The organism is Frigoribacterium sp. Leaf263 (genome assembly GCF_001422285.1).
GTDB lineage: Bacteria > Actinomycetota > Actinomycetes > Actinomycetales > Microbacteriaceae > Frigoribacterium.
Genome location: NZ_LMMO01000003.1, coordinates 687,536 through 745,206 on the forward strand (window position 1 = coordinate 687,536; position 57,671 = coordinate 745,206).

At 70.0% G+C, this 57,671-nt stretch carries 52 protein-coding genes and 4 tRNA genes (2 of these 56 running past the window's edge); 39 read left to right on the forward strand and 17 right to left on the reverse strand.

Going from position 1 to position 57,671, the window contains the following annotated elements; all coding sequences use genetic code 11:
- From ASF17_RS07185 to ASF17_RS07200, 4 genes are all read left to right on the forward strand, one after another.
- On the forward strand, positions 1-940 hold the 3' portion of the coding sequence (locus tag ASF17_RS07185; RefSeq protein ID WP_055797167.1) for an MFS transporter. Its footprint begins 401 nt before the window's first position; 940 of the gene's 1,341 nt are visible here — the last part of the coding sequence; its start codon lies off the left edge, out of view; it ends in the stop codon at positions 938-940.
- A 249-nt stretch (positions 941-1,189) separates the two neighbouring features.
- Positions 1,190-2,404 (forward strand): RNA polymerase sigma factor, encoded by a 1,215-nt coding sequence (locus tag ASF17_RS07190; RefSeq protein WP_055797169.1) that lies wholly within the window; start codon positions 1,190-1,192, stop codon positions 2,402-2,404.
- Between the two features lie 3 nt (positions 2,405-2,407).
- A complete protein-coding gene (locus tag ASF17_RS07195) occupies positions 2,408-3,667 on the forward strand; it encodes a MurT ligase domain-containing protein (RefSeq protein WP_055797171.1) in 1,260 nt (419 codons plus the stop codon).
- Complete coding sequence (locus ASF17_RS07200; RefSeq protein ID WP_055797176.1) at positions 3,664-4,419, forward strand: type 1 glutamine amidotransferase; 756 nt, start codon at positions 3,664-3,666, stop codon at positions 4,417-4,419. The genes ASF17_RS07195 and ASF17_RS07200 overlap by 4 nt, the downstream gene beginning before the upstream one ends.
- A 70-nt stretch (positions 4,420-4,489) precedes the next feature.
- On the opposite strand, the gene ASF17_RS07205 is transcribed toward ASF17_RS07200, so the two are convergent.
- The gene (locus ASF17_RS07205) at positions 4,490-4,717 is read right to left on the reverse strand and encodes a DUF7455 domain-containing protein (protein WP_055798417.1); all 228 of its coding nucleotides are present in this window, start codon (positions 4,715-4,717) and stop codon (positions 4,490-4,492) included.
- Positions 4,718-4,939: 222 nt separating this feature from the next.
- Here ASF17_RS07205 and ASF17_RS07210 point away from each other — a divergent pair, with 222 nt between their 5' ends.
- Complete coding sequence (locus ASF17_RS07210; RefSeq protein WP_055797181.1) at positions 4,940-7,036, forward strand: DNA gyrase/topoisomerase IV subunit B; 2,097 nt, start codon at positions 4,940-4,942, stop codon at positions 7,034-7,036.
- A gap of 101 nt (positions 7,037-7,137) precedes the next feature.
- Here ASF17_RS07210 and ASF17_RS07215 read toward each other — a convergent pair whose 3' ends face one another.
- A complete protein-coding gene (locus tag ASF17_RS07215; protein WP_055797183.1) occupies positions 7,138-9,684 on the reverse strand; it encodes a DNA gyrase/topoisomerase IV subunit A in 2,547 nt (848 codons plus the stop codon).
- A 68-nt stretch (positions 9,685-9,752) separates the two neighbouring features.
- Here ASF17_RS07215 and ASF17_RS07220 point away from each other — a divergent pair, with 68 nt between their 5' ends.
- Positions 9,753-10,892 (forward strand): alkaline phosphatase family protein, encoded by a 1,140-nt coding sequence (locus ASF17_RS07220; RefSeq protein ID WP_055797186.1) that lies wholly within the window; start codon positions 9,753-9,755, stop codon positions 10,890-10,892.
- 21 nt (positions 10,893-10,913) lie between these two features.
- On the opposite strand, the gene sepH is transcribed toward ASF17_RS07220, so the two are convergent.
- Positions 10,914-12,071, reverse strand: a complete 1,158-nt coding sequence (gene sepH, locus ASF17_RS07225; protein ID WP_055797190.1) for a septation protein SepH — start codon at positions 12,069-12,071, stop codon at positions 10,914-10,916.
- Positions 12,072-12,268: 197 nt separating this feature from the next.
- On the opposite strand from sepH, the gene ASF17_RS07230 reads away from it, so the two are divergent.
- Positions 12,269-12,559, forward strand: a complete 291-nt coding sequence (locus tag ASF17_RS07230; RefSeq protein ID WP_055798422.1) for a DUF4193 domain-containing protein — start codon at positions 12,269-12,271, stop codon at positions 12,557-12,559.
- Here the strand turns inward: ASF17_RS07230 and ASF17_RS07235 are convergent.
- On the reverse strand, positions 12,534-12,989 hold the full coding sequence (locus ASF17_RS07235) for a DUF3093 domain-containing protein (protein ID WP_055797193.1): 456 nt from the start codon (positions 12,987-12,989) through the stop codon (positions 12,534-12,536). The genes ASF17_RS07230 and ASF17_RS07235 overlap by 26 nt on opposite strands.
- Before the next feature lie 62 nt (positions 12,990-13,051).
- On the opposite strand from ASF17_RS07235, the gene dut reads away from it, so the two are divergent.
- From dut to dxs, 5 genes are all read left to right on the forward strand, one after another.
- Positions 13,052-13,504 (forward strand): dUTP diphosphatase, encoded by a 453-nt coding sequence (gene dut / locus ASF17_RS07240; RefSeq protein WP_156357365.1) that lies wholly within the window; start codon positions 13,052-13,054, stop codon positions 13,502-13,504.
- On the forward strand, positions 13,501-14,211 hold the full coding sequence (locus tag ASF17_RS07245) for a DUF3710 domain-containing protein (RefSeq protein ID WP_082475133.1): 711 nt from the start codon (positions 13,501-13,503) through the stop codon (positions 14,209-14,211). The genes dut and ASF17_RS07245 overlap by 4 nt, the downstream gene beginning before the upstream one ends.
- 5 nt (positions 14,212-14,216) lie before the next feature.
- Positions 14,217-14,975, forward strand: a complete 759-nt coding sequence (locus tag ASF17_RS07250; RefSeq protein WP_055797196.1) for a DUF3159 domain-containing protein — start codon at positions 14,217-14,219, stop codon at positions 14,973-14,975.
- A 155-nt stretch (positions 14,976-15,130) separates the two neighbouring features.
- The gene (gene acnA / locus ASF17_RS07255) at positions 15,131-17,959 is read left to right on the forward strand and encodes an aconitate hydratase AcnA (RefSeq protein WP_055797200.1); all 2,829 of its coding nucleotides are present in this window, start codon (positions 15,131-15,133) and stop codon (positions 17,957-17,959) included.
- Between the two features lie 124 nt (positions 17,960-18,083).
- Complete coding sequence (gene dxs, locus ASF17_RS07260; protein ID WP_055797204.1) at positions 18,084-20,033, forward strand: 1-deoxy-D-xylulose-5-phosphate synthase; 1,950 nt, start codon at positions 18,084-18,086, stop codon at positions 20,031-20,033.
- 79 nt (positions 20,034-20,112) lie between these two features.
- Here the strand turns inward: dxs and ASF17_RS07265 are convergent, their stop codons facing one another.
- The 4 genes from ASF17_RS07265 to ASF17_RS07280 all read right to left on the reverse strand — a co-directional run bounded on the left by ASF17_RS07265 (position 20,113) and on the right by ASF17_RS07280 (position 25,428).
- Positions 20,113-22,239, reverse strand: a complete 2,127-nt coding sequence (locus tag ASF17_RS07265; protein WP_055797207.1) for a 3-hydroxyacyl-CoA dehydrogenase NAD-binding domain-containing protein — start codon at positions 22,237-22,239, stop codon at positions 20,113-20,115.
- Positions 22,236-23,441 (reverse strand): thiolase family protein, encoded by a 1,206-nt coding sequence (locus tag ASF17_RS07270; protein ID WP_055797210.1) that lies wholly within the window; start codon positions 23,439-23,441, stop codon positions 22,236-22,238. The genes ASF17_RS07265 and ASF17_RS07270 overlap by 4 nt, the downstream gene beginning before the upstream one ends.
- Positions 23,442-23,514: 73 nt before the next feature.
- A complete protein-coding gene (locus tag ASF17_RS07275; protein WP_082475134.1) occupies positions 23,515-24,816 on the reverse strand; it encodes an HRDC domain-containing protein in 1,302 nt (433 codons plus the stop codon).
- Between the two features lie 15 nt (positions 24,817-24,831).
- Positions 24,832-25,428 carry a DUF3000 family protein gene (locus tag ASF17_RS07280; protein ID WP_055797214.1) on the reverse strand — a complete coding sequence of 199 codons (597 nt, stop codon included), beginning with the start codon at positions 25,426-25,428 and terminating at the stop codon, positions 24,832-24,834.
- Positions 25,429-25,549: 121 nt separating this feature from the next.
- Here ASF17_RS07280 and ASF17_RS07285 point away from each other — a divergent pair, with 121 nt between their 5' ends.
- Entirely contained in the window at positions 25,550-26,806 is a 1,257-nt protein-coding gene (locus ASF17_RS07285; protein WP_235476423.1) for an alpha/beta hydrolase family protein, read from the forward strand.
- Here ASF17_RS07285 and ASF17_RS07290 read toward each other — a convergent pair.
- The 3 genes from ASF17_RS07290 to ASF17_RS07300 are packed head-to-tail and all read right to left on the reverse strand — an operon-like array spanning position 26,727 to position 28,821.
- A complete protein-coding gene (locus ASF17_RS07290) occupies positions 26,727-27,485 on the reverse strand; it encodes a dihydrofolate reductase family protein (protein ID WP_055797217.1) in 759 nt (252 codons plus the stop codon). The genes ASF17_RS07285 and ASF17_RS07290 overlap by 80 nt on opposite strands.
- Complete coding sequence (locus tag ASF17_RS07295) at positions 27,482-27,925, reverse strand: SufE family protein (RefSeq protein WP_055797221.1); 444 nt, start codon at positions 27,923-27,925, stop codon at positions 27,482-27,484. Before ASF17_RS07295 ends, ASF17_RS07290 begins: the two co-directional genes overlap by 4 nt.
- Complete coding sequence (locus ASF17_RS07300) at positions 27,922-28,821, reverse strand: sulfurtransferase (protein ID WP_055797224.1); 900 nt, start codon at positions 28,819-28,821, stop codon at positions 27,922-27,924. Before ASF17_RS07300 ends, ASF17_RS07295 begins: the two co-directional genes overlap by 4 nt.
- 221 nt (positions 28,822-29,042) lie before the next feature.
- Between ASF17_RS07300 and zapE the strand changes: the two genes are divergently transcribed.
- The 3 genes from zapE (at position 29,043) to ASF17_RS07315 (ending at position 32,447) form a co-directional block, all read left to right on the forward strand.
- A complete protein-coding gene (gene zapE / locus ASF17_RS07305; RefSeq protein WP_055797227.1) occupies positions 29,043-30,059 on the forward strand; it encodes a cell division protein ZapE in 1,017 nt (338 codons plus the stop codon).
- A 244-nt stretch (positions 30,060-30,303) separates the two neighbouring features.
- The gene (locus tag ASF17_RS07310) at positions 30,304-31,587 is read left to right on the forward strand and encodes an ammonium transporter (RefSeq protein WP_055797230.1); all 1,284 of its coding nucleotides are present in this window, start codon (positions 30,304-30,306) and stop codon (positions 31,585-31,587) included.
- Between the two features lie 125 nt (positions 31,588-31,712).
- A complete protein-coding gene (locus tag ASF17_RS07315; RefSeq protein ID WP_156357337.1) occupies positions 31,713-32,447 on the forward strand; it encodes an NUDIX hydrolase in 735 nt (244 codons plus the stop codon).
- A 135-nt stretch (positions 32,448-32,582) separates the two neighbouring features.
- Here the strand turns inward: ASF17_RS07315 and ASF17_RS07320 are convergent.
- Positions 32,583-32,655 (reverse strand) — tRNA-Val (locus tag ASF17_RS07320).
- Positions 32,656-32,829: 174 nt separating this feature from the next.
- On the opposite strand from ASF17_RS07320, the gene ASF17_RS07325 reads away from it, so the two are divergent.
- The 3 genes from ASF17_RS07325 to ASF17_RS07335 all read left to right on the forward strand — a co-directional run bounded on the left by ASF17_RS07325 (position 32,830) and on the right by ASF17_RS07335 (position 33,163).
- A tRNA-Gly gene (locus ASF17_RS07325) sits at positions 32,830-32,901 on the forward strand.
- A gap of 65 nt (positions 32,902-32,966) precedes the next feature.
- Positions 32,967-33,040 (forward strand) — tRNA-Cys (locus ASF17_RS07330).
- Between the two features lie 51 nt (positions 33,041-33,091).
- A tRNA-Val gene (locus ASF17_RS07335) sits at positions 33,092-33,163 on the forward strand.
- A gap of 109 nt (positions 33,164-33,272) precedes the next feature.
- Here ASF17_RS07335 and coaBC read toward each other — a convergent pair.
- A complete protein-coding gene (gene coaBC / locus ASF17_RS07340; protein WP_055797236.1) occupies positions 33,273-34,583 on the reverse strand; it encodes a bifunctional phosphopantothenoylcysteine decarboxylase/phosphopantothenate--cysteine ligase CoaBC in 1,311 nt (436 codons plus the stop codon).
- Between the two features lie 144 nt (positions 34,584-34,727).
- Between coaBC and ASF17_RS07345 the strand changes: the two genes are divergently transcribed.
- From ASF17_RS07345 to ASF17_RS07360, 4 genes are all read left to right on the forward strand, one after another.
- The gene (locus ASF17_RS07345; protein WP_162236416.1) at positions 34,728-35,474 is read left to right on the forward strand and encodes an NRDE family protein; all 747 of its coding nucleotides are present in this window, start codon (positions 34,728-34,730) and stop codon (positions 35,472-35,474) included.
- Between the two features lie 118 nt (positions 35,475-35,592).
- A complete protein-coding gene (locus tag ASF17_RS07350) occupies positions 35,593-36,447 on the forward strand; it encodes an amino acid ABC transporter substrate-binding protein (protein WP_055798440.1) in 855 nt (284 codons plus the stop codon).
- A gap of 2 nt (positions 36,448-36,449) precedes the next feature.
- On the forward strand, positions 36,450-37,115 hold the full coding sequence (locus ASF17_RS07355; protein WP_055797242.1) for an amino acid ABC transporter permease: 666 nt from the start codon (positions 36,450-36,452) through the stop codon (positions 37,113-37,115).
- A gap of 40 nt (positions 37,116-37,155) precedes the next feature.
- The gene (locus ASF17_RS07360; protein WP_156357338.1) at positions 37,156-37,908 is read left to right on the forward strand and encodes an amino acid ABC transporter ATP-binding protein; all 753 of its coding nucleotides are present in this window, start codon (positions 37,156-37,158) and stop codon (positions 37,906-37,908) included.
- 71 nt (positions 37,909-37,979) lie between these two features.
- Here the strand turns inward: ASF17_RS07360 and ASF17_RS07365 are convergent, their stop codons facing one another.
- A complete protein-coding gene (locus tag ASF17_RS07365) occupies positions 37,980-39,200 on the reverse strand; it encodes a cobalamin-independent methionine synthase II family protein (protein ID WP_055797248.1) in 1,221 nt (406 codons plus the stop codon).
- Between the two features lie 227 nt (positions 39,201-39,427).
- On the opposite strand from ASF17_RS07365, the gene ASF17_RS07370 reads away from it, so the two are divergent.
- From ASF17_RS07370 to ASF17_RS15520, 16 genes are all read left to right on the forward strand, one after another.
- A complete protein-coding gene (locus ASF17_RS07370; RefSeq protein ID WP_055798444.1) occupies positions 39,428-40,720 on the forward strand; it encodes an aminotransferase class V-fold PLP-dependent enzyme in 1,293 nt (430 codons plus the stop codon).
- Entirely contained in the window at positions 40,717-41,223 is a 507-nt protein-coding gene (gene sufU / locus ASF17_RS07375; RefSeq protein WP_082475137.1) for a Fe-S cluster assembly sulfur transfer protein SufU, read from the forward strand. The genes ASF17_RS07370 and sufU overlap by 4 nt, the downstream gene beginning before the upstream one ends.
- Before the next feature lie 73 nt (positions 41,224-41,296).
- The gene (thrS, locus tag ASF17_RS07380) at positions 41,297-43,282 is read left to right on the forward strand and encodes a threonine--tRNA ligase (protein ID WP_055798447.1); all 1,986 of its coding nucleotides are present in this window, start codon (positions 41,297-41,299) and stop codon (positions 43,280-43,282) included.
- A 2-nt stretch (positions 43,283-43,284) separates the two neighbouring features.
- On the forward strand, positions 43,285-43,887 hold the full coding sequence (locus ASF17_RS07385) for an HIT family protein (protein WP_055797251.1): 603 nt from the start codon (positions 43,285-43,287) through the stop codon (positions 43,885-43,887).
- 13 nt (positions 43,888-43,900) lie between these two features.
- Entirely contained in the window at positions 43,901-44,815 is a 915-nt protein-coding gene (gene pdxS, locus ASF17_RS07390) for a pyridoxal 5'-phosphate synthase lyase subunit PdxS (RefSeq protein WP_055798450.1), read from the forward strand.
- Complete coding sequence (gene pdxT, locus ASF17_RS07395; RefSeq protein WP_055797254.1) at positions 44,805-45,428, forward strand: pyridoxal 5'-phosphate synthase glutaminase subunit PdxT; 624 nt, start codon at positions 44,805-44,807, stop codon at positions 45,426-45,428. The genes pdxS and pdxT overlap by 11 nt, the downstream gene beginning before the upstream one ends.
- Before the next feature lie 37 nt (positions 45,429-45,465).
- Entirely contained in the window at positions 45,466-46,230 is a 765-nt protein-coding gene (locus tag ASF17_RS07400; protein ID WP_055797259.1) for a YebC/PmpR family DNA-binding transcriptional regulator, read from the forward strand.
- 9 nt (positions 46,231-46,239) lie between these two features.
- Entirely contained in the window at positions 46,240-46,833 is a 594-nt protein-coding gene (gene ruvC, locus ASF17_RS07405) for a crossover junction endodeoxyribonuclease RuvC (RefSeq protein ID WP_055797262.1), read from the forward strand.
- Positions 46,830-47,444, forward strand: a complete 615-nt coding sequence (gene ruvA, locus ASF17_RS07410; protein WP_055797265.1) for a Holliday junction branch migration protein RuvA — start codon at positions 46,830-46,832, stop codon at positions 47,442-47,444. The genes ruvC and ruvA overlap by 4 nt, the downstream gene beginning before the upstream one ends.
- On the forward strand, positions 47,441-48,466 hold the full coding sequence (gene ruvB, locus ASF17_RS07415; RefSeq protein ID WP_055797268.1) for a Holliday junction branch migration DNA helicase RuvB: 1,026 nt from the start codon (positions 47,441-47,443) through the stop codon (positions 48,464-48,466). Before ruvA ends, ruvB begins: the two co-directional genes overlap by 4 nt.
- Before the next feature lie 80 nt (positions 48,467-48,546).
- On the forward strand, positions 48,547-48,960 hold the full coding sequence (gene yajC, locus ASF17_RS07420; RefSeq protein WP_055797270.1) for a preprotein translocase subunit YajC: 414 nt from the start codon (positions 48,547-48,549) through the stop codon (positions 48,958-48,960).
- A gap of 91 nt (positions 48,961-49,051) precedes the next feature.
- Positions 49,052-50,845: a protein translocase subunit SecD gene (secD, locus tag ASF17_RS07425; protein ID WP_055797272.1), complete on the forward strand. Its 1,794-nt coding sequence runs from the start codon at positions 49,052-49,054 to the stop codon at positions 50,843-50,845.
- Entirely contained in the window at positions 50,845-51,840 is a 996-nt protein-coding gene (gene secF, locus ASF17_RS07430) for a protein translocase subunit SecF (RefSeq protein ID WP_055797275.1), read from the forward strand. The genes secD and secF overlap by 1 nt, the downstream gene beginning before the upstream one ends.
- Complete coding sequence (locus ASF17_RS07435) at positions 51,837-52,184, forward strand: rhodanese-like domain-containing protein (protein ID WP_326934175.1); 348 nt, start codon at positions 51,837-51,839, stop codon at positions 52,182-52,184. The genes secF and ASF17_RS07435 overlap by 4 nt, the downstream gene beginning before the upstream one ends.
- 96 nt (positions 52,185-52,280) lie before the next feature.
- Positions 52,281-54,569 (forward strand): RelA/SpoT family protein, encoded by a 2,289-nt coding sequence (locus ASF17_RS07440; RefSeq protein WP_304437738.1) that lies wholly within the window; start codon positions 52,281-52,283, stop codon positions 54,567-54,569.
- Between the two features lie 121 nt (positions 54,570-54,690).
- Positions 54,691-54,867: a hypothetical protein gene (locus tag ASF17_RS15520; RefSeq protein WP_156357339.1), complete on the forward strand. Its 177-nt coding sequence runs from the start codon at positions 54,691-54,693 to the stop codon at positions 54,865-54,867.
- Positions 54,868-54,952: 85 nt separating this feature from the next.
- Here ASF17_RS15520 and ASF17_RS07445 read toward each other — a convergent pair whose 3' ends face one another.
- The 3 genes in view from ASF17_RS07445 to rfaE2 are tightly spaced (at most 16 nt apart) and all read right to left on the reverse strand, a layout consistent with a single transcriptional unit that may run on beyond the window.
- Positions 54,953-55,147, reverse strand: coding sequence for a DUF2795 domain-containing protein (locus tag ASF17_RS07445; RefSeq protein ID WP_055797278.1), 195 nt, complete (start codon positions 55,145-55,147; stop codon positions 54,953-54,955).
- A 16-nt stretch (positions 55,148-55,163) separates the two neighbouring features.
- On the reverse strand, positions 55,164-56,135 hold the full coding sequence (locus ASF17_RS07450; protein ID WP_082475139.1) for a glycosyltransferase: 972 nt from the start codon (positions 56,133-56,135) through the stop codon (positions 55,164-55,166).
- On the reverse strand, positions 56,132-57,671 hold the 3' portion of the coding sequence (gene rfaE2, locus ASF17_RS07455; RefSeq protein ID WP_055798459.1) for a D-glycero-beta-D-manno-heptose 1-phosphate adenylyltransferase. 56 nt of this gene lie beyond the right edge of the window; only the last 1,540 of its 1,596 coding nucleotides appear in the window; its start codon lies beyond the right edge, outside the window; its stop codon occupies positions 56,132-56,134. The genes ASF17_RS07450 and rfaE2 overlap by 4 nt, the downstream gene beginning before the upstream one ends.

The following is a 57,671-nucleotide window of genomic DNA, read 5'->3' on the forward strand; positions in this document are numbered from 1 at the left end:
GTCGCAGTGGACGGGCAACATCGGGCAGTTCGGGCAGATCCTCTCGGCCGTGCCCCTGTCGATCGTCCTCCACGGCGCGGGCTGGTCGCCGGCCTTCGTCAGCGCGGCCGCGCTCTCGGTCGTGGCGGTGGTCGTCGTCGTCGTGCTCGTCTCGGAATCGCCCGACGGGGCGGCGGCGCCGACGACGGCGACCACATGGGCGGCGGCGGGCCGCCAGCTCGTCGACAGCGCCCGCCGCCCGGGGACCCGACTCGGGTTCTGGTCGCATTTCGTGACGCAGTCGTCAGGCACGGTGTTCAGCCTCCTGTGGGGCGTGCCGTTCCTCGTGGGGGGCCTCGGGCTGTCATCGGGGGAGGCGTCGGGTCTGCTGGCCGTCCTCGTGGCCTCCGGGGTCGTGGCAGGGCCGATCCTGGGTCTGCTCGTCGCGAGGTTCCCCCTGCGCCGGTCGAACCTCGTCCTCGGCATAGTCGCCGCCATGGGCGTCGTCTGGGCCGTCGTCCTGGCCTGGCCGGGGACTCCGCCGCCCTGGATCGCCGTCGTGCTCGTGATCGTGCTGGGGGTCGGCGGCCCGGGGTCCATCATCGGCTTCGACTTCGCACGGAGCTTCAACCCCCTGCGGAGCCTCGGGGTGGCCAACGGGATCGTGAACGTGGGCGGCTTCCTGGCGAGCTTCGTGATGATGTTCCTCATCGGCGTCGTGCTCGACCGGTTGGACGCGGCGCGCGTCGCGTCGGGGGCCGCCAGCGACGTGTTCGCCTTCGAGTCGTTCCGCGTGGCCTTCCTCGTCCAGTACGTGGTCGTCGGCGCCGGGGTCATCGGCCTCGTCGTCGAGCGACGCCGGACCCGGTCGGGACTCCACCGCGAGGAGGGGATCGAGGTCGCCCCCATCTGGGTCGCCGTCATGCGCCGGTGGCGGACGAGGCGGGGTCGCCGACCCTGACGCGGAGTCAGGCCTCCGGTCGGCGCGCCCCCTCAGGGCGTGCAATAATGGAGCACGGACCCGTTCGTTTCTCGTACCCCGATGTCACCGCCTCGCTGAGGCCCGCCTTCGCTCCGAGACTTGACATGGGTCCTAGTACTGCCCGAAATCGACCGACGCGATCCTCTGCCGGTCGAGGTTCGACGGTTCCGGTCGTTCGACCACGAGCGTCGAGCCCGGACCGAGCGACGAGATGTGAAAGGTGATCGCATGGCTACCCGCAGCAAAGCGACCGCAGCCTCCGACGAGACTGCGACCGACACGACCGAGGTCGCGGTCGAGACCCCCGTCAAGAAGGCGCCTGCGAAGCGCGCCCCCGCCAAGAAGGCGGCGCCCAAAGCCGCCAAGGCGGCCGACGAGGCACCGGCCGACGACGACGCCGAGTCGCCCGAGGTCGCCGTCGAGGCCGACGCCGAGACCCCTGACAAGGCACCCGAGGTCCTTCCCACAGGAGCTCTCGTCATCTCGCAGGACGACGACGACGAGATGCCGGTCTACTCGACCACCATCACGGGAGCCACGGCCGACCCCGTCAAGGACTACCTCAAGCAGATCGGCAAGGTCGCCCTGCTGAACGCCGCGGAGGAGGTCGAGCTCGCGATGCGCATCGAGGCGGGACTCTTCGCCGAGGACAAGCTCGCCGCGAGCACCGGGCTCAGCAAGGAGCTCGAGCGCGAGCTCCGCTGGGTCGCCCGCGACGGTCAGCGCGCGAAGAGCCACCTGCTCGGCGCCAACCTCCGACTCGTGGTCAGCCTGGCCAAGCGCTACACGGGGCGCGGCATGCAGTTCCTCGACCTCATCCAGGAAGGCAACCTCGGCCTCATCCGGGCCGTGGAGAAATTCGACTACACCAAGGGCTTCAAGTTCTCGACCTACGCCACCTGGTGGATCCGTCAGGCCATCACCCGCGCCATGGCCGATCAGGCCCGCACGATCCGCATCCCCGTCCACATGGTCGAGGTCATCAACAAGCTCGCTCGGGTGCAGCGTCAGATGCTGCAGGACCTCGGACGCGAGCCCACTCCCGAAGAGCTCTCACGCGAGCTCGACATGACGCCTGAGAAGGTCGTCGAGGTGCAGAAGTACGGGCGAGAGCCCATCTCGCTGCACACGCCTCTCGGTGAGGACGGCGACAGCGAGTTCGGCGACCTCATCGAGGACACCGAAGCGGTCGTCCCGGCCGACGCCGTGGGATTCACGATGCTGCAGAAGCAGCTCGAGTCGCTGCTCGACAGCCTGTCGGAGCGCGAGGCGGGCGTGATCCGCATGCGCTTCGGACTCGGCGACGGCATGCCGAAGACCCTCGACCAGATCGGCGACACCTTCGGCGTGACCCGCGAGCGGATCCGTCAGATCGAGTCGAAGACGATGGCCAAGCTGCGCCACCCGTCGCGATCGCAGTCGCTCCGCGACTACCTCGAGTAGACCGTGAAGTACGTCGTCCCCGTTCTCGCGGGCAGGCTCGTCCGCGCTGTCGCGCGTCTCCGAGGCGGTGGCTCCGCCTACCCGGGCCGAACTGTTCTGGCACTGGCACCCGACTTCCTCACGCACGTCTCGTCGCAGTTCGAGCGTGGCGTGGTCTTCGTGCTCGGCTCCAACGGCAAGTCGACCACGACCATGATGCTGACCGAGACGCTGCGAGCCCACGGTCTCTCGGTGTTCACCAATCCGACCGGGGCCAACCTCCCCCAGGGCATCGCCTCGGCGTTCCTCCGCGAGGTCACGCCGTTCGGCGACGTCAAGCACGACATCGGGGTCATCGAGGTCGACGAGGCCTTCGCCGTCGAGCTGACCAAGTCGTTGAACCCCTCGACCGTGCTGATGCTCAACGTCCAGGTCGATCAGCTGTACCGCTTCTTCGAGACCGAGCGCGTCGGCACGATGATGACCGACACGGCCGCTCTGGCCTCGCAGGCCGTCGTCACCAATCGCGACGACCAGCACCTCGGGCCGTACGTGGCGCGCCCCGGCCAGACCGTCACCCGCTTCGGTGCGTCGCCCGAGATCGTCGCCGCGTCGCCCAACGGTCTGCAGAACGCGAACGACTTCACGCGGAGCGCCGACCAGACTCTCGCCGCCGAGGCCGAGGTCGTCGCCCTCGACGGCGCCGCAGCGACGATCCGCGTCGGTGAAGTGACCGTCGAGGTCCAGCTCCCCGCCCGAGGTCTGCACTACGCCGTCGACGCCGCGGCGGCCCTTCAGACCGCGGCAGTCGTGCTCGGTGGATCGATCGACGCCGTCGCGGCGGCTCGGGCGTTCGACGGCATGAAGCCGGCTTACGGCCGCGGAGAGCGCATGTCCCTCGGCACGGACGACGCCGAGTTCATCATGTTCAAGAACGCAGCCAGTCTGCAGATGAACCTCGATGCTCTCCCGCAGGGCGTCGAGCAGGTGATGCTGGCCATCGATGAGGGCACCCCCGACATCTCGTGGATCTACGACATCGACTTCTCGCACCTCGACCACGTCGACGTCCTGGCGGGTGCCAAGGCATGGCAGCTGGCGCTGCGGCTCGAGCACGAGGGCATCCCCGTCCACGTGATCGAAGAGGACATCTCGAAGGCGATCAGACTGATGCGGGCCCTGCCTTCACCCAGCGACAAGACGAAGCACTTCGTGACGAACTACGAGCAGATGATGCTGGCACGCCGCATCCTGGGCCACCCCGACCTGGAGAAGAGCGCGTGAGCGACGATGTCCTGAGAATCGTCCACCTCTACCCTGAGGAGCTCGGCGTCAGCGGAGACCGCGGGAACGTCACGACGCTCGTGGAGCGAGCCCGCCGAGCGGGCATCGCGTCCGAGGTGACCGAGTACCGGGTCGGTGACGGTGTGCCGATGGTGGCCGACGTCGTCGTGCTCGGTCACGGTCCGCTCTCCGGAGTCCGAGCCGTCAGCGCCGACGCGACACGTCTCCGTGAGTCCCTCGAGGGATTCGCTCAGTCGGGGGTACCCGTGGTCGCGGTCGGCGGAGGGCTCGAACTCCTGACGCGCGGAGTCGTCACGGTCGAGGGCGAGACGGTCGACGGGGTCGGCTTCTTCGACGCGCTGGTCCGACGAGGAGCCCCTCGTCGGACGAACTACTTCCAGGTGACGACGACCTACGGCGGCGATGAGCTCACGCTCTTCGGCTTCGAGGATCATGCCGCTCATCTCGAGCTGGGCACGGGCTCGCAGCCCTTCGCGAGCGTCGTCCACGGTGGCGGCAACGGTGCCGACGGACACGAGGGCGTCGTGCGGGGGACGTCCTTCGGCACACAGCTCAAGGGTCCGTTGCTGCCTCTGAACCCGGCACTGACCGACAGGGTCCTCAGATCAGCGCTCTCGCGTCGGGGCATCTCCTATGCGATCACCGAGGCGCATGAGAAGCTCGATCGCTACGCCGCGGCATCGCAACGGGTGATCGCCGACAACCTCGAGCGGTCCTTCAAGGCGATGTGACGACGGAGAAGCCCGCATCCTCGGTGAGGATGCGGGCTTCTCCGTCGTGATCGCCGGGTAGAGCCCTGGATCAGTGCTCCGAGAGCTTCGAGCTCTCGTCGAGCCACTCGATCGCGGTCGGCTGCAGCTTGTCCTTCAACTTGGCGCCGTGGTGTGCGCAGAAGAAGAGCTGTCCGGTTGCCAGGGTCGCACGGATGTACGCCTGGGCTCCGCAGCTGTCGCAGCGGTCTGCCGCACTGAGCTGGTAGCGGGAGCCGAGCTCATCGACGGCGGTCTGGTCGGTGGCCATCTGAGTCATGGGGTGCTCCTCCTGACGGTGGTGCTGTGGATACGTGACACTCATCAAAACACGCCCACGAGACGAAGGTGAGACATTCGGACGTATTTCGCTCATCGCGTAGCTGCTCGATGACGAGAGAGTGTCGGGGCGACCGTGTCGGTGCCCCTCGTTACCATTGAACCCGGCCACCGCCTCCGGAATTCCCCGTCCGCGGTCGCCCGCACGCGTCAGGAGCACCCATTGGCCACGTCCGACTACTCGGCCCGTCATCTGTCCGTCCTCGAGGGCCTCGAGGCGGTCCGCAAGCGACCCGGCATGTACATCGGCAGCACGGACTCCCGCGGTCTCATGCACTGCCTCTGGGAGATCATCGACAACTCCGTCGACGAGGCCCTCGGGGGGCACGGAGACTCGATCGACGTCGTCCTGCATGCCGACGACAGCGTCGAGGTCCGAGACACCGCCCGGGGCATCCCGGTCGACATCGAGCCCAAGACGGGACTGACCGGCGTCGAGGTCGTCTTCACGAAGCTGCACGCCGGAGGCAAGTTCGGCGGCGGTTCGTACGGCTCCTCCGGAGGTCTGCACGGCGTCGGAGCCTCCGTCGTGAACGCCCTCTCGGAGCGGCTCGACGTCGAGGTCGACCGCAACGGCAAGACCTACGCCATGTCGTTCCGTCGCGGCGAGCCGGGTACCTTCGAGGACGACGGCGAGCCGACGCCGGACGCCCCGTTCACCCCGTTCGTGTCCGGCAGCGTCCTCCGCGAGACGGGCAAGGTGAAGCGCGGGGTCACCGGAACGCGCATCCGCTATTGGGCCGACCGTCAGATCTTCACCCGCGGCGCGGCCTTCCAGCCCGACGACCTCACCGGCCGCGCGCGCCAGACGGCCTTCCTCATCCCGGGTCTCACGCTCCGGATCCGCGACGAGCGGCCCGGATCGCTGACGGACGGCGGCTTCCCTCTCGAGAGCACGTTCCGGTTCGACGGGGGGATCAGCGAGTACGTCGAGTTCCTGGCTCCCGACGCGCCCGTGACCGACACCTGGCGCATGACGGGAACGGGGTCGTACACCGAGACGGTCCCGGTGCTGACGGACGGCGGTGCGATGGTGGCCACCGAGCTGACCCGCGAGTGCGAGGTCGACATCGCGCTCCGCTGGGGCGGCGGTTACGAGACCGTCTTCCGCAGCTTCGTCAACATCATCTCGACGCCGAAGGGCGGTTCGCACCAGGCGGGGTTCGAAGCCGGCCTCCTGAAGTTCCTCCGGCAGCAGGTCGAGCAGAACGCCCGTCGACTCAAGGTCGGCACCGACAAGATCGACAAGGACGATGTGCTCGCCGGTCTGACCGCCGTCCTGACCGTCCGACTGCCCGAACCCCAGTTCGAAGGGCAGACGAAGGAGATCCTCGGCACTCCCGCGGTCCGGGCGATCGTCGCCAACGTCGTGGCCACGCAGTTCGCCGAGCGCTTCGCCTCGACGCGGCGCGAGGACAAGGCGCAGACGGCCCTCGTGCTCGACAAGGTCGTCGCCGAGATGAAGTCGCGCATCGCCGCGCGCGCCCACAAGGAGACGCAACGACGCAAGAACGCCCTCGAGAACTCCTCGCTGCCCGCGAAGCTCGTCGACTGCCGCTCGAACGACGTCGCCAGCAGCGAGCTCTTCATCGTGGAGGGGGATTCGGCGCTGGGGACGGCGAAGGTCGCTCGCAACAGCGAGTTCCAGGCTCTTCTCCCCATCCGGGGGAAGATCCTGAACGTCCAGAAGGCCTCGGTCAGCGACATGCTCTCGAACGTCGAGTGCGCCTCCATCATCCAGGTCCTCGGCGCGGGGTCCGGCCGGTCCTTCGACCTCAGCGCGGCTCGGTACGGCAAGGTCATCATCATGAGCGACGCCGACGTCGACGGTGCGCACATCCGCACGTTGCTCCTGACGCTCTTCTTCCGGTACATGCGTCCGATGATCGAGGCGGGTCGGGTCTTCGCGGCCGTGCCGCCCCTCCATCGCGTGGTCGTCATGCACCCCGGAAGCAAGCCCAACGAGACGATCTACACGTACTCCGAGAAGGAGCTCCACGGGGTGCTCGCCGGGCTGAAGCGCACCAGCAAGAAGTTCCAGGATCCGATCCAGCGGTACAAGGGTCTCGGTGAGATGGACGCCGAGCAGCTCCGGACGACGACGATGGAGCGTCAGAACCGCATGCTGCGACGCGTCAAGGTCGACGACGCCGAGAATGCGGCGCGCGTGTTCGAGCTCCTGATGGGCAACGAGGTCGCCCCGCGCAAGGAGTTCATCATCGACGGCGCGGGTCTCAGTCGCGACCGCATCGACGTCTGACACCCGCGCAGACGCCGACCGAGCCGCAGCTCCCGCCGACGCGGTCGACGGTCTCGTGCGACGGGTGGCATGAGAGCCGTCCGCCGCACGAGCGGATCGATCTACGCCTCGTCGCCCGTCACGGGCGCCGTCGTCGCGTCGGGGGCGTCGGCACCCGCGTCGGCACCGGTCGCGGAGTCGGTGATGTGGGCCACGGAGGCCCCGACGGACCCGATCTCAGCCGACAGGGGAACACCTGAGGCGTCGCGGCGCGACGTGTCGGCGGGGATCTCTCGCACCCCGCCGTCGGTCCCGACCGCTCTGGCCGGGGCCGGCCCGACCCAGGCCAGTGTCAGCCCGTCCTCGCCCTTCAGCAGGGCGTGCGAACGGACCCCGCCCGTCGCGCGCCCCTTGCCGGGGTACTCGTCGAAGGCGCTGATCTTCCCTCGGCCCGGATCGGTGCCCGCGATGGTCGAAGCGCTGCTCGACACGGTGACGACGACGGCGTCGTGGCCGGCGGGGACAGCACCGAAGAAGATGACCGTCGACGAGTCGGGGAGGTTGATCCCGGCGACCCCGCCACCGGCGGGCCCCTGCGGTCGGACCGTCGCCGCCGGGAACCTCAGCAGCTGGGTCGACGACGAGACGAAGACGAGCTCGTCGTCGTCGGCGCCCTGGGCGACGCCGACGACCGAGTCGCCCTTCTTCAGCGTGATCACGGGGAAGTCGGGCCGTGACGGGTACTGCCCGGGGGAGACGCGTTTGACGACGCCACGAGCCGTGCCGAGGGCTATGGCTCGGTCCGCCGTCAGCGAGACCAGGGCGAGGACGCGCTCGCCCCGGTCGGTCAGACCGATGTAGTCGCGCACGGGCACGCCGGCGCCGAGCTGCACCGAGGTGGGGGGCACGGAGGGCAGATCGACCGGGGTGAACCGGATGAGGCGCCCGAGCGAGGTGACCGCGCCGATCTCCGTCCGGCTCGTCGTGTCGATCGACGACAGGATGGCGTCATGCTTCGTGCGCCGTGCCGGGGGAGTGGGAGCCCCCGATTCCGGGTCCTGGTGATCGACCCGCAGGATGCGTCCGGTCGTCGAGAGGAAGACCCGGGTCGGGGTGTCGGCGATCTCGAGCACGGGTGCCTTCTTCCCGCCTCGACCGACGGTCGCGACGCTCGGCGCCGCCTCGGTGAGCAGCGTCCGGCGCGGGGTCCCGAACTGCTCGGCGATCTCGCCGAGCTCGGTGGAGACGAGGGCCCGCAGTCGACGCTTGTCGGCCAGCAGCGCCCGCAGATCGGCGATCGCGGCCAGCAGGTCGTCCCGCTCCGCCTCCAGCTCGATGCGGCTGAACTTCGTGAGTCTGCGGAGCTGCAGATCGAGGATGTACTCGGCCTGGATCTCGCTGAGGTCGAACACCTCACGGAGGCGAGCCCGGGCCGCGGCGGTGTCGTCGCTCGTCCTGATGACCTGGATGACCTCGTCGATGTCGACGATGGCGATGAGCAGACCCTCGACCAGGTGGAGGCGGTCCTCCTTCTTCGCGAGTCGATAGCGCGTCCGACGGGTCACCACCTCGACCCGGTGCGCCACGTAGACCTCGAGCATCTCCTTGAGACCGAGCGTGCGCGGCTGTCCCTCGACGAGGGCGACGTTGTTGATGCTGAAGCCGTCTTCGAGCGGCGTGTAGCGGTAGAGCTGCTCGAGGACCGCCTGCGGGCTGAAACCCGTCTTGATGCCGATGACGAGACGCAGCCCGTGCTTGTGGTCGGTGAGATCGGTGACGTCGGTGATGCCCGTGAGCTTCTTGGCCTGGACGCCGTCCTTGATCTTCTCGATGACCTTCTCGGGTCCGACCAGGTAGGGGAGCTCGGTGACCACGAGGCCGTTCTTCCTCGCCGTGATGCTCTCGACCGCGACCTTCGCCCGCGTCTTGAAGCTGCCTCGACCGGTCGCGTACGCATCCCGGACCCCGGCGAGCCCCGAGATCGTCCCGCCCGTGGGCAGGTCGGGCCCCGGCACGAAGGCCATCAGGTCGTCGAGGCTCGCACCGGGATGGTCGATCAGGTGCCGCGCGGCGCCCACGACCTCGATGAGGTTGTGCGGAGCCATGTTCGTCGCCATTCCGACCGCGATGCCGCTGGCGCCGTTGACCAGGAGATTGGGGAACGCCGCGGGCAGGACCTCGGGCTGCATGAGCTGGTTGTCGTAGTTCGGCACGAAGTCGACGACGTCCTCGCCGAGGCTCTGCGTCATGGCCAGCGACGCCTCGGCCAGACGGGCCTCCGTGTACCGGGGCGCGGCCGGGCCGTCGTCGAGCGAGCCGAAGTTGCCGTGTCCGTCGATGAGCGGCACGCGCATGGTGAAGGGCTGCGCCTGGCGGACCATCGCGTCGTAGATCGCCGTGTCGCCGTGCGGGTGCAGCTTGCCCATGACCTCGCCGACCACTCGAGCGCTCTTCACGTGACCGCGATCGGGACGCAGGCCCATCTCGGACATCTGGTAGAGGATGCGCCGCTGCACGGGCTTGAGGCCGTCACGGGCGTCGGGCAGGGCACGCGAGTAGATGACCGAGTAGGCGTATTCGAGGAACGATCCCTGCATCTCGAGCGAGACGTCGATGTCCTCGATGCGTTCGCCGTCGTCGGGGCTGGAGAGGGTGTCGGTCGTCGTCATGCGCTTCTCAGGGGCAGGAGGCGCGAAGCACCTCGGATGGATGGTTCGGCTGTGGCAGACTGGTGCCGATGACGTCCATCGTACCGGGGCGCCCCCCGCACGCCGTGACCCTCGCCGACGTGCTGCCGGCGGTGGTGTCCTCTCTCGCCGGGGCCGACAATCCCCTCCGTCTCCCGCCGGCCGTCTCGGCCATCGTCCTCCTCGTGGACGGCCTGGGAAGCTCGGCGCTCGGTGCCCGGAAGGGCCATGCCCGGACCCTCGCGGCCGCGCCGGGGGGCAGCATCTGGTCGGGATTCCCGACGACGACCGCCGCCGCACTCACGACCCTGATGACCGGTGTCCTGCCCGGCGAGCACGGTCTCGTGGGGTACTCCGTCCTCGATGCGGATCGAGACCGGGTGGTCAAGCAGCTCTCCGGCTGGGACTCCGGCATGCGGCCCGACGTGTGGCAGCGCAGCAGCACGGTCTTCGAGCGGGCGGCCGATGCCGGGGTGACGAGCTTCGCGGTCGGTCCGAGGCGCTACGCCGCCTCGGGGCTCACCGAGGCGATCCTCTCCGGCGCGACGTACGTCTCGGCCGAGTCGATGGGTGACCGCTTCGACCGGGCGCGCGATCTGGCGGAGTCGACCCGCGCCTCCCTGGTGTATCTCTACGTCCCGGAGCTCGACATGATCGCCCACCGGGCGGGGTGGGAGTCGCCCGAGTGGACGACGGCGCTCGAGGAGCTGGACGCCGAGATCCGTCGTCTCGGCGACGGACTCGGCGCAGGCACGGGCCTCCTCGTGACGGCCGATCACGGGATCCTCGACGTCGGCGAACGCCGCCGCATCGTCTTCGGAGACCGGCCGGAGCTCGTCGACGGGGTCCGGCACGTCGCCGGCGAGCCGCGGTGTCTTCAGCTGCACTTCGAGCCCGATGCGTCGGAGGAGCGCCGGGCCGCGACGCTCGCCGCCTGGCGGGACGCCGAATCGGAGCGTGCCTGGGTCGTCACCCGGGAGCAGGCCGTCGAGGCCGACTGGTTCGGACCCGTGCACCCCGACGTGCTGCCGCGGATCGGCGACGTGCTGGTCGCGGCGCGCCGGGGCGTCGTCTACTACGACGGTCGCACCACCGGGGGAGTCGCCGGCTCGATGATCGGCCAGCATGGGAGCTGGTCGTCGGACGAGACGCAGGTGCCGCTGCGGCGTCTCGCGGCCTACGCGCGCTGACCTAGGGTCAGGAACTGCCGGTCACTGGTCGTCGTCCGACCGGGCACCGAAGACGATCTCGTCCCAGCTCGGCATCGAGGCGCGTCCACGGCCCTTCTTGCCACCGGCCGGCAGGGGGGTGACGGGAGGGATGGCGCCGGGGCGACGCGGTCGACCCGTGCGGGGAGCCCCTGCGATCGGGTACAGCGGCGAGGAGCCCGCGTCGGGGGTCGCGTCGTGATCCGCCTCGGGGGCCGACTCGGTCGAGCCCTCCGGGAGTCCGAAGTCGTCGAGAGGGACGTCGATGATGCGGATCGACCCGGCCGACGGGTGGGCCGCGGCGTCGTCATCCGAGAACCGGGCCGACTCCCGCTCGCCCCGGCGACGGCGGAGCGCCTCGAGCAGGTCGGCGGTCTGGTTGTGCGAGGACGTCGGGTCGGGGGCCCGGTTCGTCGCCGCGACGGCTGCCGGGGATCGCGTGTCCCCCCGGCGACGGTCGGGTTCCGACGTCGGTGCCGACTCCGGCTCGACCTCGGGTTCGGGAGCGACGTCGACGACGAATGCTCCGCTGTCGAAACGACCGGACGTCGTGGCCGGTTCGCGATCCACGGCTCGCAGACGGGGAGCCAGAGGCCCGATGTCCTCTCGGTGCTGCGACAGGGTGTTCGCGTCGCCGCCGGACGGCGCGAGGAGGAGCTTCTTGGGGTCGAAACGCCAGGTGGCGTCCCGCGCGACCTCGCGGGTGACGTACGAGACGTGGACGACCCACCCCTGATCGACGTCCTTGTAGCTCGTCCACTCGCGGTCGGTCGCCTCGGCCGAGTCGAGACGAGCCTCGATGACGCTCCCGAAGGTCGAGGATCCGCTGTCGGACTCCGTGGCGTCCGCGACCGTGACGGTGACGGCGAGAGCCGTCTCCAGCACGAAGGCGCGCTCGGCCAGGACGGGGCCCTCGAACCGACGGATGTAGGCGAGGTCGGCTCCGGTGGCGGCGGACACCTGCTCGGACGTCAGGCCCGCACGGATGTGCGCCTGGATCTCGCGGGGCGGCGCCTTCCGCTCCGCGGGGGAGCCGTCGGGTGCGGCGGCGCGCAGATGCGTGTGGAGCGAGTGCGTGACGGGGAGGCGGTATTCGCTCCCGCCGTCGGTCGCGACGAGCAGCGCACCGCTCTCGACTCCGATGACCCTCAGATCCTGCATGTCCCACGCCTTTCGCCGTCGTGATTCGCCCGTAAGACTCGCACGCCGAGGGCGTTCAACCGGGGAATAGAACGGGCGTGCCGCCAGTTCCTCCGAGGCGCCCGGGAGGCCCTGCCGACCGGTTTGCTATTCGGGAACGAGTCATGCAAACTGTGCGCGCCGAATTGGGTACACGAACGTAATAGAACTGGATGGGCATGGCAACCGACTACGACGCACCTCGCAAGAACGACGACGACTCGGAGTCGATCGAGGGGCTCAAGGAGCGGGTCCCCGACAAGATGACCGGCGTCGTGGACGACGACGCCGACAACCCGGGTTCGTTCGAACTCGCCGGTCAGGATCTCTCCGACCTCGACCTCGACGTCGTGGTGCTGCCGCCGCAGGTCGACGAGTTCACCTGCGTCGAGTGCTTCCTGGTGAAGCACCGGTCGCAGCTCGACCACGAGACCAAGCTCGGGGCTATCTGCCGGGAGTGCGCCGCCTGATCGACGTCAGGAGGTCGACGACCTCGTCGGGTCGACGGGTCGACACCAACCAGTAGGGTGCCGGGTCCGTCGGGTCGGTCAGCTCGATCTTGACGACCGGCTTCACCCATCCTCTGAAGAGGGTCCATGCTCGCGCGTCGAGCAGGGGCCCTCTTTCCGCTGCCGCGGCGGCGCCACGGAACGCCGTGACCTCTCCGATCTCGTGCGCGTGCAGTCGGGCGCGCCCGGCAGAGAGGCCCTCGTCGTCGATCGCCAGGACGGGAGAGCCGAAGACGAGGGCGACGACCGCCCCGACGTAGAAGACGACGGCCATGACGATGCCCACGGTGACGTTGATCGGGAGGAACACCAGCAGGGTCGCCGGCAGCAGCAGGGCGGAGGCGACGAAGACGGTGACCGGCGGGGACAGCCGCTCGCGGTAGTTGTGCATGAGTCCATTCGACCAGACTTCTGCACTACCCTCGACACGTGATTCAGACCCTGGACGTCCAGATCGCGGTCGACGGGGCCTCCGGCTCCGCGTTCGTGCCGAACTACTCGCACCCCGGGGACGCCGGTGCCGACCTCGTGTCGACGGAGGCGCTCACCCTCAGGGCCGGGCGCCGCGCCCTCGTGGGCACCGGCGTGCGCATCGCGCTGCCCGAGGGGCACGCCGCGTTCGTCGTCCCGCGCAGCGGTCTCGCGGCCAAGCACGGCATCACGGTGGTCAACAGCCCGGGCACGGTCGATGCGGGGTACCGCGGCGAGATCAAGGTCGCGTTGCTCAACACCGACGTCGAGCACGATCACGAGATCGCCGTCGGAGACAAGATCGCGCAGCTCGTCATCGTCCCGATCGTGAGGGCGACGTTCGTGCCGGTCGAGACGCTCCCCGAGAGCGTCCGCGGCGATGGCGGGTTCGGATCGACGGGCTACGCACAGCAGACAGGAGCGGCAACAGCATGAGGAAGTCAAAGCGCGCACAGCAGGCGGCCGAGGTCGAGATCGACGTCGAGCAGGTCGACGGCGACGACGTCGAGATCGACGTCAGCGGTCTGGACGACGTCGAGGTGTTCGACGACTCGAAGTCCGCACCGGCCGACCGGGCGGACGAGGGCCCCCTCGATGAGACCGAGGCGAATCCCGTCCGACCGTACGTGGACCTCGGCGGCGTGAAGATCGTCCCTCGAGAGGGTCTGCACCTGCGGCTCGAGGTCGAGGAGGGCAGCAAGCGGGTCGTCGCCGTGGGTCTCGACTTCGCGAAGTCCACGCTGCAGGTGCAGCCCTTCGCAGCCCCGCGCAGCGCCGGCCTGTGGAACGAGATCCGGGGGCAGATCTCCGAGCAGATCCAACGCCAGGGAGGCGCGACCACGGAGGTCGATGGTCCGTTCGGTCCCGAGGTGCGGGCCGAGATCCCCGTGATGGGAGGCGACCCCGGTCACACACGGCTCGCACGGTTCATCGGCGTGGATGGTCCCCGCTGGTTCCTCCGCGGGGTGATCGCCGGCGACGCCACCGTCGACGACGAGGCCGCCGCGAAGATCGAGGAGCTCTTCCGGAGCATCGTCGTGGTCAGGGGCACCAGTCCGATGGCGCCTCGTGACCTCATCCCCCTCTCCATGCCCAAGGCCGGTCCCACCGACGCGCCGGGCACCACTCCGTCGCAGGTCTGACACCCGTGATCGACGACGGCCGCCCCGCGGCGGACAGCGGCTCGCCCGACGACGACCCCCGCGTCTCGCTGGCGGCTCAACTCCGAGCGGCGGCCGGCAAGGCGGGCATCGGACAGGTCGCACCGGGTGAGGTGCCGACGGCAGGCGCACTGCTCGCCGCCATCGGCGGGGTGCGCGGGCTCGCCGAGTCCATCCTCCCGGGGCTCGGCTTCGTCGTCGTCTACACGCTGACGGCCAGCCTCGTGCCGTCGGTGCTCATCCCCGTCGGAGTCGCGGTCCTGTTCGTCGTGGCGCGGGTCCTTCAGAAGGGCCCGGTGGCGCAGGCCCTCGCCGGCGTCCTGGGGATCGCGCTCTCGGCTGCCATCGCCCTGCTGAGCGGTCGGGCCGAGGGCAACTTCATCCCGGGTCTCGTCGTTAACGCCGTCTCCCTGCTCGGCCTCCTCGTGAGCATCGCCGTGCGGTGGCCGGTCATCGGGATCGTCGTCGGTCTCCTCACCAACGAAGGCTCCGCCTGGCGCCGCGATCGGGCGAAGCGACGGGTGCTGGTCGCCACGACGTGGCTCTGGTGCGGTCTGTTCGCCGGGCGCCTCGCGGTGCAGCTCCCGCTCTTCTTCTCCGGCGAGATCGCGGCCCTGGCGACCGTGAAGCTCGTGATGGGGGTGCCGCTCTACGCCGCCGTCCTCTGGGTCACCTGGCTGCTCGTGCGGACGGTCTACCGCGGCCGTCTCGAGGCCGACGTCGACCGCGACGCGCCTGGACGCTGAACGCCTCCCGCCTCGCTCGGTGGTACATTTATCTCGACATCGAGATAAATCGACGACGTCGGCTCATGGACCGTCTTCGGACTTAGGCTTGCCTCGCTGGTGCGGCATCCGACCAGCGACCATGATGACGACGGAGTCAGCAAGGGAGACGGCACGTGTCTGCAATCAACAGTTTCGGTTCGAAGGATTCGCTGAGGGTCGGAGGCACCGACTACGAGGTCTACCGCATCGACGCGGTCGACGGAGCGGAGAGGCTGCCGTTCAGCCTGAAGGTCCTGCTCGAGAACCTCCTCCGCACCGAAGACGGTGCGAACGTGACGGGTGAGCAGATCCGCGCCCTCGGCTCCTGGCAGCCGAGCGCAGAGCCCGACACCGAGATCCAGTTCTCGCCTGCTCGCGTCGTCATGCAGGACTTCACCGGCGTGCCCTGCATCGTCGACCTCGCCACCATGCGCGAGGCCGTCTCGGCGCTCGGGGGCGATCCCACGAAGATCAACCCGCTCGCGCCGGCCGAGCTCGTCATCGATCACTCGGTCATCGCCGACCTCTTCGGCAGCGAGAACGCCCTCGAGCGCAACGTCGAGATCGAGTACGAGCGCAACGGCGAGCGGTACCAGTTCCTCCGCTGGGGACAGACGGCGTTCGACGACTTCAAGGTCGTGCCGCCGGGAACCGGCATCGTGCACCAGGTCAACATCGAGTACCTGGCCCGTGTCACCTACAGCCGCGACGTGGCGACGGCCGACGGCGGCACGGTCCTCCAGGCCTACCCGGACACGCTCGTCGGCACGGACTCGCACACCACCATGGTCAACGGCCTGGGCGTGCTCGGCTGGGGAGTCGGCGGGATCGAGGCCGAGGCGGCCATGCTCGGTCAGCCGGTGTCGATGCTGATCCCTCGTGTCGTCGGCTTCAAGCTGAGCGGCGCGATCCCGACGGGCGTCACGGCGACCGACGTCGTCCTCACCATCACGCAGCAGCTGCGCCAGCACGGGGTGGTCGGCAAGTTCGTCGAGTTCTACGGCGAAGGCGTCGCCGAGGTCCCGCTCGCCAACCGCGCCACGATCGGCAACATGAGCCCCGAGTTCGGGTCGACGGCGGCGATCTTCCCGATCGACGACGTCACGCTCGACTACCTCCGCCTGACCGGTCGCAGCGACGAGCAGATCGAGCTGGTCGAGAAGTACTCGAAGCTGCAGGGACTGTGGCACGACCCCTCGGTCGAACCCGTCTTCAGCGAGTACCTCGAGCTCGACCTCGCGACCGTGGTCCCCTCCATCGCCGGGCCCAAGCGCCCGCAAGACCGCATCGAGCTCACCTCCGCCAAGTCGCAGTTCGAGGTCGACCTCGGCGCCTATGCGACCACCGATCACACGAGCGTCGACGCGGCGGTCGAGGGCACCTTCCCCGCTTCCGACCCGATCGGTCTGACCGCAGAGGACGACGCGACCGAGGCTCCGACGCACGTTCACACGTCGCACGCCCCGGCCAAGACGTCGAAGCCGACTCCCGTCACCCTGGACGACGGCCGCGAGTTCACGATCGACCATGGTGCGGTCGCCATCGCGGCCATCACCTCCTGCACGAACACGTCGAACCCGTCGGTCATGCTGGCCGCGGGTCTCCTCGCGCGCAACGCCAGTCAGAAGGGCCTCAAGGCGAAGCCGTGGGTCAAGACGACCCTCGCACCCGGTTCGAAGGTCGTGACGGACTACTACGAGAAGGCCGGTCTCACGGCCTACCTCGAAGACCTGGGGTTCTACACCGTCGGCTACGGCTGCACGACCTGCATCGGCAACTCCGGTCCGCTGATCGACGAGATCTCGACGGCCGTCCAGGACAACGACCTCGCCGTGACCGCCGTCCTGTCGGGCAACCGCAACTTCGAGGGGCGGATCAACCCCGACGTCAAGATGAACTACCTGGCGAGCCCGCCGCTCGTCATCGCGTACGCACTCGCCGGTTCGATGAACTTCGACTTCGAGAACGACGCGCTGGGCACGGACTCCGAGGGGGGCGACGTCTACCTCTCCGACATCTGGCCCGACGCCGCCGAGGTGCAGAAGACCATCGACGAGTCGATCGACACGGACATGTTCACGCACGAGTACGCCGGCGTGTTCGACGGCGACGAGCGGTGGCGGTCGCTGCCGACCCCCACGGGAGCCACCTTCGAGTGGGACGAGCAGTCGACGTACGTGCGGAAGCCTCCGTACTTCGACGGCATGACCATCGAGACGACGCCCGTCACCGACATCCTCGACGCTCGCGTCCTGGCCAAGCTCGGCGACTCGGTCACCACCGATCACATCAGCCCCGCCGGGTCGATCAAGGTCGACAGCCCCGCCGGGCACTACCTCGCCGAGCACGGCGTCGACCGCAAGGACTTCAACTCCTACGGATCCCGTCGAGGCAACCACGAGGTCATGATCCGCGGCACGTTCGCGAACATCCGCCTGAAGAACCAGCTGCTGGACGGCGTCGAAGGCGGTTACACGCGGGACTTCACCCTCCCGGACGCCCCTCAGGCGTTCATCTACGACGCCAGCGCGCACTACCAGGAGGCTGGCACCCCGCTCGTGATCCTGGGCGGCAAGGAGTACGGGTCGGGATCATCCCGCGACTGGGCCGCGAAGGGCACGAGCCTCCTCGGGGTCAAGGCCGTCATCACCGAGAGCTTCGAGCGGATCCACCGTTCGAATCTGATCGGCATGGGCGTCGTCCCCCTGCAGTTCCCGGCCGGTGAGAGCTGGGAGTCGCTGGGCCTCGACGGCAGCGAGTCCATCAGCATCACCGGTCTCGAGGCGCTCAACTCCGGCACCACGCCGAAGACGGTGCATGTGGTCGCCAGCCCGACCGCCCACTCGCCCGAGGGCAAGGCCGTCGTCGAGTTCGACGCGGTCGTCCGCATCGACACTCCGGGTGAGGCCGACTACTACCGCAACGGCGGCATCCTGCAGTACGTGCTCCGCAGCCTGGTCTGAGCCTGGCCGATCCGAGAGGCCCCCGCCCCCGCGACATGCCGGTGGTCGGGGGTCTCTCCCGTTCTCCGCACCCTCGGTGCCTAGACTGAACCGATGCCCTCGGGGGCGTGGAAGGGAAGCCGGTATGAGCCTGCTCGAAACGATCAGCGGACCACGTGATCTCGACCGACTGACGGACGACCAGATGGTCGAGCTCGCGGGCGAGATCAGACGATTCCTCGTCGCCGAGGTCTCCAAGACGGGTGGCCACCTCGGTCCGAACCTCGGCGTCGTCGAGCTCACCCTCGCGCTTCATCGGGTCTTCCAGTCTCCGCACGACGCCATCGTCTTCGACACGGGACACCAGTCGTACGTGCACAAGCTCCTCACCGGCCGTCAGGACTTCACGCGTCTCCGCCTGCGGGGCGGACTGGCCGGATACCCCCAGCGATCGGAGTCCGAGCACGACATCGTCGAGAGCTCGCATGCATCGAGTTCGCTCTCGTGGGCGGACGGCATCTCGCGTGCGTTCCAGCTCACGGGTCAGTCCGACCGGCACGTCGTGGCCGTGGTCGGCGACGGTGCTCTCACCGGCGGCATGACCTGGGAGGCCCTCAACAACATCTCCGACGACAACGATCGCCGCCTCATCATCGTCGTGAACGACAACGGCCGGTCGTACGCGCCGACGATCGGCGGCATGGCGCGGTTCCTGAACACCGTCCGCACCCGCAGCACGTACCGGGACATGCACCGGGGCAGTCGGGCGTTCTTCGATCACCTGGGTCACCCGGGGCGGGCCTTCTATCGTGGCGTGAGAGGCGGGCTCCACGGTTTCCTCAGTCGCTTCACGAACAACGAGGCGCTGTACTCGAACCTCGACATCAAGTACGTCGGCCCGGTCGACGGACACGACCAGACGGCGATGGAGGAGGCGCTCCAGCAGGCCAAGAACTACGGCACGCCGGTCATCGTCCACGCGATCACGGAGAAGGGCCGGGGCTACGACCCCGCCCGAGCCGATGTCGCCGATCAGTTCCACGCCGTGGGTCAGATCGACCCCGAGACGGGGGAGCCGATCGCGGCCACGGGCGCCCCGTCGTGGACCTCGGTCTTCGCCGATGAGATCGTGTCGATCGCCGAGCGCGACGCCACGGTCGTGGGCATCACCGCCGCCATGCTGCGCCCCGTCGGTCTCCACAAGCTCGCCGAGCGGTTCCCGGGGCGGGTGCTCGACGTGGGGATCGCCGAACAGCACGCCGTCACGAGCGCCGCCGGCCTCGCCTTCGGAGGGCTGCATCCGGTCGTGGCGCTCTACGCGACGTTCGTCAACCGTGCGTTCGACCAGATCCTCATGGACGTCGGCCTGCATCAGGCGGGTGTGACGTTCGTCCTCGATCGAGCCGGCGTCACCGGCCCCGACGGCCCGAGTCACCATGGAATGTGGGACCTCGCGCTCCTGCAGATCGTTCCGCACATCCGTCTGGCGGCTCCGCGTGACGCCACGCGCCTCCGCGAGGAGCTCCGGGAGGCTGTCGCCGTCACCGACGCCCCGACGGTCGTCCGGTTCTCGAAGGGCAGCGTCGGCACGGAGCACGACGCCGTCGAGCGACTGGCCGACGGCGTCGACGTGCTGCACCGGGGCGACCGCCACGACGTCCTCCTGGTCTGCGTCGGCCCCATGGCCACGGTGGGGCTCGACGTCGCCGCCCGTCTCGCCGACCAGGGCATCGGCGCCACGGTCGTCGACCCGCGCTGGGTCGTTCCGGTGGCCCGTTCGGTCATCGACCTGGCGGCGTCTCATCGTCTCGTGGTGACCATCGAGGACGGCGTCCGGGTGGGCGGTATCGGGACCCGGATCCGGCAGGACCTCCGGGAGGCCGGAGTGGACACCGCCGTCACCGAACTCGGTCTCCCCGACGAGTTCCTGGCGCATGGTTCGAGGGCCGAGATCCTCGAGGAGGTCGGGCTGACACCGCAGACCATCGCCCGCGACGTCGTCGCGCAGGTGCTGGGCAGCAAGATCCCGGTCGCCCGACCGCTCTCCGACGAGGAGTCCGCCGACGCACCGGGTTCGGCCCGGCACCGCGACTGAGCGACGCGAACGCTGACGCTGACGCGAACGGCCCCGCAGCCTCTCGGGCTGCGGGGCCGTCCCCGTCGGTCGACGCGGATCAGGCGTTCACGCCTCGGATCGCCGGGGTGTGGAAGGTCGTGCCGCGGACGCGTTCGGAGGCCCCGACGCGATCCAGATACGGAGTGAGCCCGCCCATCTGGAACGGGTAGCCCGCGCCGAGGATGAGGCACAGATCGATGTCCTCAGCCGCGGAGACGACTCCGTCGTCGAGCATGCGACCGACCTCATCCGCGAGGCCGTCTTCGATCCGGACACGGAGCTCGTCGGCGGTGAGAGGCGTGCCCTGTCCCGCGACGAGGGCGACGGCCTTCTTGTCGAACCCCTGGCGGCGTCCCTTCGAGTCGCGATCGAAGATCCGTCCGTGATCGGCGAGCCGATGGAGCGCCTCGCTCGCGTGGAATCGCTCGGGGAAGGCCGCATGGTGGGTGTCGAGGACGTGCGCGCCCACGGTCAGACCGACGAGTTCGAGCAGCTCGAAGGGCGTCATGGGGAGGCCGAACGGATCGATGGAGCGATCGACGACCTCGAACGGGGTGCCGGTCTCGACCGCGTGCATGGCCTCGCCCAGGACCCTGGCGAGGATGCGGTTGACGACGAAGCCGGGCGTGTCGGCGGTGATGACGGCGTTCTTGCGGAGGTTCTTCGCCGTCACCATGGCGGTGCTCAGGGTCGCTTCGTCGGTTCGAGCGGTCTTCACGACCTCGATCAGGGGCATGACCGCCACGGGATTGAAGAAGTGGAACCCGACGAGCCGCTCGGGGTGGGCGAGCCCCGAACCGATCGCCGCGACGCCGAGCGACGATGTGTTGGTCGCCAGAATGGTCGTCTCGGAGACCACGGCCTCCACGTCGGCGAACACCTTCTGCTTGATCTCGAGCTCCTCGAAGACGGCCTCGATGACCCAGTCGCAGTCGGCGAAGTCGGCGAGGTCGGTCGTACCGGTGACCAGCGCCTCCAGCCGGTTGGACTCGTCGGCCGAGATGCGGCCCTTCTCGGCGAGTTGGACGATCTCGGCTCTGATGCGGGCCACACCGGCATCGACGCGTCCCTGGTCGAGGTCGGTGATGACGACGGGCACTCGGAGCCGCCGCACGAACAGCAGCGCGAACTGACTCGCCATCAGCCCCGCTCCCACGACCCCGACCTTGCCGATCGCCCGTGCGAGGTCGGGAGAGGGGGCACCCGCGGGGCGCTTCGCGCGCTTTTGCACCAGATCGAAGGCGTACATGCTGGCGGGGAACTGGTCGCCGGAGACCAGATCGGCCAGCGCCTCGTCCTCGGCGGCGAAGCCCGTCGCACGATCGGTGTTCTTCGCGGCCTTGAGCAGATCGAGTGCGGCGTAGGGCGAGGCCGCCACGGTGCCGATCTTCGACTGGAGCGACTTGCGGGCGATGCCGACGGCGGCGTCCCATTTGACGGCGCGCTCGATGCGCCCGGGCGTGTTCGGCCGCTTGACGGCGATCCGGCCCGTGACGACGCCGTCGGCCCAGCGGATGCTCTCCTCGAGGAACGTCGCGGGGCCGAACATCGCGTCGACGATGCCCAGCTCGAGCGCCTGCGCGGGTTTCAGCGTCCGGTTGTTCTTCAGGGGGTTCTCGACGATGACCCGGAGGGCGTTCTCGATGCCGATGAGGTTGGGCAGCAGCCAGGCTCCGCCCCAACCCGGGATGAGTCCGAGGAACACCTCGGGCAGCGCGATGGCCGCGGCCGACGAGTCGACCGTGCGGTAGTCGGCGTGGAGGGCGATCTCGACCCCGCCGCCCAGGGCGAGGCCGTTGACGAAGACGAAGGTCGGCACGCCGGCCTCGTGCAACTTGCCCAGGACCGCGTGCCCCTGGCGGGCGAGCTCGAGGCCGACGTCGCGGCTCGGGATCTGGCCGACCTTGCTGAGGTCCGCGCCGGCGGCCAGGAAGTACGGCTTGCCGGTGACGGCGATGGCGTCGATCTCGCCTCGGGAGGCGCGGGCTCGCAGGGAGTCGAGGGTCTCGCCGTACTCGGCGAGGGTCGCGGGCCCCAGAGTGCTCGGCCGGGTGTGGTCGCGTCCGTTGTCGAGAGTGACGAGGGCGAGCACGCCGCCGGAGGGCAGCGGCACGTCGCGGACGTGCGAATGCGTCACGACCTCGTCCACGGAGAGGGCCTTCAGGGTCTCGAGCGCCGTCGTCATGCTCGGGCCGCCTTTCGCGAGTAGTGCGGGTTCTCCCAGATGACGCTGCCGCCCTGGCCGAGGCCGACGCACATGGCGGTGAGGCCATAGCGCACGTCGGGTCGCTGCTCGAACTGTCGGGCGAGCTGGATCATCAGGCGGACCCCGCTCGAGGCGAGGGGGTGACCGACGGCGATGGCGCCTCCCCAGGGGTTGACGCGGGGGTCGTCGTCGTCGATGCCGAAGTGGTCGAGCAGAGACAGCACCTGCACGGCGAAGGCCTCGTTGAGCTCGAAGAGTCCGATGTCGTCGATGTCGAGCCCTGCCTTGCGGAGGGCCTTCTCGGTCGAGGGGACGGGCCCGATGCCCATGATCTCGGGGTCGACTCCGGCGTAGGCGAAGCTGACGAGACGCATCTTCGCGGCCAGGCCCAGTTCGTCGGCGGCCTGCTGCGACGCGAGCAGACTGACGGTCGCTCCGTCGTTCAGACCCGACGAGTTGCCGGCCGTCACGCGGCCGTGCGGTCGGAAGGGGGTCCGCAGAGAGGCGAGGCCCTCGAGGGTCGTCTCCGGGCGGGGCGCCTCGTCGCGGGTGGCGAGCCCCCAGCCCTCGTCGGTCGCGATGGCGACGGGCACGAGGTCGGGCTGCAGATGCCCGGCCTCGTAGGCCGCGGCCACCTTCTGCTGCGAGCGCATGGCGTAGCGGTCGGACCGCTCCTTCGTCAGCTGAGGGAACCGGTCGTGGATCCGCTCGGCCGTGTTACCCATGTTGAGCGCTTCGCCGCTGACGAGCTTCTCGGCCAGGAACCTCGGGTTCGGGTCGGCGTCGAAGCCCATCGGGTGGCGGCCCATGTGCTCGACGCCGCCGGCGATGGCGACGTCGTAGGCGCCGAAGGCGATGCCGCCGGCCAACGTCGTCACGCTGGTCATCGCGCCCGCGCACATGCGGTCGATGGCGAACCCGGGAACGGACTTCGGCAGACCCGCCAGGAGGGCCGTGGTCCGACCGAGGGTGAGCCCCTGGTCGCCCTGCTGCGTCGTCGCCGCGATGGCGACGTCGTCGACGCGGTCGAGGGGCAGCGACGGGTTCCGCTCGAGCAGCCCCGTCATCGCCTTGACGACGAGGTCGTCGGCCCGGGTCTTCCAGTACATGCCTTTGTCGCCGGCCCGCCCGAACGGGGTGCGTACCCCGTCGACGAAGACGACTTCTGTTCTCTCGGCCACAGTGCCTCCAGTGCTCGGATCTGCCGTGAGCCTAGGGATGGCACCTGTGCGGCGGAGAATCCTTCGCGGAAGTCTACGAAGCCGGGGCGTCGCCGTCCTCGGGCTCTTGGTGGGCGTCGACAAACGCGTCGGCGAGCACGCCGGCGACGGCGTCGATCTGCCAGGGTCGGGCTCCGAGGCCCGCCAGAGCGGTGGCGACGGCCTCGGTCTCGAACGGGATCGGGGGCTCCCAGGCGAGTCGTCTGAGGTGCTCGGGCGTGAGGAGGTTCTCGACCGGCATGTCGAGCGAGTCCGCGATCTCGGCGACGCGGGGTCGGGCGAACCGGTAGCGCGCGTCGGCCATCGGGTTCTTGTCGGCCCAGCTGCGGGGCGGGGGCAGGGTCTCGCCGGCCGGACCGCGCGTCGAGGGCAGATCGCCGGTGGCGAGGCCGCGTTCGATGGCGGCCCACCAGCGGTCCAGCTCGCTGCGGCTCGCCCGCCCCACGAACTCGCGGAGCGAGGCGAGGGCGCGCTTGTCGGCAGGCATGGCCTTGGTCGCGGCCACGAGCGACGAGTCCGGGACGAGGCGTCCCGGGGCCGTGTCGATCTCGCGGGCGTACTCGTCGCGGGCCGACCACAGCTCGCGCGCGACGGCGAGTCCTCGAGCGCCCCGCACCGTGTGCAGGCCGGTCAGCCGACGCCAGGGCTCGGCCTTCGGCGGCTTGGCCTCGCGGGCCACCGTGGCGGCGAACTCCTGTCGGGCGATCTCGAGCTTGCCGGCGTCGACGAGCCGCGCCTCCATGGCGTCGCGGAGGTCGACGAGCAGTTCGACGTCGAGGGCGGCGTAGACGAGCCAGCTCTGGGGGAGGGGCCTGGTCGACCAGTCGGCGGCGGAATGCTCCTTCGCGAGGTGCACGCCGAGGAGCTGCTCGACGACGGCCCCGAGACCGACCTTGGGCAGTCCGGCTATGCGGGCGCCGAGCTCGGTGTCGAAGACCGTCTGGGGATCGAGTCCGACCTCGCGGAGGCACGCGAGATCCTGGCTGGCGGCGTGCAGCACCCACTCCTCGTGGCCGATCACCTCCTGCAGTTCGGCGAAGGAGCCGATGGCGGGGGGATCGAAGAGGAACACGCCCGCTCCGCGGCGGAAGACCTGAATGAGGTACGCCCGCTGCGAGTAGCGGAATCCGGAGGCGCGCTCGGCGTCGATCGAGACCGGTCCGCTCCCGGCGCGGATCGCCTCGACGGCGGCGAGGTAGCCGTCGCGGTCCGCGATGACGTCGACGCGTCCGTGCAGGTCGTCCGCCGTGGTCAGCACGGTGGGCGAGACGGACACCACGGGCTCGGACGCCGCGGAGGCGTCGTCGCGACGGGGTTCTGATGCGGCGGTGTTCATGATCGTCCTTCTGGTTCAGTCCCGACCCACACGACGCGAGGCGAGGAGCGTGACGCCCTCGACCGTCGGCGGCAGTCCCGCGAGCGTGCAGATCAGTTCGCCCCAGGCCTCGATGTGGGGGCCGAGGTCGGTGCTGGTGGGGCTCCACGAGGCGCGCAGCTCGAGCAGGGCGCCGTCGCCGTGGCGCGCGAGCTCGCCGTACCCGGTCGAGAGGACCTTCGTGGCCGTGCCCGACGCCGAGTCGTACGAGGCGCCGCGCACGTCGAGCGAGTCGACGAGCCACGACCAGGCGACGTCGGCGACGAACGGGTCGAGGGCGAGGTCGGTCTCGAGCGGCGCCTGCGCGAAGCAGACCACCCGGAACGGACCTCCCCAGGCCTTGGGTTCGGAGGCGTCGTGGAGGAGGGTGAAGCGTCCGGTGCCCAGGGCGGGGTCGGCACGGCCGCTGGCGCCGACCACGTCGCCGGCCAGGGCCAGCGAGCCGGGGGCCAGACCGCCCGGGGCGGGGATCTCGACGACGGCGAGGTCGTCCCGAGACGCGGCTCGGCGCACGGCGTCGACCGCTGCGAGGAACGCGGGCGCCGGCGACGGAGTCGGGGGATTGTCGGACACGTGTGCAGACTAGGCTCCGAGCTGACCGTCAGGATGGCGGCACGCCGCGTCGGGCCGCACGACGGGCGTCGTCCGTCCGAGCCGGTCGGCCCGTGCCCGCCTCGAGTGTCCGGAGTCCGTCGTGACCAGCCGAGCGTCCTCCCGTCCCGCGATCCGGCGGTCGTCCGCCGCCGGGTCCTCCTCCGCGCTGACCGTCGTCGCCGTGGTCGCGGCTTCGACCGTCGGCCTCTCCGTCCTCGCCGTCGCCGGTGGCGTCGTCTCCGCCATGCGGAGGATCGTCACGCCCGAGCGCCGTCGACGTGACGACCTGCGCATCCTCGGTCACGACCCGGAAGCGGGCACGGTCGCCCTGACGTCGACGGCCGACTCGCGCCTCCCCGGCCGGTACAGCCTCTGGTTCGACGGCGGGACCGGTCACGCGCGGCTCTCGGACCTCCTGAGCGACGACGGTCGCGTCGTCACGAGACGGGTCGAGCAGGTGACCGCCGGGGATCTCGGCCGGGCGCGATCGGGTCGGCTCGGCGGATGGCTCTGGTCGGACCCCGGCGAGGCCGGGCTGGACGCCGAGGAGGTGCGGGTCGTCACCGAGATCGGCCCGGCCCCCGCCTGGCTGGTTCCGGCCGAGGGAGGGACGGCGGGCCCGTGGATGATCGGCGTGCACGGTCGCGGGGTCACCCGCGCCGAGACGATCCGCTCGGTGCCGGTGTTCCGTCGGAACGGCCACAGCGCCCTCCTCGTGTCGTACCGGAACGACGGCGAGGCGCCCCGCTCGGCGGACGGGCGCTACGCTCTCGGGGACGACGAGTGGGCCGACGTGGAGTCGGCCATGGCGTACGCGCTCGACCACGGCGCGACATCGCTCGTGCTGATGGGCTGGTCGATGGGCGGGGCCGTCGTCCTCCAGGCGCTGACCCGATCGGCGCTGGCGCACCACGTCGACGGGGTCGTGCTCGAGTCGCCGGTCGTCGACTGGCGGACCACCCTCCGATTCCAGGGAGCGGCCATGCACGTTCCGGGGGCCGTCCAGCGACTGGTGCTGCGCCTCCTGCAGTCCCCGGTGCTCTCGAGGCTGAGCGGACGTCGGCGACCGATCGATCTCGACCGGCTCGACCTCGTCGCGAGGGCCCCTGCGCTCGACGTCCCGGTGCTGCTGCTGCACAGCGACGACGACGGCTTCGTGCCGTCGACCGCGTCGCACGCCCTCGCCGCGGCCCGGCCCGACATCGTCCGACTCGAGGTGTTCGACACCGCTCGGCACACCAAGCTCTACAACCTCGATCCCGAGCGCTTCGACCGGGTCATCGACGAGTGGCTGGCCCGTCTTCCACGAGCCAGCGGGCGTAGAGGGCGCTCTGCTCGTCCATCAGCAGCTGACTGAGCGTCAGGACCGAGGGGTCGAAGCGCTCACGGCCGAAGACCGGGAGCCCGCTGCCGATGACCACGGGGGAGGTCGAGAGGCACAGCTCGTCGACCAGGCCGTCGTGCAGGAGCTGACCCGCGAGCGACGGACCTCCCTCGCAGACGAGCGACAGCAGCCCGTGCTCGTGGAGGCGGTCGAGCACGGCCGCGGGCTCGAGCCGCCGATCGTCGTCGGCGCAGGTCAGGACGGTCGCAGCCCCGGCGACCTCGTCGCCGAGGGTCCGACGGACCTCGGGGACGGCGGCCTCGGGGCAGACCACGACGACCCGCTCGGCGGCGGCCGGGTCCATGCGGTGACCCGACAGGTCGCCCGACGCGGTGACCACCACGAGTCGCGACGTCTTCGGCACGCGGTACCCCTCGGCCCGCACGCTGGCCGCGCCGACCACGACGCCGTCGGCCACGGCGCGGACGGCGGCGAGGATCATGCGATCGGTCGAGTTGCTGAGCGTCTCGGACGTGCCGTCCGACCCCGCCGCGTCGCCGCTGACGGCCGTGATCAGGTTGAGCCGGGTCCACACGTCCGCGGGAGGCGCGTACAGCTCGCGCAGGCGAGCCGGCGTGCCCTCGTGCTCGATGTCGAGCTCGAGACCGGTCGCGGAGGCCCGCTCGGTCGTGTGCAGCACGCGGAGGGTCACGCGGAGGCGACCCTGTCGCGGATCTGCCGTTTGGCGCGGGCCAGCAGGGCCGTCATGCCCCGGATGCGCAACGGGCTGACGGCCTCGGTCAGCCCGATCGTCTGCGGGTAGTCGTCGGGCACGGCGTCGAGGACCTCCTCGACGGTGAGTCCGTCGAGGCCCTGCGCGAGGATCGACGCGAATCCGCGGGTCGTCGGAGCCTCGCGCGGCGCGGTGGCGTGCAGGTGCACCCGACCGTCGACGACCTCGACGAACAGGTACACCGGGGACTGGCACTCGACGACGCGCTCGAGGAGGTCGGGGTGGTCCGCGTACCGGGCGGGCAGGTCGGGCAGCTCGTTCGAGAACTCGAGGAGCAGCTGCAGTCGGTCCCGCACCTCGAGGGCCCGGAACTCCTCGCGGATCTCGACGAGGGAGGCGGGCAGCGCGGCGGCCGTCACCGGGAGGGGACCTCTCCGGGCTCGCTGCCCCGCACGATCGGGACGCGGACGGCACTGCCCCATTCGGTCCACGAGCCGTCGTAGTTCCGGACGTTCTCGAAGCCCATCAGGTGATGCAGGACGAACCAGGTGTGGCTCGACCGCTCGCCGATGCGGCAGTAGGCGACGACCTCGTCGCCGGTCGCGAGGCCGGCGCCGTCGCGGTAGATCGCGTCGAGCTCGGCGGCGGACCGGAATCGCCCGTCGTCCGCCGCGGCCCGGCCCCAGGGGACGTTCGCCGCCGACGGGATGTGCCCGGCTCGCAGGGCGCCCTCGTCGGGGTAGGCCGGAGCGGTGGTGCGCTCGCCCGAGTACTCCTCGGGGGAGCGCACGTCGATGAGGGGCTTGCCCAGGTGGGCGAGCACGTCGTCCTTGTAGGCGCGGATGACGGTGTCGTCTCGCTCGACGACGGGGTAGTCGGTCGGCTCGGGCTCGGGCGCCTCGGTCGTGTACTCGCGGCCCTCGGCCTCCCAGGCGGCCCGGCCGCCGTCGAGCAGTCGGACGTCCTCGTGTCCGAACAGCGAGAACACCCAGAGGGCGTACGCCGCCCACCAGTTGTTCTTGTCGCCGTACACGACGATGGTCGTGTCGCGCGAGATGCCCTTCGACGACATGAGACGGGCGAAGCCCTCGCCGTCGATGTAGTCGCGGTGGACGGGGTCGTTGAGGTCGAGGTGCCAGTCGATCTTGACGGAGCCGGGGATGTGCCCCGTCTCGTAGAGGAGGACGTCCTCGTCGGACTCGACGACGACGAGACCGGGGGAGTCGAGGTGCTCCGCCAGCCAGTCGGTGCTCACCAGTCGTTCAGGGTGGGCGTACTCGCTGAAACGGGCGGACGTGTCGTGCTCGACGACCATGGGCTTACCTCCGGGTGAGTCGCTCCGCCGAGGCGGAGGGCCGCGGGAGCGGCGGGTGTTCGGGTTGCGGGTGCGCACTAAACTCGCGTCAGCACCACCCCGTCGAGGCTACGCACCGTGTCGCGGCCTCGCTCGGGAACCCCAGAGACTCTTCCACACATCGCCGGGCGGACGCCGGGCGTCTCCGTGCTCCGCCCCCGATCGACCCCGAGGCCGTCCCGATGTCACCCGATCCCGCCGCGAGCGCCGTCTCGCTCGTCGACCGCACCCCCTCGATCACGGGAGCCGAGATCGTGACCGAGCTCGTGCCTCCGCGGCAGTTCGCCGACGCGTCGCTCGAGAACTACCGACCCGACGACGACTTCCCGTCGCAGGCCGAGGCGGTCGAGGCCGTCCGCACCTTCGACGAGGCTCCGGCCCCCGGGGCCCGACGAGGGCTCTTCAGGAGGCGCGCCGAGGCATCCGTCGTGCTGCCGGGCCTCTATCTCGACGGCGGCTTCGGCGTCGGCAAGACGCATCTGCTCGCGGCCCTCTACAACCGCAGCGCGGGTCGACGCTACTTCGGCACCTTCATCGAGTACACCGCCCTCGTCGGGGCCGTGGGCTACGCGGGCGCCGCGGCCCAGCTGAAGGGGGCCTCGCTCGTGTGCATCGACGAGTTCGAGCTCGACGACCCGGGGGACACGATGATGATGACGCGTCTCCTCGGTGATCTCGCCGACGACGGCACCCGCATCGCCGCCACGTCGAACACCCCTCCGAACGCCCTGGGGGAGGGGCGCTTCGCGGCCGCGGACTTCCTCCGCGAGATCCAGGGGCTCTCGGATCGGTTCCGCACCCTGCGCATCGACGGGAACGACTACCGCCGGCGCGAGGTGGAGGCGACGGCCTCCGTGGTCGACGACGTGGACGCCGCCCTGTCCGCCACCCGGGGGCCCGTGTCCATCGACGACTTCGGCGCCGTCGTGGCACATCTGTCGACCGTCCACCCGAGCCGGTACGTCAAGCTCGTGGCCGGCCTCGACGCCGTCGGGCTCCGCGACGTCGCACCGCTCACCAGCCAGACGGACGCCCTCCGATTCGTCGCCTTCGTGGATCGTCTCTACGACGGCCAGGTGCGGGTCGTGGCCTCCGGGACGCCGCTGGACTCCGTCTTCGGCGACGAGATGCTCGCCGGCGGGTACCGCAAGAAGTACCTCAGGGCCGTCTCGCGACTCGTCGCCCTGACGTCGCTCTGAGGCGCCGCCGACCGTGCTCCGTGCGAGAGGCGCCGGCCTCCGACCGGATCCGCTTCGATCCGAAACACGTTGTTTACACGGGCCCGAATCGCGTTACATTCCCGAAACATCGATGCACACGTAACGAAACCTCACCCCACGACACTGAGAGCCGCACCCCGGTCCCGCCCCCACAGCCCGTGAGTCCTCACGGTCGGGCGGCCGACCGTTGCCCCTGGCTCCCGAATCGAGAGGTGACTCACAGATGGATCAAGGCAATACCGCCTTCATGCTGATCACAGCAGCACTAGTGCTGCTCATGACCCCCGGCCTGGCGTTCTTCTACGGCGGCCTGGTCAAGGCCAAGAGCGTCATCAGCATGATGATGCTGAGCTTCGGGGCCATGGGCCTCATCGCCGTGCTCTGGGTCCTGTTCGGCTACTCGATCGCCTTCTCGAACGGCCCCGAGGGGCCCGCCGGCACCGACACCTACATCGGCTGGGACGGCGTCTTCGGCTTCGACCCCTCGATGTTCAGCCTCAACTCGCTGTTCGTCGACAGCCAGGACCCGGCCGGCGCCTACCCGACCATCGCCTTCGCGGCGTTCCAGGCGACGTTCGCCATCATCACCGTCGCCCTCATCTCGGGCGCCATCGCCGACCGCGCCAAGTTCGGCGCGTGGATGATCTTCGCCGGCGTCTGGGCGACCATCGTCTACTTCCCCGTCGCGAGCTGGGTCTTCAACTTCACCCTCGGCGAGGACGGCTCGGTGGTCGACGGCGGCTGGATCGCCAGCATGGGCGTGATCGACTTCGCCGGAGGCACGGCGGTCCACATCAACGCCGGTGCAGCGGCCCTCGCCCTCGCCCTCGTGCTCGGCAAGCGCGTCGGCTTCGCCAAGGGCGCCGACAAGCCCCACAACCCGCCCTTCGTGCTCCTCGGCGCGGGTCTGCTGTGGTTCGGCTGGTTCGGCTTCAACGCCGGCTCGGAGCTCGCCGCCGACGGCGTCGCGGCCCTCGCCTTCCTGAACACGATCGCCGCCCCGGCCGCCGCCATCCTCGGGTGGCTCGTGGTCGAGAAGCTCAAGGACGGCAAGGCGACGTCGATCGGCGCCGCCTCGGGTGCCGTCGCCGGCCTGGTCGCCATCACGCCCGCCTGCGCCGCCCTGACGCCGTTCTGGGCCATGGTGCTGGGCGTCGTCGCGGGTGCTGTCTGCGCCCTGGCGATCGACCTGAAGTTCAAGCTCGGGTTCGACGACTCGCTCGACGTCGTCGGCATCCACCTCGTCGGCGGTCTGATCGGAACCCTCTACCTCGGCTTCTTCGCCAACGGCAGCGGACTCATCTTCTCGGGCTCCCTCGACCAGCTCGGCATCCAGGCCGTCTCGGCGCTGGCCGTCATGGTCTACTCGTTCGTCCTGGCCTACCTGATCGGCTTCGTCATCGAGAAGACCATCGGGTTCCGCGTCAAGAACGAGGACGAGGTCGCCGGCATCGACCTCGCCATCCACGGCGAGGAGGGCTACGTGCTGGAGAACTCGCGCCAGTAGTCGACGCCGATCGACGGAACGGCCCCGGTCCTCGGACCGGGGCCGTTCCCCGTCCGGGAGACGAGTCGCCTGCGTCGCTGCTCCGGCTCGATGCGGTTGAGGTCCGCGCATGCGAGAGTCGAGGCATGCATCCCCGTGAGCTCGGTCCTGGCGTCGTGGTGCTCGACGGCGTCGACGTCCGCTTCGACGAGATGCCGGGGCCGGTCGTGCCTCGCGAGATGCTGGTCGCGATCGACGATGCGTGGGACGCCGCGGTGCGGCGGGATCCGTTCCTGTTCGACGGCCCCGTCGTCCTCTGCCGAGACGTCCGCCCGGGCGCCGCAACGCTCGAGGTGAGCTGGTCCCGGGCGACGTACCGCTATCGCGCCGTGCGGACGATCCCGGGCGCCCCCGCCCTGTCGTCGATCTTCGTCTGCGTCGTGCAGCCGACGACGGACGGCCGTCTGCTCGTCGGGCGCATGTCGGCGACGACGTCGAGCCCGGGTCTCGTCCAGTTCCCCGGGGGCGGTCTGGAGCCGACGGAAGGCGACGGAGGCGTGACCCTGGACAGCCTGCGGGCCCATGCCGCGACCGAACTCGCCGAGGAGGCCGGAGTCACGGCCGAACCCGGCGACCTCGACCTGTGGGCGGTCGTCCGGCGCGCCGACCTGAACCTCGGGTTCTTCTTCCTCGCCCCCGCTCTGCCGGCGGAGGTGATCCGCGAGGGGCATGCGGCCGTCGTGCGGCGTGAGTCCGACCCCGAATTCGACGAGGTCTCGTTCGTCGCGTGCGCGGCCGATCTCGACACCCTGGGGGCCCCGTCCGTCGACTACCTCGAGGTGCTCGTCGAGCGATTCCACCGGACGGCGTCTCGACGCTGACGAGAGAGGGCTGCGCGAAGCCGCGACCCACGAGGGAGACGTCGGGATCGATGCCGCGGAGGCCCCTGGAGACGCAGACGCAGGCCCGGAGAAACGGAAGAGCCCCGGTTGACCGGGGCTCTCTCGACTGTCGTGTGGGCGATACCGGACTCGAACCGATGACCTCTTCCGTGTGAAGGAAGCGCGCTACCAACTGCGCCAATCGCCCCTGCGGGACTCGTCGATGCTAGTGCATGAGCAGGCTCGAACGCCATTCGACACGGCGGTCGAAGAGGCGCGGTGCCGGCCGATCGGGTCTCGCAAGACACGAGGTTGACTCGATTTGGTTTCTGGTCCGGGGTGTGGGTATTGTTCTTTTGCACGCAGAAATGCAAAGCGAAATGCGGATGTGGCGCAGTGGTAGCGCATCACCTTGCCAAGGTGAGGGTCGCGAGTTCGAATCTCGTCATCCGCTCGAGTGTCAAGCTCACCAGAGGGTGGTCCACCGACTGGTGGCCTCCCTCTGGGGGCTACTCGTATGGTGGAGTGGCCGAGAGGCGAGGCACCGGCCTGCAAAGCCGTTCACGCGGGTTCAAATCCCGTCTCCACCTCCAATCGTTGCAGACCCAGGTCTACAATCGATGCAGTTCCAAGTGAAAAAGTTTGAGCGATTGGCGCAGCGGTAGCGCGCTTCCCTGACACGGAAGAGGTCGCTGGTTCGATCCCAGTATCGCTCACACCGAGAAAGCCCCGGCACACGCCGGGGCTTTCGTCATTCCCCGGCCGACTCGTCGGAGGGGCCGACGAGGACATCCCGGTCGAGGGGTCCGTCGGCCGGGCGGCCCCTCAGACCGCTCGGAGAGCGGCCACCGCGGTGAGCAGAGCGTCGGCCACCTCGTGCTTCGTCCCGCGTGCTTCGGCGACATCGGTCCCGTCCCGATCGATGACGACCACCGCCGTGTCGTCGCTGCCGAATCCCGCCGACCACCCGACCGAGTTCAGCACGAGCAGGTCCGCGCCCTTCCGCCGCTGCTTCGTGCGCCCGAGTGCGACGAGCTCGTCGCGGTCGTCCGTCGTCTCGGCGGCGAAGCCGACGACGGTCTGGTCCACGCCGCGGTCCGCGACGAGCCCGGCCAGCACGTCGGGGTTGCGGACCAGACGGACGACCATCTCATCGCCCGTGTCGTCCTTCTTGATCTTTCCCGCCGACACCTCCGCGGGTCGGTAGTCGGCCACGGCGGCCGTCATGACGACCACGTCGTTGGCGGCGGCCTCGCCGCGCATCGCCGTCTCGAGCTCGAGAGCGGTCGAGACGGGCAGCACGCGGATGCCCGGCACGGCCGCGATCGTGCGCAGCACCGCGCCGTCGAGCTCGGCGGCGACGACGGTCACCGTCGCTCCCCGGCGGGCGGCGGCCAGGGCGATCGCAGCGCCCTGCTTTCCCGTGGACCGGTTGCCGATGAAGCGGACGGGGTCGAGGGGCTCGCGGGTGCCTCCGGCGGACACGACCAGCCGGAGCCCCGCGAGGTCGTCGACCCGCGCCTCCTCAGCGGGGTCGTGGGCGGTGGAGGAGGTGCGGCTCGCGACCGCGAGCGCGGCCGCCACGATCTCGTCGGGCTCGCTGAGACGACCCGGCCCCGAGTCGCCGCCCGTGAGCGGGCCGTCCGCGGGTCCGACCACCGTGACGCCGCGGCTGCGGAGGAGCTCGGTGTTCGCGACCGTCGCGGGGTTCCGCCACATCTCGGTGTGCATGGCGGGTGCGACGACCAGCGGCGCGGTGCTCGCGAGGATGGTGGTGCCCAGCAGGTCGTCCGACAGGCCGTGCGCGATCTTGGCGAGCGTGTGCGCGGTCGCGGGGGCGACGACGATCAGATCGGCTTGCTGCCCGAGAGCTACGTGCCGCACCTGCGCCACGTCGTCGAAGACCGAGGTGTGCACCGGGTTGCGGCTGATCGCCTCGAGGGTCGGCGCGCCGACGAAGCGGAGGGCCGCCTCGGTCGGGACGACGTGGACGTCGTGCCCCTGCACGACGAACCCCCGCACGACCCCGACGGCCTTGTACGCGGCGATCCCTCCCGAGATCCCGACGACGATCGTGAGTCGCCGCGCGGGGTCGGTCGTGTCGGCGGGGGAGTGCGGGGAGGAGTCGTGCGTCACGGGGTGCCTGTCGATCGATGCGGACGGTCGGCCGATCCGGGGCGGGATCGGTAGCGTTGCACTGCCACGATGCCGCATCTCGTGACCGCTCGCCTGATCGTCCGCCCGTCCACCAGCCGCCGGGTGCCGTCGCCCGGAGGACCCATGTGCACCGTCGTCGTCTCGATCGCGCCCGACGCCGAGTGGCCGGTGGTCCTCTTCGGGCTGCGCGACGAGTCACCGGACCGCCCGTGGGACGAGCCCGGGGCCTGGTGGCCCGAGCTCGGCGACCGGGTGACCGGGGTGCACGACCGCGAGGCCGGTGGGGCCTGGCTGGCCGTCGCGGACGATCCGAGTCGCGCGAGCGTCGTGCTCAACCGGCACGAGGAGCCGCCCGTGCCGGAGGGCGGCTGGGCGACCCGGGGCTCGCTGCCGTTGCGGGCCGCGGCCGACGGCGTGCTCCCCGTCGGTCCGCAGCGCACGCGCACCTTCAACCTGCTGACCGCCGATCGAGGAGGCGCGACGCACTCCACGTGGGACGGCTCGATCACGACGACCACCCGTCTCGCCCCCGGGGTGCACGTGCTGACGCATGCAGCGCCCGACGACCGCTCGGTGCCGCGCGTCGACCGCTGGCTGCCGCGATTCCGCGATGTCGCGCCTCCTGCCGGGCCCCTCGGCTCAGCGGGCGAGGGCGAGGGCGCCTGGGGGCCCTGGCTCGATCTGCTCCGCGAGAGCAGCCGCCTCGCCCCCGACGACGACGATGCGCTCATCCGGTCGGATCTCGTCGACGGACGCCTCTTCTCGTCGCTGTCGCTCAGCGCCGTTGCGGTGTCGGCCGATCGCGTCGCCCATCGGCACATCCGACTCGACGGCGCCCCGTCGGTCGAGGCCGCGCTGTCCCGCCGCTGAGCCGCCGGCGGCCGCCTCGCACGTCATCCCGGGTCATCGGGAATCACGCCGACGCCTGCGGCGTTAGTGTCGGATGGCTCGTCCGACCCCCGAGTCGCAGTGAAGGATTCCCGTGAAGATCACCGCCCCCCGCACCGTCCGCCGTCTCTCCGCCCTCGGCGTCGTCGCCGCAGCCGCCCTGGCGCTCACCGCCTGCGCGCCGGCCTCCACCGACGGGGTGGTCACGCAGACCGGCGACTCGACCGCCGACACCAGCGCGGCGAAGAGCCTCAGCGACATCCGGGACTCGGGCGAGCTCGTCATCGGCACCGAGGGCACCTATCAGCCCTTCACGTACCACGAGGGCGGCTCGGGCGCGCTCACCGGCTACGACGTCGACGTCGCGACGGCCGTCGCCGAGAAGCTCGACCTCACCCCGACCTTCGAGGAGACCCAGTTCGACGCGCTCCTCGCCGGTCTCGACGCCGGGCGCTTCGACATCGTCGCCAACCAGATCTCGATCACCGACGAGCGCGAGGTCAGCTACGACTTCTCGACGCCGTACACGGTCAGCCGCGGCGCCGTGATCACGGCCGCCGACGACACCGACATCACCTCGCTCGCCGACCTCGCGGGCAAGACGACCGCGCAGTCGCAGTCGAGCAACTTCTACACGACGGCGAAGGACGCGGGGGCCGACGTGCAGGTCGTCGAGGGCTGGGCCCAGTCCGTCGCGCTCCTCGAGCAGGGCCGCATCGACGCCACGGTCAACGACGAGCTGACGTTTCTCGACTACGTGAAGACGAACCCCGACCGCGCCGCCGGCATCAAGATCGCCGCGACCACCGACGACGTCTCCCGTTCCGCCCTGGTCACCACGAAGGGCAGCGACGACCTCGTCGAGGCGATCGACGAGGCCCTGTCCGAGCTGAAGGCCGACGGCACGCTGGCCGAGATCTCCGACCGGTACTTCGGCCAGGACGTCAGCGAGTAGCCGTGCAGTCCTCCCTCGACCTCTTCGGGCGGTCGCTCTGGCCGATCGTGTCGGGGGCGCTCGTCGCGTCGATCCCGCTGGCGTTCATCTCGATGGCCCTCGGGCTCGTCATCGCGATCACGATCGCGCTGATGCGCCTCTCCGGTCAGAGCTGGCTGGCGGGCATCGCGCGGTTCTACACCTCGGTGATCCGGGGCACGCCGCTGCTGGTCCAGCTGTTCGTGGTGTTCTACGGTCTGCCGTCGCTGGGGATCCGGCTCGACCCGTGGCCGAGCGCCATCATCGCGTTCTCGCTGAACGTGGGCGGGTACGCGGCCGAGGTCATCCGGGCGGCCATCCTGTCGGTGCCCAAGGGGCAGTGGGAGGCCGCTCACACGATCGGCATGTCCCGAGGGCTCGCTCTGCGGCGGATCATCCTGCCGCAGGCGGCCCGCGTGTCGGTGCCCCCGCTGTCGAACACCTTCATCAGCCTGGTGAAGGACACCTCGCTCGCGAGCGTCATCCTGGTCACCGAGCTGTTCCGTCAGGCCCAGCAGATCGCCACGGTCTCGAACGAGTTCCTCCTGATCTACCTCGAGGCGGCCCTGGTCTACTGGGTCATCTGCCTCATCCTGTCGTTCGGGCAGGACGCCCTCGAGAAGAGATTGGACCGCCACGTTGCCCGCTGACGTCAGACCTCCCGCAGATCCTTCCGGCGCCGATGCCCCGGTGCTGATCGTCCGCGGGCTGCGCAAGGCCTTCGGCGCGAACGAGGTGCTGCGGGGGATCGACCTCGAGGTCCGCCGTGGGCGGGTCGTCGCGATCATCGGCCCGTCGGGCTCGGGCAAGACGACGGTGCTGCGGTCGCTCAACAGCCTCGAGGTCCCCGACGCGGGCACGGTCACCCTGTCCGACGGCCGGGCCGTCGACTTCGGCGCGAAGGTCGGCAGACGCGACCTCACGGCTCTCCGTGACCGCTCGTCGATGGTCTTCCAGCACTTCAACCTGTTCCCGCATCTGACCGTGCTGCAGAACGTCGTCGAGGGCCCCGTCCGCGTCCAGGGACGGGACCCCGAGGAGGCACGGGTCGAGGCCGAGTCGCTCCTCGCGCGGGTGGGTCTCGCCGACAAGACGGACGCCTACCCGTCCGAGCTCTCCGGTGGCCAGCAGCAGCGCGTGGGGATCGTCCGGGCCCTGGCCCTCCGACCGGAGCTGCTGCTCTTCGACGAACCCACCTCGGCCCTCGACCCCGAGCTGGTCGGCGACGTGCTCACGGTCGTGAAGGAGCTCGCCGACGAGGGGTGGACGATGATCGTCGTCACGCACGAGCTCGAGTTCGCCCGTCGCGTCGCCGACGAGCTCGTCTTCATGGACGCCGGCGTCGTCGTCGAGCGGGGACGACCCGCCGACGTGCTGAGCCGGCCGCGCGAGGCTCGCACGCAGCAGTTCCTCCGGCGCGTTCTGAAGCCCCTCGACGACTGACGGGACGCACCCGGCCACGACGACCCGCGCCTCCTCGGCCCCGTGACCGCAGGAGGCGCGGGTCGTGCCGCTCAGCCGAAGAGACGGTGCGAGGCGATCCGGGCGCCCTCGCCCAGCGAGGCGAGCTTCGCGACGGCGATCTGCGGGTGGATCCGTCCGCCGAGTCCGCAGTCCGTGGAGGCGATGACCCGGTCCGGTCCGACCACCGAGGCGAAGGCCTCGATGCGGTCGGCCACGAGTTCCGGGTGCTCGACGACGTTCGTCGCGTGACTCACCACGCCCGGGGCGATGGTCTTGCCGGCGGGCAGCTCGACGTCGCGCCAGATCCGCCACTCGTGCTCGTGACGGACGTTGGCCGCCTCGAACGAGTACGAGCCCGCGTCGATCTCGAGCATCAGGTCGACGATGTGGCGGAACTCGATGTCGGTCGTGTGCGGTCCGTGCCACGAGCCCCAGCAGAGGTGGAAGCGCACCTGCTCGGGCGGGATGCCCCTGAGCGCGTGGTTCAGGGCCTCGACCCGAATGCGCGTGAAGGCCCGGTAGTCGTCGATGCCGGGCTCGGGGTTGATCTGGTCCCAGTTCTCGGCGATGGACGGATCGTCGATCTGGACGATCAGTCCGGCGTCGGTGATCGCGAGGTACTCCTCGCGGAGGGCGTCGGCCCAGGCCCAGATGTGCTCCTCGTCGGTCGCGTAGTGGTCGTTCGCGATGCGCGCCCCGCTGCCCGGCGAGAGCGCGGTGATGAAGGCCGACGAGGCGTCCGCCTCCGCGAGACCGGCCCGCAGATTCGCGATGTCGGAGGCGATGGCGGCGTGACCGACGTACTCGAGGGGGCCGGTGGTGCTCGGGAACGGGGTCGCCCCCGAACCGGTGCCGATCCCCGACGTCGGGTCGGTGTAGGCGTCGTGGAAGCGCTGCCAGTCGCGCCGGTCGGGGAAGGACGTCAGCCGGACGTCTCCGGGCCCGGATCGGACGGGCTGCTGACTGAAGATGTCGGAGCCGGTCAGCGAGAGTCCGCCGACGCGCTGGAACGAGTACGACCACCAGGCGCCGTAGTCGACGGCGCTCGTCATGGCCTTGCCGTACTCGCCGTCGCCGACGATCGTGATGCCGAGCTCTCGCTGGCGTCGCACGAGGTCGACGACGGCCGCCGTCAGCAGGTCGTCGAACTCCGGGCTGCGTTCGAGGGTGAAGCCGTCCGGCCCGAAGGTGCGGGCGTCGTTGGCGGCGATCAGCTCGGGCGTGCGGGGCAGGCTGCCGGCGTGGGTCGTCTCGATGCGGTCGTGGCTCATGCCCTCATGCTGGCCCTCGGGCGTGCGGCTGCGCCACCGGACCGGGGCAGCCCGTCACACGGCGTCATGCGGGGCCGGCCGGGAACACCACGGGCTCCTCGGTCGTTGCGTCGAGGTGCCGTCGGCGATGCTCGTTACGATCGACGGGAAAGGACACCGTGACCCAGACTCCGACAGACCCCCGCCGGCCCTCGTCCGTCGATCCCTCGCATACCGGAGGCCCGGAGATCCGCGAGCCGCTCTCGGCCGACGAGATCGATCGCATCCGGGGTGACTTCGCGATCCTCGGGCAGGCGGTGAACGACGCCCCGCTGGCCTATCTCGACTCCGGCGCGACGGCACAGCGACCGGCCAGCGTGCTCGACGCCGAGCGGGCCTACCTCGAGACGATCAACTCGGCGGTCCACCGCGGCGCGCACACGCTCGCCGGTCTGGCCACCGAGGCGTTCGAGGACGCCCGCGCGACCGTCGCGGACTTCGTCGGAGCCGACGTCGACGAGATCGTCTGGACGGCGAACGCGACCGACGCGCTCAACCTCGTCGCCTACGGCTTCGCCAACGCGACCCGTGGCCGCGGAGGAGCGCCCGCCCGCCGGTTCGCCCTGCGACCCGGCGACGAGATCGTGCTGACCGAGGCGGAGCATCACGCGAACCTGGTCCCCTGGCAGGAGCTCGCGGCCACGACCGGCGCCGTCCTGCGGTTCGTCCCGGTGGACGACGACGGCGTCTGGGCGACCGACGACGCCCTCGCCGTGATCGGCGAGCGGACCCGCATCGTCGCCTTCGCGCACGTGTCGAACGTGACCGGTCAGATCGCCGAGGTCGGACGGCTCGTCGGGGCCGCGCACGCCGTCGGCGCCCTCGTCGTCCTCGACGCGTGCCAGTCGGCGCCCCATCGCCCCCTCGACCTCCGCGGCCTCGGGGTCGACTTCGCCGCCTTCTCCGGTCACAAGATGCTCGGTCCGACCGGCATCGGCGTGCTCTACGGCCGCGCCGAGCTGCTCGACGCCCTGCCCCCCTTCAAAACCGGGGGATCCATGATCACCACCGTCACGCTCGAGGGAGCCGAGTACCTGCCGTCGCCGCAGCGCTTCGAGGCTGGTACGCAGCCGGTGTCGCAGGCGGTCGCGCTGGCCGAGGCCGTCCGCTACCTCGAGGCGGTGGGCCTCGATCGCATCCGGATCCACGAGGAGGAGCTCGCCGAGCGCCTGGTCGCGGGTCTCGAGGGGATCCCCGGGGTGCGCGTCGTCGGTCCGCCCTCCGGCGTCGCCCGTTCTGGTCTGGCCAGCTTCGTCGTCGACGGCGTCCACGCTCACGACGTGGGGCAGTACCTCGACGCCGAGGGCATCGCCGTCCGGGTCGGGCATCACTGCGCGCAGCCCCTCCATCGTCGTCTCGGTGTCACCGCGACGACCCGGGCCAGCACCTATCTCTTCACCACCGACGCCGAGGTCGACCGGCTCCTCGACGGGGTGGCGCGGGTCCGCGCCTACTTCGGCGCCGACGGGGCGAGCCGATGAGCGCCTCCCTCGACTCGCTCTACCAGCAGGTCATCCTCGACCACGCGAAGCGCCGGCACGGCGACGGCGAGCTGCCCGGCGCCCAGGCCGAGCACTTCGAGCGGAACCCCACGTGCGGCGACGAGATCACGGTGCGCCTCTCGGTCGACGAGACGTCGGGCCGCATCGACGGATTCGCCTGGCAGGGCGCCGGCTGTTCGATCTCGATGGCGTCCGCGTCGGTCCTCAGCGAGCTGGCGCCGGGGCGCACGCTGCCCGAGCTCCGCCTCCTCGTCGACGAGTACCGCTCGATGATGCGATCGCGCGGGGCCGGCGAACCCGACGACGAGGTCCTCGGCGACGCCGTCGCCTTCCACGGCGTCTCGAAGTTCGTCATGCGCGTCAAGTGCGGCATGCTCGCCTGGGTGGCGGCGGAGGCCTGCGCGGCCGAGCTCGCCGTCGCCGACGATGGGGGAGCCGAGGAGGCGCGGGGTCCGATCGATCCCGGCTCCGCGCCCGTCTAAACTGGCGTGGCCCCTCCCACGTAAGGACATCACCACCGTGTCAGATCAGACCGTCCCCGCCGAACCCGCAGCGATCGCCGTCCAGCCCGTCGAGGTGACCGAGACGACGACGGGATTCGAGGTCTTCACCGACCGGTCCGTGGTGGCCGTCCGGGTCGACGGCGTGCTGCTCGACATGGCGTCGGAGCTGCACGCCGGCGACGTCGCCGAACCCGTGCTGATCGGCTCGCCCGATGGCCTCTCGATCCTCCGGCACTCCGCCGCGCACGTCATGGCCCAGGCCGTCCAGGCCATCAACCCGGCCGCCAGGCTGGGCATCGGCCCGCCCGTGACCGACGGCTTCTACTACGACTTCGACGTCGCCGAGCCCTTCACCCCCGACGACCTGAAGGCGATCGAGAAGGGCATGGAGCGCATCATCAAGCAGGGCCAGCGCTTCCGGCGCCGCGTCGTCTCCGACGCCGAGGCGCGCGAGCTGCTCGCCGGCGAGCCCTACAAGCTCGAGCTGATCGGGCTGAAGGGCGGTTCGAGCGACGAGATCGGCGACGACGGCGAGTCCGTGGAGGTCGGCGGCGCCGAGCTCACCGTGTACGACAACGTCGACCCCAAGACCGGCGACGTCGTCTGGTACGACCTCTGCCGCGGTCCCCACCTGCCGAGCACGCGCCTCCTCGGCAACGCCACCAAGCTGATGCGCGTGGCCGCCGCCTACTGGCGGGGCTCCGAGAAGAACCCGCAGCTGCAGCGCATCTACGGCACGGCCTGGCCCACGAAGGACGAGCTGCGCGCGTACCAGTCCCGGCTCGAGGAGGCCGCCAAGCGCGACCACCGCAAGCTGGGCGTCGAACTCGACCTCTTCTCGTTCCCCGACGAGATCGGTTCGGGCCTCGCGATCTTCCACCCCAAGGGCGGCATCATCCGTCGCGAGATGGAGGATTACTCGCGCAAGCGCCATGAGGCGGCCGGCTACGACTTCGTCTACACGCCGCACATCACGAAGGCGAGCCTGTTCGAGACCTCGGGCCACCTGGGCTGGTACAAGGACGGCATGTTCCCCGCCATGAAGCTCGACGAGGCGCGGAACGACGAGGGCGAGATCACGCGTCAGGGGGCCGACTACTACCTGAAGCCGATGAACTGCCCGATGCACATCCTGGCGTACCGGTCGCAGCCCCGTTCCTACCGCGATCTGCCGCTGCGCCTCTTCGAGTTCGGCACGGTCTACCGCAACGAGAAGTCCGGCGTCATCCACGGCCTCACCCGGGTCAGGGGCATGACCCAGGACGACGCGCACATCTTCACGACGCGCGACAAGATGAAAGACGAGCTCACCGGCACGCTGGACTTCGTGCTGTCCCTGCTCCGCGACTACGGCCTCACCGACTTCTACCTCGAGCTCTCGACGAAGGACCCCGAGAAGTACGTGGGCGACGACGACATCTGGGAGACCGCGACGGCGACGCTCCGCGAGGTGGCGGAGGAGTCCGGGCTCGACCTCGTGCCCGATCCCGGCGGGGCGGCCTTCTACGGGCCGAAGATCTCCGTCCAGGCCCGCGACGCCATCGGGCGCACCTGGCAGATGTCGACCGTCCAGCTGGACTTCAACCTGCCCGAGCGCTTCGATCTCGAGTACGCGGCCGCCGACGGCACCCGGCAGCGGCCGGTCATGATCCACCGCGCCCTCTTCGGAACCATCGAGCGCTTCTTCGGGGTGCTGACCGAGCACTACGCCGGGGCGTTCCCGGTGTGGCTGTCGCCGGTCCAGGTCGTGGCGATCCCCGTCGCCGACGAGTACGGCGACTACCTCGACGGCGTCGTGGGGCGCTTGAGAGACGCCGGCGTCCGCGCGCAGGTCGACCACGGAGACGACCGGTTCCCGAAGAAGATCCGCACGCACACGAAGTCCAAGGTCCCGTATCAGCTGATCGCCGGCGAGGAGGACCGTGCCGCCGGAGCCGTCAGCTTCCGCTACCGCGACGGGACGCAGGAGAACGGCGTCCCGGTCGACGACGCGATCGCGAAGATCCTCGAGGCGATCTCGAGCAAGGCGCAGGTCTGACGATGGACGACCCCGTGGCCCCGGAGGCCTCGGGCGACTTCGCCGGGGTGCCGGACGCCTTCCAGAGACTCTGGACACCGCACCGCGCCGTCTACGTCGGCGCGGGGCAGGGCGCCCACGACACCGACTGCCCGTTCTGCGAGGCGCCGTCGAAGTCCGACGCCGAAGCGCTCATCGTGGCGAGGGGGCGGCACGCCTACGTCGTGCTCAACCTGTTCCCCTACAACCCCGGCCATCTGCTCGTCTGCCCGTACCGGCACGTCGCGACCTACGATCTGGCGACCCCCGACGAGGTGGCCGAGATCGCCTGGCTGACCCAGACCGCCATGCGCGTGCTGACCGAGGTGTCCCGGGCTCAGGGCTTCAACATCGGCATGAACCAGGGCAGGGTCGGCGGCGCCGGCATCGCCGAGCATCTGCACCAGCACGTCGTGCCGCGCTACGGGGGCGACTCGAACTTCTTCCCGATCATCGCCGAGACCAAGGCGATCACTCAGCTGCTCGGCGACGTGCGGGTGGCCGTGGCCGAGGCCTGGCCGGCCCCGCCCACGGGCCCGGCGACGGGCCCGGCGACGTCGGCGACCACCTCATCCGAACAGGCCTAGAATGGACGCCATCATGAGCGACACGACCCCCGCCCCCACCTCGTCCGCCACCACAGGCTCCGACCGCGTCAAGCGCGGTCTCGCCGAGATGCTGAAGGGCGGCGTCATCATGGACGTCGTGAACGTCGAGCAGGCGAAGATCGCCGAAGACGCCGGGGCCGTCGCGGTCATGGCTCTGGAGCGCGTCCCGGCCGACATCCGCTCCCAGGGGGGAGTCGCCCGCATGAGCGACCCCGACATGATCGACGAGATCGTCGCGGCCGTCTCGATCCCCGTCATGGCCAAGGCCCGGATCGGGCACTTCGTCGAGGCGCAGATCCTACAGACGCTCGGCGTCGACTACATCGACGAGTCCGAGGTGCTCAGCCCGGCCGACTACGTGAACCACATCGACAAGTGGAACTTCACCGTCCCCTTCGTCTGCGGCGCGACGAACCTCGGAGAGGCCCTGCGTCGCATCACCGAGGGCGCGGCCATGATCCGATCCAAGGGCGAGGCCGGCACGGGCGACGTCTCCGAGGCGACGAAGCACATCCGCACCATCTCGAAGGAGATCGCCCAGCTCCAGGGGCTGAAGACCGACGAGCTGTACGTCGCCGCCAAGGAGCTCCAGGCTCCGTACGAGCTCGTCAAGGAGATCGCCGAGACCGGCAAGCTCCCCGTCGTCCTCTTCACCGCGGGTGGGGTCGCCACCCCCGCCGACGCCGCGCTCATGATGCAGCTGGGTGCCGACGGCGTCTTCGTCGGGTCCGGCATCTTCAAGTCGGGCAACCCGGCCGAGCGCGCCCGGGCGATCGTCAAAGCGACCACGTTCTTCGACGACCCGCAGGTCGTCGCCGACGCGTCCCGCGGCCTCGGCGAGGCCATGGTCGGCATCAACGTGCCCGATCTGCCTGCGCCGCACCGTCTCGCCGAGCGTGGCTGGTAAGACCACGACCGGTTCGACGTCACCGCGGGTCGGGGTCCTCGCACTCCAGGGCGATTTCCGGGAGCACCTGGGTGTCCTGACATCGTTGGGCGCCCAGGCCGTACCCGTCCGCCGGGCATCCGAGCTGGCTGACGTCGATGGACTCGTCATCCCCGGGGGCGAGTCGAGCGTCATGGACAAGCTGACGCGCATGTTCGACCTGGCCGAGCCGCTGCGAGACGCGATCGACGCGGGTCTGCCCGTGTACGGGACGTGCGCGGGGCTGATCATGCTCTCGGACCGCATCGTCGACGGCATCGCCGGGCAGCGCAGTCTCGGCGGCCTCGACGTGGCCGTCCGCCGCAATGCCTTCGGCAACCAGAACGACTCCTTCGAGACCGACCTCGACGTCCCGGTCATCGGCGGACCACCCGTGCACGCCGTCTTCATCAGGGCCCCCGTCGTCGACGAGGTCGGGCCGGCGGCGACGGCGATCGGCGTCCTCGACGACGGTCGTGTGGTCGCCGTCGAGCAGGGCAACCTGCTCGGGACGTCGTTCCATCCCGAGGTGACCAACGACTACCGGTTCCACGCGTACTTCCTCGACAAGGCCCGCGCCTGGGCGTCGCGGTAGACTCGTCCCGATTTCCGCCAGCAGTTGAAGGAGCACCGTGTCCGGGCATTCCAAGTGGGCAACGACGAAGCACAAGAAGGCCGTCATCGACAGCCGACGGGCGAAGTCGTTCGCCAAGCTCATCAAGAACATCGAGGTCGCGGCCAAACAGGGTGGGGCCGACATGTCGGGGAACCCCACGCTCGTCGACGCCGTCCAGAAGGCCAAGAAGACCTCCGTCCCCAACGACAACATCGACAGGGCCATCAAGCGCGGTGCCGGTCTCAGCGGTGAGAGCGTCGATTACCAGACCATCATGTACGAGGGCTACGGCCCCAACGGCGTCGCCCTGCTGATCGAGTGCCTCACCGACAACAAGAACCGTGCCGCGGCGAACGTCCGCACGGTCATGTCGCGCAACGGCGGCACGATGGCCGACCCGGGCAGCGTCGCCTACAACTTCAGCCGCAAGGGGGTCATCGCCGTCATGAAGAACGGCGACCTCTCGGAGGACGACGTGCTCGCCGCGGTCCTCGACGCCGGAGCCGAGGAGGTCACCGACCGCGGCGAGGGGTTCGAGATCGTGACCGAGGCCTCCGACCTCGTCCCTGCCCGCACGGCGCTCCAGGAAGCCGGCATCGATTACGACTCCGCCGACATCGAGTTCGTGCCCGGGCTCAAGATCGAGGTCGACGTGGAGACGGCGCGCAAGGTCTTCCGGCTCATCGACGCCCTCGACGACGACGACGACGTCCAGAACGTCTACGCGAACCACGACGTCCCGGCCGACGTCCAGTCCGTGCTCGACGACGACGACGAATAGCAGTCGACGGTGACGCTCCGGGTGCTCGGCATCGACCCCGGGCTCACCCGCTGCGGGGTGGGGATCATCGAGGTCGACGCGACGCGACGCCCCACTCTGGTGGCCGTCCATGTGATCCGCTCCGCGGCCGACGCGCCGCTCGAACGGCGGCTGCTGACCATCGGGCGCGGCATCGACGAACTCGTGGACGAGCACCGTCCTGATGCCATGGCCATCGAGCGCGTCTTCGCGCAGAACAACCTCCGCACCGTCATGGGGACGGCTCAGGTCAGCGGTCTGGCCCTCCGTTCGGCGGCGGAGCGGTCGATCCCCGTCGCCCTGCACACGCCGTCCGAGGTCAAGGCGGCCGTGACCGGTTACGGATCCGCCGACAAGGCGCAGGTGGGTGCGATGGTCGCGCGCCTGCTCGGTCTCGCCGAGGCGCCCCGGCCCGCGGACGCCGCGGACGCCCTCGCCCTGGCGATCTGCCATGCCTGGCGCCGCGACGGGATGGGGCCGGGAGCGGACCCCGCCGGGCCGGCCGCCGCGGGTCGACTGACCCCTGCGCAGCGGGCGTGGCGGGACGCCGAGAAGTCCTCGCGGGCTCCTAGGCTGGGCGCATGATCTCCAGCGTCCGTGGCACCGTCCTGTCCGCCTCCGGAGGGTCGGTCGTCATCGAGGTCGGGGGAGTCGGCCTCAAGGTCGGCGTCACGCCCCAGGTGGCCCTCACGGTGCACGTCGGCGACACCGCGAGGCTCTTCACGACCCTCATCGTCCGTGAGGACGACCTCTCGTTGTTCGGATTCCTCGAGCTGGAGGAGCTCGAGGTGTTCGACCTCCTCCGCGGAGTGACGGGCGTCGGCCCGAAGTCGGCGCAGGGCGTGCTGGCGACGCTCACCCCGACGCAGATCGCCCAGGCCGTGCTCGACGAGGACGACGCCGCGTTCCGGCGGGTCTCGGGCATCGGCCCGAAGACCGCCAAGCTCATCGTCCTGTCGCTCGCCGGCAAGCTCGTCGTCGCCCCGTCGGCGCCGAGCGTCACCGCGGCCACGACCACCGCCTCCGACGTCCTGGTGGCGCTGGTCGGTCTCGGCTGGGTCGAGCGCGAGGCGCAGAGCGCGATCGACGACGTCCTGACCGAGACCGGCCCCGACACCTCCCTCACCGTCCCGCAGCTCCTCCGGGCGTCACTCGGCCGCCTCGGACCCCAGAAGCCGTCGGCGGCACGGTCGTGACCGGCGACGACGTCGTCCGAGCCACGATCGAGTCCGAGACCGAGCTGGCCTTCGAGGGTGCGCTGCGCCCCGCGTCCCTCGCGGAGTTCGTCGGTCAGACCAAGGTCCGGGGACAGCTGCAGCTGCTGCTGAAGGCGGCCGAGATGCAGAACCGCTCTCCGGACCACATCCTGCTGGCGGGCCCGCCAGGACTCGGGAAGACGACCCTCGCGATGATCGTCGCCCACGAGAGCTCGCGGCCCCTGCGCATGTCCTCCGGTCCGGCGATCCAGCACGCCGGCGACCTGGCCGCCATCCTCTCGGCGCTGGTGCCCGGCGAGGTGCTCTTCATCGACGAGATCCACCGCATGGCCCGCTCCGCCGAGGAGATGCTGTATCTGGCGATGGAGGACTACCGCATCGACATCATGGTCGGTAAGGGCGCGGGCGCGACCAGCATCCCTCTCGAGCTCGCGCCGTTCACCCTGGTCGGCGCCACCACCCGCAGCGGCATGCTGCCCAACCCCCTCCGCGACCGCTTCGGCTTCACCGCGCACCTCGAGTTCTACGACGAGGCCGAACTGACCGAGGTGCTCCGGCGTGCCGCCTCGCTGCTCGGCGTCGGCATCGACGGACGTGCCCTCGCCGAGATCGCCGGCCGCTGCCGAGGCACGCCCCGCATCGCCAACAGGCTCCTGCGGCGTGTCCGCGACTACGCGCTGGTCCACGACCGTCCCGCCGATCTCGCGACCGTCCAGGAGGCGCTCGCGCTCTACGACGTGGACGATCTGGGGCTCGACCGCCTCGACCGCGAGGTCCTGTCGACGATCCTGCGCCGATTCGACGGCGGGCCGGTCGGACTCAACACCCTCGCGGTCTCGGTCGGCGAGGAGGCGGACACGATCGAGTCCGTCGTCGAGCCGTTCCTCGTCCGCGTCGGACTCGTCACGAGGACGCCCCGGGGTCGCATCGCGACGCCCGAGGCCTACCGGCACTTCGGCCTGACACGCGACTCAGGGGGCCTGTTCGGCGATGACCTATAATTCCTCCAGGCCAGTCGGCGCGGCGAGCTAGTCCCCGTCGCCGTCGCCCTCACACCACGAGCTTCGAAAGGCAGTTCCGCATGGACGCCACAACAGTCATCATGGTCCTCCTTCTGGTGGTCCTCGTCTTCTTCATGTTCCGCAACAAGCGCAAGCGCGACAGCCAGCAGGCCGAGCTCCAGCGCAAGATGGTCCCCGGCGTCGAGGTCATGCTCACGTTCGGTCTCTACGGAACCGTCGTCTCCATCGACGACGAGACGAACGTCGCCGAGGTCGAGGTCTCTCCGGGCACGATCGTCAAGGTGCATCGTCAGACCCTCGGGCGGGTCGTCGACCCGGTCGACGAGACCGTGGCCGATGACGATGTCGTCGACGACGACCGTCCCGTCGTGGCATCCGACCCCGCGCTCGACTCGCCCGTCTACGGCGAGCGTGCCGATGAGCCCCGCATCGAGACGTCGACCGCCAAGGACTCCGACAAGCCCACCGCCTGATCCCGTCCTCCCGGTCGTGCACTGACGACCGGGACCGACTCGCGCGCGCCCCTGTCGGGCGCGCGTTCCCATGAGAAAGCTGAGTTCCTCCGTGGCACGTTCGACCCCGGTGAAGAAAGCCATCCGTTCGCTGACCTGGCTCCTGGTGATCATCGCCGGACTGACGGCGCTGAACGGCACGGCGACCGTGCTGAACGACTCCGGTCGGGAGGGCTGGTGGAACGGCGCGAGCTGGGTCCCCGAGCTGGCCCTCGACCTCCAGGGCGGAACCCAGATCACGTTGGCCGCCCAGCTGCAGAACGGCGAGACGGTCTCGAGCCAGCAGCTCGATCAGGCCGTGACGATCATCCGGCAGCGCATCGACTCGGCCGGGGTCTCCGAGTCGGAGATCACCAAGCAGGGCAGTCAGAACATCGTCGTCTCCATCCCGGGGCGGCCCGACAACGCGACGCTCGAGCGCATCGAGGCTTCGGCGAAGCTGTCGTTCCGCCCGGTGCTGTTCACCGGTGCCGCGTCGAGCGCCGAGGTCGGCGGCGAGGCCGACGGCGCCAGCGCCAGCGCCAGCCCGAGCGCCAGCGCCGAGCCGGGGTCGGAGACCGAGCCCTACACGCCGAACCCCGATCTCGAGAGCACGCCGACGGCGTCTCCCACGAACGGCTCGGACCTCGCCTGGATCACGCCGCAGCTGGCCGACGTCTACGAGAACTACAACTGCGCGGCCGACAACGAACTGGCCACGGCGCCCGACGACGAGCCGCTCGTGACCTGCTCCACCGACGGCACCGCCAAGTACATCCTCGGTCCCGTCGAGGTCGAGGGCAGCGACATCAGCGACGCGACGAACGGGCTCGCCACCGACTCGCAGGGCAACTCCACCAACACCTGGGCGGTCAATCTCGAGTTCGACGGCCAGGGCAGCGACCAGTTCGCCGACGTGACCTCGCGCCTCGTGACCCTGCAGGCACCTCAGAACCAGTTCGCAGTGACCCTCGACAACCAGGTCATCACGGCCCCGTCGGCCAATGCCGCGATCACCGACGGTCGCGCGCAGATCACCGGTCAGTTCACCCAGGACAGCTCGAAGGCGCTGGCCGACCAGCTGAAGTTCGGCGCCCTGCCCCTCAGCTTCTCCGTGCAGAGCAACGAGACGATCACGGCGACGCTCGGTCAGACCCAGCTCGTCAGCGGTCTGATCGCCGGGCTCATCGGTCTGATCCTCGTCGTCATCTACTCGCTGATCCAGTACCGGGCGCTGGCCTTCGTGACCGTGCTGTCGCTGATCATCGCCGCGGCACTGACCTACCTCGTCATCGCCATCCTGTCTTGGCGCGAAGGGTACCGACTCTCGCTGGCGGGGGTCACCGGGCTCATCGTCGCCATCGGCATCACGGCCGACTCGTTCATCGTCTACTTCGAGCGCATCCGTGACGAGCTCCGCGACGGGCGCATCCTCGAGAACGCCGTCGAGTCGGGCTGGAAGCGAGCCATCCGGACCGTCATCGCGTCCGACACGGTCAACTTCCTGGCGGCGATCACACTGTTCATCCTCGCCGTCGGCAACGTCAAGGGCTTCGCTCTGACGCTCGGGATCACCACGGTCATCGACCTCATCGTCGTGTCGCTGTTCACCCACCCCATGCTGCAGCTGATCGCCCGCACCCGCTTCTTCGGCGACGGCCACCGCCTCAGCGGACTCGACCCGAAGGCGCTCGGTGCCGTGTACCGGGGTCGGGCGCGCTTCCGCGAGCCCGTGGTCGTGAGCAGCCGCAAGAAGGCCGGCGGACGCGAGGCGGTCATCCGCCAGACCATCGCCGAGCGCAAGGCCGCCGAGAAGAACACCCGACCGGGCGCGGACGCGTCCGGCGACGAAGGGACCAACTCCTGATGGCCAGCTTCTCGAAGTTCGGCAACGACCTCTACACCGGGTCCCGCTCGTACGACATCGTCGGACGACGCCGGACCTGGTACTGGATCGCAGCGCTCGTCATCCTGATCTCGGTGACCGTCCCGTTCCTGCGCGGCGGTTTCCACTTCGGCATCGAGTTCACGGGCGGGTCCGAGTTCCAGATCGCACAGCCCGCCGAGCTCGACCAGGACCTCGCCGCCGAGACGGTCGAGGAGGTCGTGCCCGACTCGAACCCCCGCGTGACGCAGGTCGGCACGGACACCATCCGCGTCCAGACGTCGCAGCTCGAGGCCGCCGAGACGAACGACCTGGCCGCCGCCCTCGCCACCGCCTACGACGTACCCGACGATCGCGTCACCTCGTCGTTCATCGGGGCGTCGTGGGGTGCGGACATCACCGGTCAGGCGATCAAGGGTCTCGTGATCTTCCTGATCCTCGCCGCGATCGGCATGACCCTCTACTTCCGCACCTGGAAGATGTCGCTGGCGGCGATGGCCGCCCTGCTGCACGACCTCGTGCTCACGGCGGGCATCTACGGCATCGTCGGCTTCGAGGTCACCCCGGCCGCGGTCATCGGGTTCCTGACGATCCTCGGATACTCGCTCTACGACACGGTGGTGGTCTTCGACAAGATCCGCGAGAACACCACGGAAGACGGCGAGGGATCTCGCCGCACCTTCGGCCAGTCCATCAACCTGGCGATCAACCAGACGCTCGTCCGGTCGATCAACACGTCCGTCGTCGCCCTGCTGCCCGTCGCGGCGATCCTCTTCATCGGAGCGTTCGTGCTCGGTGCCGGCACACTCCGCGACATCTCGCTGGCCCTGTTCATCGGCATCCTCGTCGGCACGTACTCCACGATCTTCATCGCCTCGCCTCTGTACGCCACGCTCCGACTCCGTGAGCCGGAGATCGCCAAGCGCGATGCCCGCAAGACGGAGTCCTCCGACACGACGCTGGTGGAGGCGCAGTGAGCCCGATCGACGACCTGCCCGGCATCACCGCCGCCGAGGCCATCGAACGCGCCGACGGCGGTGCACGACTGATCGACGTCCGCGAGCAGTCCGAATGGGACGCGGGCCACGCGCCCCAGGCGACCCTCGTCCCTCTGTCCGAGCTCGGCGATCGGCTGGGCGAGATCCCCACCGATGAGCAGGTCCTGGTGGTCTGCCATGCGGGGATGCGCTCCCTCCGAGCCACCGCAGCCCTGCGTCGCGCCGGGATCGACGCGGTGAACGTCGAGGGCGGCATGCTGGCGTGGCGGGACGCCGACGGCGAACTCCGTTCCGAGAACGGCTCACCGGCGTCGGTCGACTGACGCCGAGCGAGTAGCGTTGCCCTGTCGGCTCCGCGTCACGACGCGGCAGCACCCCGCAGGCGGAGACGCCCGCGACCACGAGAGCGAGGGTCGTCCGTGACCGAGATCACCACCAGCCAGAGCGCCTCCTCGACCGAGCCGGCCGGAGGGACGGCGTCGCTCCGCACGCTGCTCCCGCGGCTGTTCTCCCGCAGCCAGCCCGCCGGCGCCGTCGACCGTCTGGTCAAGACGGTGCGCATGCACCATCCCAAGGCCGATCTCGTCATCATCGAACGCGCGTACTCCGTGGCCGAGAAGGCGCATCGGGGGCAGCTGCGCAAGAGCGGCGAGCCGTACATCACGCATCCGGTGGCCGTCGCGCAGATCCTCGCCGACCTGGGCATCGGCTCCAAGACGATCGCCGCCGCGCTGCTGCACGACACCGTCGAGGACACGGACTACACGCTCGCGATGCTGCAGAGCGACTTCGGCGACGAGATCACGATGCTCGTCGACGGCGTCACGAAGCTCGACAAGCTGAAGTACGGCGACAGCGCGCAGGCCGAGACCGTCCGCAAGATGGTCGTCGCCATGTCGAAGGACATCCGCGTCCTGGTCATCAAGCTGGCCGACCGACTGCACAACGCCCGGACGTGGGGCTTCGTCGAGAGCGCGTCCGCCACCCGCAAGGCGACCGAGACCCTCGAGATCTACGCGCCGTTGGCGCACCGGCTGGGCATCCAGACGATCAAGTGGGAGCTGGAGGACCTCTCGTTCGCGGTTCTGCACCCGAAGCTCTACGTCGAGATCGACAATCTCGTCAAGCAGCGCACTCCTCAGCGCGAGCAGTTCGTCCAGAACGTCATCAACGCCGTGAAGTCGGATCTCAAGTCGACGAAGATCCGCGGCGACGTCGTCGGTCGCCCCAAGCAGTACTACTCGATCTACCAGAAGATGATCGTCCGCGGGCGGGAGTTCGACGAGATCTACGACCTGGTCGGGATCCGCGTGCTCGTGAACTCGCTGCGTGACTGCTACGCCGTCCTCGGCTCGATCCACGCCCGATGGAACCCCATCCCGGGCCGGTTCAAGGACTACATCGCCACGCCCAAGTTCAATCTGTACCAATCGCTGCACACGACGGTCATCGGCCCGAAGGGCCGCCCCGTCGAGATCCAGATCCGCACGCACGAGATGCATCAGCGGGCCGAGTTCGGCGTGGCCGCACACTGGAAGTACAAGCAGCGGATGAACGGGGGCCGTGACGAGTCGGCCACCGGTGCCCGGACCGACACCGACATGGCCTGGCTCGCCCACATCTCCGACTGGCAGGCCGAGACGGCCGACCCGGGGGAGTTCCTCGACAGCCTGCGCTTCGAGATCGGCGCGAAGGAGGTCTACGTCTTCACGCCGCAGGGCAAGGTCATCGGGCTGCCGTCGGGCGCCACCCCGGTGGACTTCGCGTACGCGGTGCACACCGAGGTCGGGCATCGGACCATGGGCGCCAAGGTCAACGGCCGACTGGTCCCGCTCGAGAGCGCTCTGTCGAGCGGCGACGTGGTCGAGGTCTTCACGTCGAAGAATCCCGACTCCGGTCCGAGCCAGGACTGGCTCATGTTCGTCAAGAGCCCCCGGGCCCGGAACAAGATCCGGCAGTGGTTCACCAAGGAGCGCCGCGACGAGGCGATCGAGCAGGGCAAGGACGCCATCGCCCGGGCGATGCGGAAGCAGAACCTGCCCCTGCAGAAGCTCATGAACCAGGACAGCATCGCCGAGGTCGCCGCCCTGCTGCGCTACGACGACGTGTCGAGTCTGTACGCGGCCGTCGGCGAGGGCCACCTGTCGACGCAATCGGTCATCGAGAAGATCCTCTCGGCCGTCCAGCAGCAGAACGAGGTCGAGGAGGGCGAGTTCGAGTTCCCGAGCAAGGGAGCCACGCGCCCGCTGCGCAACAGCGACTCGGGCGTGCTCGTACGAGGGGCGCCCGACATCCTCGTGAAGCTCGCGAAGTGCTGCACGCCCGTCCCCGGTGATCAGATCGTGGGCTTCGTGACGCGGGGTCAGGGTGTCAGCGTCCACCAGGCCACCTGCCACAACGTGCAGAGCCTGATGAACGAGCCGGAGCGGATGATCGACGTCGAATGGGCGCCGTCGTCGAAGAGCGTGTTCCTCGTGCAGATCCAGATCGAGGCGCTCGATCGCAGCGGCCTCCTGAGCGACGTGACGCGCGTCCTCAGCGAGCATCACGTCAACATCCTGTCGGCGAGCGTCTCGACGTCGGACGAGAGGCTGGCACTCAGTCGGTTCGTCTTCGAGATGGGCGACACCACGCACCTCGACCGGGTGCTCAATGCGGTCAGACGCATCGACGCCGTGTACGACGTGTACCGGGTCAGCGCCGGCTGACTCCTCGACTCCGCCCGGTGCGACTCGTCGGGTCCGACCGGGACGCGGGCCCTGGAGCGGCCTACCGTGGGGCGGGCAGCGCCCGATCGGGCGGTGCGGATCCCGACACGAGGAGGACAGCATGAGAGACGAGCCCCTGGAGTTCCAGAGCAGCGACGCCGACGCCGACGACGGGAAGAAGTGGGACCAGGCCCTGAAGGGCCAGGACTACGACCTCGACGCGGACGGCGACGTCGACGACGACGTCCAGGCGGACGAGCCCGCCGCGGGCACCACCCCCTCGCCCGACCAGGTCTGAGCCGGGACCGCCGCGCACGACCTCAGACGAGGTCCGAGGTCCGAGGCCGTGCGCGGCACCCCGGGCGGGGCGTGTCAGACGGCGCTCACTCGTCGGCGACGCCCTTGCTGACCGCGGTCGGAGCGTCGAACGAATCGCCCTCCAGCCCCTGCAGCGCCTCGATCACGTCATCGGGGGCGCCCTGGTCCTCGGCGGCGGCGATCAGGTCGTCCTTCGACACCGGGTAGTCGATGCCGCTGAGGTACTTCTGCATCTGGATGGGGTTCGGGGTATCGGCCATGACGGTCTCTCTCTTCTCATCTCGTGGTCAGCCGGTCGGAGTCGACCGGCCGCTCGGTCCCGTCGGCGCCCACCGGCTTCTCCGGCCGGTCGGATCCGACGAGACGGTCGAGGTCGACCACGTCGGTCGCCTCGACGTCTCGGTGCGGCACGGTGGTGGGCGCCTCGAGGTGGACGGCTCCGCTGGGGACGATGCCCGCGCCTCCTCGGCGTTCCATCACGCGCCACTGCGCGGCGACGTCCTCGCCCGCGTGATCGGGCGGCAGCTCGTCCCAGAAGTCGAAGCCTCCGACCTCGAGCAGCGTCTCTCGGCGGTACAGCGCGCAGCCGCCCACCCACGCGACCCGATACGCCGCCCAGTCACCCGGCTCGAGGTCGAGGCTCGCGGCCTCGTGGGCGAGGTTGGCCGCGTTGTGCAGCGGCCATCGCTCGAAGCCGGGGCCGCCCCGCCGGATGCGCTCGGGCTCGACGCGGCCCGGCCAGAGTTCGAACGCCTCGCGCTCCTGAGGCCGCACGTCGCCGAGATGCGACAGCCCCTGGACGGCCGACCCGACGAAGCCGCAGTCGAGTCGCTCCAGAGCGTCGTGCAGTCGGGTGAGGGTGCCGGGTTCGAGCCACACGTCGTCGTCGAGGAACAGCACGGCGGGCGCAGTGGCCCGCTCGAGCAGCGACTGCCGGTGCTCGGCGAGCCCCCGCCGCGGGTGGTGCACGTGGGTGGAGACGGGACGGCCCTGGGCTCGCAGCACCCGCAGCATCGCCTGCGCGGCGGGTGCGGCCCAGTCGGGCTCTCCCGTCGACTGGTCGCTGATCACCACCGAGAAGGGCGGGTCGTCCTGCGCGGCGAGGCCGGCGAGAGTGACGGCGAGCTCGGCCGGTCGGTCGGCCGTGGGCACGAGCACGTCGATCGCGGGGGGCACCGGAGGCGCGGCTCCCTCGTCGACGACCGCCGACGAGGCCCACGCACCCGACCAGCGTCTGCTGACGGTCATGGAGCGCTCCCCGCGCCGCGGATGCGTTCGACGAGGCCTGTCGTCGAGTGGTCGGCGACGTAGTCGAGGATCCGCACCTCGCCGCCGCCCTCGAGCACGGCCGAGGTCTCTTCGAGCATCTGCGGCGTGTAGTCGCCGCCCTTGGCGTAGAGATCCGGGCGGATCCGCCGGATCAGGGGGATGGGCGTGTCGGTCGAGAACGACGTCACGTAGTCGACGCAGCTGAGCGCCGAGAGGACTCCGGCCCGGTCGGCGAGGGCGTTGATCGGTCGGTCGGGGCCTTTCAGCCGGCCGGTCGAATCGTCGTCGTTCAGCGCGACCACGAGCACGTCACCCAGCTGCTTCGCCTGGGTCAGGTACGTCGTGTGCCCCCGGTGCAGAACGTCGAAGCAGCCGTTCGTGAGGACGATGCGGCGACCGGCGGCGCGTTCGTCGTCGAGTCGCCGGGCGAGGTCGTCGGCCGGCAGCAGGAGATCGCCCGTGCGGTCGAGGTGGATGAGGAGGTCGTCGGTCGAGCAGACGGAGGTGCCGAAGCGCTGCACGACGACATCCGCGGCCGCTTGAGCCAGATCGACGCTCGTCGTGAGCGGCAGACCCGCGGCGCGGGCCACGGTGAGCGCCGCGACGAACGAGTCCCCGGCGCCGGAGGCCTGCCGCTCGCGCGCGCGCCGGGCCCAGGTGCGATGCCGTACCCGCGCCTCCTGCCGGGGGTGGTCCGCGGCGTCCGGGTCGGCCTCGTCCTCGGCGGCGGAGACCGAGGAGGCGGTCGTCACGTCGAGGGGATCCCTCGCGAGGGTGAGGGTCCCGTCGTGATCGAGCGTGACGACGACGGCCGCGGCGTCGGTCGCGTCGAGCAGCGCATCCGCTGCGCCGGTGACGCGGGCCACGCGCTCGTCGCTCGGGACGGCGTCGCCGACGGAGAGCGGGACCAGCGCGGCCGTCTCGGCCGCGTTGGGGGTCACGATGTCCGGACGCAGGCGCGCCCAGGGCCGCAGGTCGTGAGCATCGACGACGACCAGGCCCGGACGCCCGCTCCGCTCTCGCGCGACGAGGGCGTCGAGCACGGCCCCGGTGAGGGCGCCGGAGCCGTAGTCGCAGACGAGCTCGGCGTCGGCGCCGTGCGACTGCGCCGACGCGTTCTCGGCGAGCAGGTCCAGAGCCTCGGCAGGCGGGGGCTCGGTCGCGAGGTCGTCGAGCCGGATGAGCACCTGATCGTCGACGAGCACGCGGTTCTTCGCGACGGTCGTCAGGCCGCGCACGCGGACGACACCCGTCGTGTCGACGCCGTGGGCCGCGAGAAGGGCCGTGAGACGCCGACCCGCGTCGTCGTCGCCGACGAGACCCGCGACCCGGACGCGCGCACCGAGGGCCGCGAGGTTCACCGCCGTGTTGGCGGCTCCTCCGGGCACGTACCGTCGGGTCGCCACCTCGACGACGGGCGCGGGGGCCTCGCGCGTCATGCGCTCCGTCGTGCCCTGCCACCAGCCGTCGAGCATGAGATCGCCGACGACGCTCACCACCGGGGCCGTCTCGCGC

What these genes read in the sequence shown, in the direction of transcription:
- ASF17_RS07230 (WP_055798422.1), top strand. Translation starts at nt 12,269, where the DNA reads ATGGCAACCGACTACGACGCACCTCGCAAGAACGACGACGACTCGGAG.
- ASF17_RS07235 (WP_055797193.1), bottom strand. Translation starts at nt 12,989, where the DNA reads ATGCACAACTACCGCGAGCGGCTGTCCCCGCCGGTCACCGTCTTCGTC.
- yajC (WP_055797270.1), top strand. Translation starts at nt 48,547, where the DNA reads ATGGACGCCACAACAGTCATCATGGTCCTCCTTCTGGTGGTCCTCGTC.
- ASF17_RS07445 (WP_055797278.1), bottom strand. Translation starts at nt 55,147, where the DNA reads ATGGCCGATACCCCGAACCCCATCCAGATGCAGAAGTACCTCAGCGGC.
- ASF17_RS15520 (WP_156357339.1), top strand. Translation starts at nt 54,691, where the DNA reads ATGAGAGACGAGCCCCTGGAGTTCCAGAGCAGCGACGCCGACGCCGAC.
- secF (WP_055797275.1), top strand. Translation starts at nt 50,845, where the DNA reads ATGGCCAGCTTCTCGAAGTTCGGCAACGACCTCTACACCGGGTCCCGC.
- dxs (WP_055797204.1), top strand. Translation starts at nt 18,084, where the DNA reads ATGAGCCTGCTCGAAACGATCAGCGGACCACGTGATCTCGACCGACTG.
- ASF17_RS07450 (WP_082475139.1), bottom strand. Translation starts at nt 56,135, where the DNA reads ATGACCGTCAGCAGACGCTGGTCGGGTGCGTGGGCCTCGTCGGCGGTC.
- zapE (WP_055797227.1), top strand. Translation starts at nt 29,043, where the DNA reads ATGTCACCCGATCCCGCCGCGAGCGCCGTCTCGCTCGTCGACCGCACC.
- ASF17_RS07275 (WP_082475134.1), bottom strand. Translation starts at nt 24,816, where the DNA reads ATGAACACCGCCGCATCAGAACCCCGTCGCGACGACGCCTCCGCGGCG.
- ASF17_RS07385 (WP_055797251.1), top strand. Translation starts at nt 43,285, where the DNA reads ATGGACGACCCCGTGGCCCCGGAGGCCTCGGGCGACTTCGCCGGGGTG.
- pdxS (WP_055798450.1), top strand. Translation starts at nt 43,901, where the DNA reads ATGAGCGACACGACCCCCGCCCCCACCTCGTCCGCCACCACAGGCTCC.
- sepH (WP_055797190.1), bottom strand. Translation starts at nt 12,071, where the DNA reads ATGCAGGATCTGAGGGTCATCGGAGTCGAGAGCGGTGCGCTGCTCGTC.
- ruvA (WP_055797265.1), top strand. Translation starts at nt 46,830, where the DNA reads ATGATCTCCAGCGTCCGTGGCACCGTCCTGTCCGCCTCCGGAGGGTCG.
- sufU (WP_082475137.1), top strand. Translation starts at nt 40,717, where the DNA reads ATGAGCGCCTCCCTCGACTCGCTCTACCAGCAGGTCATCCTCGACCAC.
- ASF17_RS07190 (WP_055797169.1), top strand. Translation starts at nt 1,190, where the DNA reads ATGGCTACCCGCAGCAAAGCGACCGCAGCCTCCGACGAGACTGCGACC.
- ASF17_RS07310 (WP_055797230.1), top strand. Translation starts at nt 30,304, where the DNA reads ATGGATCAAGGCAATACCGCCTTCATGCTGATCACAGCAGCACTAGTG.
- ASF17_RS07205 (WP_055798417.1), bottom strand. Translation starts at nt 4,717, where the DNA reads ATGACTCAGATGGCCACCGACCAGACCGCCGTCGATGAGCTCGGCTCC.
- ASF17_RS07300 (WP_055797224.1), bottom strand. Translation starts at nt 28,821, where the DNA reads ATGGTCGTCGAGCACGACACGTCCGCCCGTTTCAGCGAGTACGCCCAC.
- ASF17_RS07315 (WP_156357337.1), top strand. Translation starts at nt 31,713, where the DNA reads ATGCATCCCCGTGAGCTCGGTCCTGGCGTCGTGGTGCTCGACGGCGTC.
- ASF17_RS07345 (WP_162236416.1), top strand. Translation starts at nt 34,728, where the DNA reads ATGTGCACCGTCGTCGTCTCGATCGCGCCCGACGCCGAGTGGCCGGTG.
- ASF17_RS07215 (WP_055797183.1), bottom strand. Translation starts at nt 9,684, where the DNA reads ATGACGACGACCGACACCCTCTCCAGCCCCGACGACGGCGAACGCATC.
- ASF17_RS07265 (WP_055797207.1), bottom strand. Translation starts at nt 22,239, where the DNA reads ATGACGACGGCGCTCGAGACCCTGAAGGCCCTCTCCGTGGACGAGGTC.
- ASF17_RS07220 (WP_055797186.1), top strand. Translation starts at nt 9,753, where the DNA reads ATGACGTCCATCGTACCGGGGCGCCCCCCGCACGCCGTGACCCTCGCC.
- ASF17_RS07245 (WP_082475133.1), top strand. Translation starts at nt 13,501, where the DNA reads ATGAGGAAGTCAAAGCGCGCACAGCAGGCGGCCGAGGTCGAGATCGAC.
- ASF17_RS07365 (WP_055797248.1), bottom strand. Translation starts at nt 39,200, where the DNA reads ATGAGCCACGACCGCATCGAGACGACCCACGCCGGCAGCCTGCCCCGC.